59 protein-coding genes (2 of these 59 running past the window's edge) are annotated in these 54,641 nt (G+C 63.9%); 32 read left to right on the plus strand and 27 right to left on the minus strand.

From position 1 onward, the window contains the following. The 3 genes in view from FB481_RS16750 to FB481_RS16760 are tightly spaced (at most 45 nt apart) and all read right to left on the minus strand, a layout consistent with a single transcriptional unit that may run on beyond the window. Positions 1-100, minus strand: the 5' portion of a protein-coding gene (locus tag FB481_RS16750) for a tripartite tricarboxylate transporter substrate binding protein (protein WP_147177081.1). 881 nt of this gene lie to the left of the window's left edge; only the first 100 of its 981 coding nucleotides appear in the window; it begins with the start codon at positions 98-100; the stop codon falls past the left edge of the window. Positions 101-145: 45 nt separating this feature from the next. Further along, complete coding sequence (locus FB481_RS16755) at positions 146-1,411, minus strand: OprD family porin (protein ID WP_147177082.1); 1,266 nt, start codon at positions 1,409-1,411, stop codon at positions 146-148. 35 nt (positions 1,412-1,446) lie between these two features. Beyond that, entirely contained in the window at positions 1,447-2,532 is a 1,086-nt protein-coding gene (locus FB481_RS16760) for a 4-oxalomesaconate tautomerase (protein WP_147177083.1), read from the minus strand. Between the two features lie 212 nt (positions 2,533-2,744). Between FB481_RS16760 and FB481_RS16765 the strand changes: the two genes are divergently transcribed. The 16 genes from FB481_RS16765 to FB481_RS16840 all read left to right on the plus strand — a co-directional run bounded on the left by FB481_RS16765 (position 2,745) and on the right by FB481_RS16840 (position 18,295). Further along, positions 2,745-3,665, plus strand: a complete 921-nt coding sequence (locus FB481_RS16765; RefSeq protein ID WP_013790809.1) for a LysR family transcriptional regulator — start codon at positions 2,745-2,747, stop codon at positions 3,663-3,665. A 6-nt stretch (positions 3,666-3,671) separates the two neighbouring features. Further along, complete coding sequence (locus tag FB481_RS16770) at positions 3,672-3,965, plus strand: hypothetical protein (protein WP_147177084.1); 294 nt, start codon at positions 3,672-3,674, stop codon at positions 3,963-3,965. A gap of 121 nt (positions 3,966-4,086) precedes the next feature. Next, a complete protein-coding gene (locus tag FB481_RS16775; protein ID WP_081729501.1) occupies positions 4,087-5,169 on the plus strand; it encodes a 4-oxalomesaconate tautomerase in 1,083 nt (360 codons plus the stop codon). 60 nt (positions 5,170-5,229) lie between these two features. Next, a complete protein-coding gene (locus FB481_RS16780; RefSeq protein WP_027904685.1) occupies positions 5,230-6,546 on the plus strand; it encodes a dicarboxylate/amino acid:cation symporter in 1,317 nt (438 codons plus the stop codon). 66 nt (positions 6,547-6,612) lie between these two features. After that, the gene (locus FB481_RS16785) at positions 6,613-7,935 is read left to right on the plus strand and encodes a CitMHS family transporter (RefSeq protein WP_372239575.1); all 1,323 of its coding nucleotides are present in this window, start codon (positions 6,613-6,615) and stop codon (positions 7,933-7,935) included. 138 nt (positions 7,936-8,073) lie between these two features. After that, positions 8,074-8,385, plus strand: coding sequence for a YgaP-like transmembrane domain (locus tag FB481_RS16790; RefSeq protein ID WP_051424557.1), 312 nt, complete (start codon positions 8,074-8,076; stop codon positions 8,383-8,385). A 69-nt stretch (positions 8,386-8,454) separates the two neighbouring features. After that, positions 8,455-8,781, plus strand: coding sequence for a thioredoxin family protein (locus tag FB481_RS16795; protein ID WP_027909501.1), 327 nt, complete (start codon positions 8,455-8,457; stop codon positions 8,779-8,781). 70 nt (positions 8,782-8,851) lie between these two features. Then, positions 8,852-9,289 carry a hypothetical protein gene (locus FB481_RS16800; RefSeq protein ID WP_027909500.1) on the plus strand — a complete coding sequence of 146 codons (438 nt, stop codon included), beginning with the start codon at positions 8,852-8,854 and terminating at the stop codon, positions 9,287-9,289. A gap of 302 nt (positions 9,290-9,591) precedes the next feature. After that, the gene (locus FB481_RS16805) at positions 9,592-9,978 is read left to right on the plus strand and encodes a MerR family DNA-binding transcriptional regulator (protein ID WP_147177086.1); all 387 of its coding nucleotides are present in this window, start codon (positions 9,592-9,594) and stop codon (positions 9,976-9,978) included. Positions 9,979-10,035: 57 nt separating this feature from the next. After that, a complete protein-coding gene (locus FB481_RS16810; protein ID WP_147177087.1) occupies positions 10,036-11,217 on the plus strand; it encodes an isovaleryl-CoA dehydrogenase in 1,182 nt (393 codons plus the stop codon). A gap of 83 nt (positions 11,218-11,300) precedes the next feature. Further along, complete coding sequence (locus FB481_RS16815; protein ID WP_147177088.1) at positions 11,301-12,908, plus strand: carboxyl transferase domain-containing protein; 1,608 nt, start codon at positions 11,301-11,303, stop codon at positions 12,906-12,908. 19 nt (positions 12,909-12,927) lie between these two features. Continuing rightward, on the plus strand, positions 12,928-13,725 hold the full coding sequence (locus tag FB481_RS16820; protein WP_147177089.1) for a gamma-carboxygeranoyl-CoA hydratase: 798 nt from the start codon (positions 12,928-12,930) through the stop codon (positions 13,723-13,725). After that, positions 13,722-15,620 (plus strand): acetyl/propionyl/methylcrotonyl-CoA carboxylase subunit alpha, encoded by a 1,899-nt coding sequence (locus FB481_RS16825; RefSeq protein WP_147177090.1) that lies wholly within the window; start codon positions 13,722-13,724, stop codon positions 15,618-15,620. The genes FB481_RS16820 and FB481_RS16825 overlap by 4 nt, the downstream gene beginning before the upstream one ends. After that, positions 15,617-16,519, plus strand: a complete 903-nt coding sequence (locus FB481_RS16830; RefSeq protein ID WP_147177091.1) for a hydroxymethylglutaryl-CoA lyase — start codon at positions 15,617-15,619, stop codon at positions 16,517-16,519. The genes FB481_RS16825 and FB481_RS16830 overlap by 4 nt, the downstream gene beginning before the upstream one ends. Positions 16,520-16,771: 252 nt before the next feature. Then, entirely contained in the window at positions 16,772-17,518 is a 747-nt protein-coding gene (locus FB481_RS16835) for an FKBP-type peptidyl-prolyl cis-trans isomerase (RefSeq protein WP_013790822.1), read from the plus strand. Positions 17,519-17,863: 345 nt separating this feature from the next. After that, a complete protein-coding gene (locus FB481_RS16840; protein WP_093503044.1) occupies positions 17,864-18,295 on the plus strand; it encodes a YkvA family protein in 432 nt (143 codons plus the stop codon). An 18-nt stretch (positions 18,296-18,313) separates the two neighbouring features. Here FB481_RS16840 and bdcA read toward each other — a convergent pair whose 3' ends face one another. Together bdcA and FB481_RS16850 are read right to left on the minus strand one after the other, a co-directional pair. Continuing rightward, entirely contained in the window at positions 18,314-19,027 is a 714-nt protein-coding gene (gene bdcA / locus FB481_RS16845; RefSeq protein ID WP_147177092.1) for an SDR family oxidoreductase, read from the minus strand. 31 nt (positions 19,028-19,058) lie between these two features. Continuing rightward, positions 19,059-20,261, minus strand: a complete 1,203-nt coding sequence (locus FB481_RS16850) for an MFS transporter (RefSeq protein WP_147177093.1) — start codon at positions 20,259-20,261, stop codon at positions 19,059-19,061. 110 nt (positions 20,262-20,371) lie between these two features. Between FB481_RS16850 and FB481_RS16855 the strand changes: the two genes are divergently transcribed. Next, positions 20,372-20,977: a TetR/AcrR family transcriptional regulator gene (locus FB481_RS16855; RefSeq protein WP_147177094.1), complete on the plus strand. Its 606-nt coding sequence runs from the start codon at positions 20,372-20,374 to the stop codon at positions 20,975-20,977. A 22-nt stretch (positions 20,978-20,999) separates the two neighbouring features. Here the strand turns inward: FB481_RS16855 and FB481_RS16860 are convergent, their stop codons facing one another. Continuing rightward, positions 21,000-21,293 carry a hypothetical protein gene (locus FB481_RS16860; protein WP_256662764.1) on the minus strand — a complete coding sequence of 98 codons (294 nt, stop codon included), beginning with the start codon at positions 21,291-21,293 and terminating at the stop codon, positions 21,000-21,002. 86 nt (positions 21,294-21,379) lie between these two features. Next, on the minus strand, positions 21,380-22,561 hold the full coding sequence (locus tag FB481_RS16865) for an acetyl-CoA C-acetyltransferase (RefSeq protein WP_147177096.1): 1,182 nt from the start codon (positions 22,559-22,561) through the stop codon (positions 21,380-21,382). A 176-nt stretch (positions 22,562-22,737) separates the two neighbouring features. Here FB481_RS16865 and FB481_RS16870 point away from each other — a divergent pair, with 176 nt between their 5' ends. The 3 genes from FB481_RS16870 (at position 22,738) to FB481_RS16880 (ending at position 25,226) form a co-directional block, all read left to right on the plus strand. After that, positions 22,738-23,019, plus strand: coding sequence for a DUF2218 domain-containing protein (locus FB481_RS16870; protein WP_147177097.1), 282 nt, complete (start codon positions 22,738-22,740; stop codon positions 23,017-23,019). A gap of 78 nt (positions 23,020-23,097) precedes the next feature. Further along, positions 23,098-24,018: a lipid A biosynthesis lauroyl acyltransferase gene (locus tag FB481_RS16875; RefSeq protein ID WP_147177098.1), complete on the plus strand. Its 921-nt coding sequence runs from the start codon at positions 23,098-23,100 to the stop codon at positions 24,016-24,018. Positions 24,019-24,041: 23 nt separating this feature from the next. Further along, entirely contained in the window at positions 24,042-25,226 is a 1,185-nt protein-coding gene (locus FB481_RS16880; protein WP_147177099.1) for a patatin-like phospholipase family protein, read from the plus strand. Between the two features lie 60 nt (positions 25,227-25,286). On the opposite strand, the gene zapE is transcribed toward FB481_RS16880, so the two are convergent. Then, positions 25,287-26,408 carry a cell division protein ZapE gene (gene zapE, locus FB481_RS16885; RefSeq protein WP_147177100.1) on the minus strand — a complete coding sequence of 374 codons (1,122 nt, stop codon included), beginning with the start codon at positions 26,406-26,408 and terminating at the stop codon, positions 25,287-25,289. A gap of 141 nt (positions 26,409-26,549) precedes the next feature. Here zapE and FB481_RS16890 point away from each other — a divergent pair, with 141 nt between their 5' ends. Both FB481_RS16890 and FB481_RS16895 read left to right on the plus strand, forming a co-directional pair. Beyond that, on the plus strand, positions 26,550-26,996 hold the full coding sequence (locus FB481_RS16890) for an acetyltransferase (protein WP_093503065.1): 447 nt from the start codon (positions 26,550-26,552) through the stop codon (positions 26,994-26,996). A gap of 133 nt (positions 26,997-27,129) precedes the next feature. After that, the gene (locus tag FB481_RS16895; protein WP_147177101.1) at positions 27,130-27,915 is read left to right on the plus strand and encodes a sulfite exporter TauE/SafE family protein; all 786 of its coding nucleotides are present in this window, start codon (positions 27,130-27,132) and stop codon (positions 27,913-27,915) included. A gap of 103 nt (positions 27,916-28,018) precedes the next feature. Here the strand turns inward: FB481_RS16895 and FB481_RS16900 are convergent, their stop codons facing one another. Then, complete coding sequence (locus FB481_RS16900; RefSeq protein WP_093503069.1) at positions 28,019-29,335, minus strand: PQQ-binding-like beta-propeller repeat protein; 1,317 nt, start codon at positions 29,333-29,335, stop codon at positions 28,019-28,021. 390 nt (positions 29,336-29,725) lie between these two features. Here FB481_RS16900 and FB481_RS16905 point away from each other — a divergent pair, with 390 nt between their 5' ends. Further along, a complete protein-coding gene (locus tag FB481_RS16905) occupies positions 29,726-30,421 on the plus strand; it encodes a GntR family transcriptional regulator (RefSeq protein WP_093503071.1) in 696 nt (231 codons plus the stop codon). A gap of 60 nt (positions 30,422-30,481) precedes the next feature. Here FB481_RS16905 and FB481_RS16910 read toward each other — a convergent pair whose 3' ends face one another. The 7 genes from FB481_RS16910 to FB481_RS16940 form a co-directional block, all read right to left on the minus strand. Further along, positions 30,482-31,300 carry an ABC transporter ATP-binding protein gene (locus FB481_RS16910; protein ID WP_147177102.1) on the minus strand — a complete coding sequence of 273 codons (819 nt, stop codon included), beginning with the start codon at positions 31,298-31,300 and terminating at the stop codon, positions 30,482-30,484. Continuing rightward, positions 31,297-32,061, minus strand: coding sequence for an ABC transporter permease (locus tag FB481_RS16915; protein WP_147177103.1), 765 nt, complete (start codon positions 32,059-32,061; stop codon positions 31,297-31,299). Before FB481_RS16915 ends, FB481_RS16910 begins: the two co-directional genes overlap by 4 nt. An 11-nt stretch (positions 32,062-32,072) precedes the next feature. Beyond that, a complete protein-coding gene (locus FB481_RS16920) occupies positions 32,073-33,095 on the minus strand; it encodes an ABC transporter substrate-binding protein (RefSeq protein ID WP_147177104.1) in 1,023 nt (340 codons plus the stop codon). Between the two features lie 198 nt (positions 33,096-33,293). Beyond that, a complete protein-coding gene (locus FB481_RS16925) occupies positions 33,294-34,511 on the minus strand; it encodes an amidohydrolase family protein (RefSeq protein WP_093503079.1) in 1,218 nt (405 codons plus the stop codon). After that, positions 34,508-37,000 (minus strand): ATP-binding cassette domain-containing protein, encoded by a 2,493-nt coding sequence (locus FB481_RS16930; RefSeq protein WP_147177105.1) that lies wholly within the window; start codon positions 36,998-37,000, stop codon positions 34,508-34,510. The genes FB481_RS16925 and FB481_RS16930 overlap by 4 nt, the downstream gene beginning before the upstream one ends. After that, positions 36,997-37,866 carry a branched-chain amino acid ABC transporter permease gene (locus FB481_RS16935; RefSeq protein ID WP_075933423.1) on the minus strand — a complete coding sequence of 290 codons (870 nt, stop codon included), beginning with the start codon at positions 37,864-37,866 and terminating at the stop codon, positions 36,997-36,999. Before FB481_RS16935 ends, FB481_RS16930 begins: the two co-directional genes overlap by 4 nt. Positions 37,867-37,913: 47 nt before the next feature. Beyond that, complete coding sequence (locus tag FB481_RS16940) at positions 37,914-39,095, minus strand: ABC transporter substrate-binding protein (RefSeq protein WP_147177106.1); 1,182 nt, start codon at positions 39,093-39,095, stop codon at positions 37,914-37,916. A 187-nt stretch (positions 39,096-39,282) separates the two neighbouring features. On the opposite strand from FB481_RS16940, the gene FB481_RS16945 reads away from it, so the two are divergent. Continuing rightward, positions 39,283-39,681: a nuclear transport factor 2 family protein gene (locus tag FB481_RS16945; RefSeq protein ID WP_147177107.1), complete on the plus strand. Its 399-nt coding sequence runs from the start codon at positions 39,283-39,285 to the stop codon at positions 39,679-39,681. A 32-nt stretch (positions 39,682-39,713) separates the two neighbouring features. Here the strand turns inward: FB481_RS16945 and FB481_RS16950 are convergent, their stop codons facing one another. Further along, a complete protein-coding gene (locus tag FB481_RS16950) occupies positions 39,714-40,229 on the minus strand; it encodes an O-acetyl-ADP-ribose deacetylase (protein ID WP_147177108.1) in 516 nt (171 codons plus the stop codon). A gap of 14 nt (positions 40,230-40,243) precedes the next feature. Further along, complete coding sequence (locus FB481_RS16955; RefSeq protein ID WP_147177109.1) at positions 40,244-40,669, minus strand: hypothetical protein; 426 nt, start codon at positions 40,667-40,669, stop codon at positions 40,244-40,246. 92 nt (positions 40,670-40,761) lie between these two features. Between FB481_RS16955 and pdxY the strand changes: the two genes are divergently transcribed. After that, on the plus strand, positions 40,762-41,640 hold the full coding sequence (gene pdxY, locus FB481_RS16960; protein ID WP_147177110.1) for a pyridoxal kinase PdxY: 879 nt from the start codon (positions 40,762-40,764) through the stop codon (positions 41,638-41,640). Next, a complete protein-coding gene (locus tag FB481_RS16965; protein WP_147177111.1) occupies positions 41,637-42,038 on the plus strand; it encodes a hypothetical protein in 402 nt (133 codons plus the stop codon). Before pdxY ends, FB481_RS16965 begins: the two co-directional genes overlap by 4 nt. A 13-nt stretch (positions 42,039-42,051) precedes the next feature. Here the strand turns inward: FB481_RS16965 and FB481_RS16970 are convergent, their stop codons facing one another. After that, entirely contained in the window at positions 42,052-42,306 is a 255-nt protein-coding gene (locus tag FB481_RS16970) for a hypothetical protein (protein WP_147177112.1), read from the minus strand. Between the two features lie 53 nt (positions 42,307-42,359). Further along, positions 42,360-42,770, minus strand: coding sequence for a hypothetical protein (locus FB481_RS16975; RefSeq protein WP_093503097.1), 411 nt, complete (start codon positions 42,768-42,770; stop codon positions 42,360-42,362). Positions 42,771-43,033: 263 nt separating this feature from the next. Between FB481_RS16975 and FB481_RS16980 the strand changes: the two genes are divergently transcribed. Genes FB481_RS16980 through rbsD form a run of 6 tightly spaced genes read left to right on the plus strand, consistent with a single transcriptional unit; the run spans position 43,034 to position 48,891 of the window. Further along, complete coding sequence (locus FB481_RS16980; RefSeq protein ID WP_147177113.1) at positions 43,034-43,990, plus strand: sugar ABC transporter substrate-binding protein; 957 nt, start codon at positions 43,034-43,036, stop codon at positions 43,988-43,990. Next, positions 43,990-45,555, plus strand: coding sequence for a sugar ABC transporter ATP-binding protein (locus tag FB481_RS16985; RefSeq protein WP_178109893.1), 1,566 nt, complete (start codon positions 43,990-43,992; stop codon positions 45,553-45,555). The genes FB481_RS16980 and FB481_RS16985 overlap by 1 nt, the downstream gene beginning before the upstream one ends. Beyond that, on the plus strand, positions 45,552-46,532 hold the full coding sequence (locus FB481_RS16990) for an ABC transporter permease (RefSeq protein ID WP_147177115.1): 981 nt from the start codon (positions 45,552-45,554) through the stop codon (positions 46,530-46,532). Before FB481_RS16985 ends, FB481_RS16990 begins: the two co-directional genes overlap by 4 nt. Positions 46,533-46,538: 6 nt before the next feature. Next, positions 46,539-47,537: a LacI family DNA-binding transcriptional regulator gene (locus FB481_RS16995; RefSeq protein ID WP_147177116.1), complete on the plus strand. Its 999-nt coding sequence runs from the start codon at positions 46,539-46,541 to the stop codon at positions 47,535-47,537. A 44-nt stretch (positions 47,538-47,581) separates the two neighbouring features. Continuing rightward, the gene (gene rbsK / locus FB481_RS17000; RefSeq protein WP_147177117.1) at positions 47,582-48,490 is read left to right on the plus strand and encodes a ribokinase; all 909 of its coding nucleotides are present in this window, start codon (positions 47,582-47,584) and stop codon (positions 48,488-48,490) included. Continuing rightward, the gene (rbsD, locus tag FB481_RS17005; RefSeq protein WP_147177118.1) at positions 48,487-48,891 is read left to right on the plus strand and encodes a D-ribose pyranase; all 405 of its coding nucleotides are present in this window, start codon (positions 48,487-48,489) and stop codon (positions 48,889-48,891) included. Before rbsK ends, rbsD begins: the two co-directional genes overlap by 4 nt. A gap of 153 nt (positions 48,892-49,044) precedes the next feature. Here the strand turns inward: rbsD and FB481_RS17010 are convergent, their stop codons facing one another. The 7 genes from FB481_RS17010 to FB481_RS17040 all read right to left on the minus strand — a co-directional run. Next, positions 49,045-49,449, minus strand: a complete 405-nt coding sequence (locus FB481_RS17010) for a hypothetical protein (RefSeq protein ID WP_147177119.1) — start codon at positions 49,447-49,449, stop codon at positions 49,045-49,047. Positions 49,450-49,517: 68 nt separating this feature from the next. After that, positions 49,518-50,495: a hypothetical protein gene (locus tag FB481_RS17015; RefSeq protein WP_147177120.1), complete on the minus strand. Its 978-nt coding sequence runs from the start codon at positions 50,493-50,495 to the stop codon at positions 49,518-49,520. Positions 50,496-50,790: 295 nt separating this feature from the next. Then, positions 50,791-51,444, minus strand: coding sequence for an HAD family phosphatase (locus FB481_RS17020; RefSeq protein WP_147177121.1), 654 nt, complete (start codon positions 51,442-51,444; stop codon positions 50,791-50,793). Next, positions 51,444-52,430 (minus strand): ABC transporter ATP-binding protein, encoded by a 987-nt coding sequence (locus tag FB481_RS17025; protein WP_147177122.1) that lies wholly within the window; start codon positions 52,428-52,430, stop codon positions 51,444-51,446. The genes FB481_RS17020 and FB481_RS17025 overlap by 1 nt, the downstream gene beginning before the upstream one ends. Continuing rightward, positions 52,427-53,224 carry an ABC transporter permease gene (locus tag FB481_RS17030; protein WP_075933404.1) on the minus strand — a complete coding sequence of 266 codons (798 nt, stop codon included), beginning with the start codon at positions 53,222-53,224 and terminating at the stop codon, positions 52,427-52,429. The genes FB481_RS17025 and FB481_RS17030 overlap by 4 nt, the downstream gene beginning before the upstream one ends. Further along, complete coding sequence (locus FB481_RS17035; RefSeq protein WP_147177123.1) at positions 53,211-54,059, minus strand: ABC transporter permease subunit; 849 nt, start codon at positions 54,057-54,059, stop codon at positions 53,211-53,213. Before FB481_RS17035 ends, FB481_RS17030 begins: the two co-directional genes overlap by 14 nt. Continuing rightward, positions 54,056-54,641, minus strand: the 3' portion of a protein-coding gene (locus FB481_RS17040) for an alkaline phosphatase family protein (protein ID WP_147177124.1). Its footprint extends 221 nt past the window's final position; 586 of the gene's 807 nt are visible here — the last part of the coding sequence; the start codon falls outside the window, past its right edge — the gene reads right to left on this strand; it ends in the stop codon at positions 54,056-54,058. Before FB481_RS17040 ends, FB481_RS17035 begins: the two co-directional genes overlap by 4 nt.

Raw genomic sequence — 54,641 nt, forward strand, 5'->3', positions numbered from 1 at the left:
TGCACTCGGGGCGGTTGGGCTGGTCGGCGTTGGCCTGCAGGCTGGTTATCAGCAAGGCACTGGCGAGGGGTAGAAGAAGGCAATTTTTCAGCAGTTTCATCGGGTTTTTACCTGTATTGGAGTTGTTTGCAGGTGGTTCGCCGGATCACCAGATCGGCAGGACGTAGCTCAGAATCAGGCGGTTTTCATCCATTGAACGGGGGGCGAAATTGTTGCGGTACACCGCATTGCGCCACGTGACCTTGAGGTTCTTCAGCGCGCCCTCGCTGAACGCATAGGCAAGGTCGGTGTTGCGTTCCCACTCCTTGCCGTTGCTGCCGTCGGCCAGGTCGATGCCGCTGCCGCGCACATAGCGGGTCATGAAGGTCAGGCCGGGGATGCCCACCTTGCTGAAGTCGTAGTCGTAACGAACCTGCCAGGAGCGCTCGTCGGGCCCGGCGAAGTCGTTGAGCTGCAGGAAGTTGGTCAGATACGGCGTGGCGCCGTTGACGTAGGTGAAGCCGTCGTCACCGCGCATCTGCTGATAACCAACGCCCAGGGCATGGCCGGCCAGGCTGTAGGTGAACATGGCGTTGTACACCTGGTTGTCGATGTCACCGGCACGCGCCTGGCCGCTTTCGCTGTTGTTGAAGTAGCGCAGGTCGGCTTTCAGCTTGCCCGGGCCAAGCGCCAGGGTGTGCTGCAGGCCCACGAAGTGCTGGCGGTAGATATCGGTGAGCTGGCCCTGGTGGTAGCTCAGCTGGGTGTTCGGTGTCAGGGCGTAATCGAGGCCGAGGAAGCGCAGGTGGTCGCTCTCCGGGCTGCCGCCAAAGCGGCCGTTCTTGTTGTTCAGTGTGAGATCGGCGGAGCCGGACACGTCGCGCTGCACCACGCGGGATATCTGCCCGAAGGAGGCGGTCAGGCGCTCGATGTCCTTGCTCTGCACCTGCCAGCCTTCAAAGGTCTGCGGCAGCAGGCGGCTGTTGCTGAACTGCAGGGTCGGCATCTTCGGCAGCAGGGTGCCGGCCTTCAGTACGCTGTCGGCGACGCGCACTTTGGCGGTCACGCCGAGCTTGCTGTAGTCGTCTTCAGGCCGCCCTTTGCTGTCGCTTGGCAGCAGCGCGGTGCCGGTACGGTCAGGCGAGGAGTCGAGCTTGACGCCGAGCATGGCCAGGGCATCGAGGCCGAAGCCGACAGTGCCGCTGGTGTAACCCGATTCCATGTTGAGGATGAAACCCTGGGCCCATTCTTCGCGCTTGTTCTGGCCGCGACCCTCACGGAAGTCGCGGTTGAGGTAGAAGTTGCGCAGCTCCAGATTGGCCTTGCTGTCTTCGAAGAAGCCTTCGGCCAGCGCATCGCTGACGGCCAGGGGCAGGCTGGCGAAAACGGCAGCAGGGGCTACCGAGACGTAAAACAGATTCTTCCTTGTCATTATTATTTACTCGTTGGATGAAGCGATCGTTGGCGTTAATTCTTGTTAGGGGTGCCTCTGCCGGTTTGCGACACATACACGTCACCGGCGAACAGGCGGCGCGCGGTGCGAATCAGTGAGGCCTGCATGCTCTGCGGCTGAGCGTCTTCACCGGGGGCCAGCGATACTTCGATCTCGCCGCCCGGGTGCTCCAGGCGCACCAGCGCGGCGCCGGTAATCGGCGCGATGTCGAAGGCCACGCTGCCGGGCAGGGCGCAGGCGCTGGCCAGACCGATGGCGCCGGTGGCGGCGATGGCGCGATGGCAGTTGTGAGGCATGAAATAGCGGGCCGACAGGGTGCCGCCCTTGCGCGGCGCCGCGAGCAGCACCGGCTTGGGAATCACCATCTGGCTGACGTCGCCCAGCCCCATGGCGATACCGGCCTGCAGGCGAATGCGCTCCAGACGCTCGAGCAGTTCGCTGTCGGCATCCAATTCGGCCGGGGTTTCGTAGCCGGTCTTGCCTAGGGCTTCGGCATGCAGCAGCACCATCGGCATGGCCATGTCGATGCAGGTGGCGTCGATGCCGTCGAACTGGTCGCGCACCTTGCCTGTGGGTAGCAACTGGCCGGTCTTGGCGCCCGCGGCGTCGAGGAAGGTCAGTTTGATCGGCGCGGCGCTGCCGGGCACGCCGTCGATGCTGGTGTCGCCTTCGTAGCGCACCTTGCCCTTGGGCGTCTGCACTTCGGAGTCGACGAGCGTATTGGTATTGAGGTTGCGGATGCGCACGCGGGTGACCGGCGCGCTGGCGTTGACCAGGCCGTGTTCGATGGCGAAAGGACCGACGGCGCACAGCATATTGCCGCAGTTGGGTGCGGTGTCGACGCGGCGCTGGTTGACCATGACCTGCACGAACAGGTAATCGACATCGGCGTCAGGATGGCTGGAGGTGCTGACGATAGCGACCTTGCTGGTCTGCGGGCTGCCGCCGCCAATACCGTCGATTTCCAGCTCGTGGCCGGAGCCCATCACGTTGAGGAGCAACTCGTCTCGTGCGGCAATATCAGTGGGCAGGTGGTTGGCCAGGAAAACCGGGCCGCGAGAGGTACCGCCGCGCATCAGCACGCAGGGGATGGCTTGCATGATGTCTCCAGTGCAATAAATCTGATTATTGTTGCTTTCCTTAAATGGTGGTGATCGGGGTTTGTTTTGTAAATTGCATATATTTTCTTTATTGATCGTTTATTTGCATTAATGCGTTTATGACCTCGCTGTTTTGGGCGCAAGGCGCCGAATGTTGTTTAATGCACTAATCTGCGTTGAAAAATAAAAATATGGATTGATAGGTTTTTTGCATGAATTACGAACTTCAGGACCTACGCGCTTTCGTCAAGATCGCCGAGTTCGGCAATTTTCACGAGGCAGCCAACGCCATCCACCTTTCGCAACCGGCCCTTACCCGACGCATGCAGAAGCTCGAGGAAGGGCTTGGCACCCAGCTGCTCGATCGCACCACGCGGCGTGTCAGTCTCACTGCGGTGGGGCGGGATTTCCTGCCCAAGGCGCGCCGCCTGCTCGATGATTTCGAGCGCTCGATTCTCGGCATTCGCGAGCTGGCCGAGCGCCAGTCCGGGCAGGTGACCCTGGCGTGCATCCCGACTGCGGCGTTCTACTTTCTGCCCACGGTGATCCGCGAGTTCAACCGCCAGTACCCGAAGATCCGCATCCGCATTCTTGATCTCAGCGCCCATGAGGGCCTGGAAGCGGTGCTGCGCGGCGAGGCGGATTTCGGCATCAACATGCTCAGCGGCCAACACGCCGAGATCGACTTCACGCCGCTGGTCAACGAGCCGTTCGTGCTGGCCTGCCGGCGCGATCATCCGCTGGCCGAACAGCCTCAGGTGGCCTGGCGGGAGTTGAGCGACTACCGGCTGATCGGTGTTGGCCGGCTGAGCGGCAACCGCGTGCTGCTCGATCACGGACTGGCTCATCTGGACTGGCGTCCCAGCTGGTTCTACGAGGTCCAGCACTTGTCCACATCACTGGGCATGGTCGAGGCGGGGCTGGGCATTGCCGCCATGCCGAGTCTGGCGATGCCAGTCGAGGACCATCCCATCCTGGTACAGCGCCCGTTGGTCGATCCGGTAATCAGTCGCACCCTGGGTCTGGTGCGTCGCCATGGTTCTTCGCTGTCGCCAGCCGCCGAGCAGTTCGTAGAAACTCTGCTCAAGCAGTGGCCTGGCTACACCGCGCTCGGAGCCGACAAGCCCACCTGAATGCGCTTGGATAAAGCCATTTCGGCCGCGCCCGGCGACGAAATGGCCTTGGGGTTAACAAAACGCCGCATCTCGCGGCGTTTTTTTGAGCGGAATCCTGCCGATTTTGTGATCGAAACCGGCTCGCCGACCATCGGCTTGGCTTATTTCCGAGCTGATCTTCCGTCTGAAAACAGCATTGATCTTGTCAGGGATGTGCTGATAGTTATCAGCTTATACCAACATATTGCTGCTGATTTTCCTGTTTATTCGTCATTTTTTATGAGCGTAGCGGCTTCTGCACTCAATCTTCTCAGGTAATTATTGATGCGCTATACGCATCAAAATCTACAATATTTGCATTTGATGGAATTGTTAGGGCGTGTGACTCTTTTGCTCAAGGCATCAATCGGCCTGATTGATCAGTGCAAGAGAGAAAGTCATGCGAATCCCCTGTGTGCTCATGCGCGGAGGTACCTCCAAAGGACCGGTTTTCCTGGCAAGCGACCTGCCTGAGTCGATTGACGAGCGAAACGAAGTTCTCCTGTCGGTCATGGGGGCGGGGCATGAACTGGAGATCGACGGCATCGGCGGCGGCAGCCCGCAGACCAGCAAGGTGGCCATCGTCAGCCCGTCCAGCCATCCGGATGCGGATGTCGATTACCTCTTCGTACAGGTCATGGTGTCCCAGCGCCGTGTCGACACCGCGCCGAACTGCGGCAACATGCTCTGCGCCGTTGGCCCGTTCGCTATCGAGCAGGGCCTGGTCAAGGCCGGCCCGACGACCACCGAAGTGCGTATTCGTAATCTCAACACCGGCACCTTCGTCTGCTCGAAAGTACAGACTCCGGGCGGCGTGGTGACCTACGCGGGCAATACCCGCATCGACGGCGTACCAGGCGTTGCTGCGCCCATCGAGCTGACCTTCCTGGACGCGGCGGGTAGCAAGACCGGCAAGCTGTTCCCCACCGGTAACACCCGCGACGTATTCGACGGCGTAGAGACCACCTGCATCGACATGGCCATGCCCATGGTGCTGGTGCATGCTGAAGCCCTGGGCAAGACTGGCCAGGAATCGCCTGCCGAGCTGGACGCCGACAAGGCGTTTCTCGCCCGTCTCGAATCGATCCGCCTGCAGGCCGGTCTGGCCATGGGCCTGGGCGACGTCAGCGAAAAAGTCATTCCGAAGCCGGTCCTGCTGGCGCCTGCTTCGGCAGGTGGCACCATTCAGGTCCGTTACTTCATGCCTCACAACTGTCATCGCGCCCTGGCGATCACCGGTTCGATCGGCCTGGCGACTGCCTGCGTCAGCCCGAGTACCGTGGCGGCCGACCTGCTGGGGCTCGATGACAATGCAGAGCGCCTGAGCCACGTACGCATCGAGCACCCCAGCGGGTCGATCGAAGTCGCCTTGGCGTACGTGGGTGAAAATGGCCAGACGATCCGCGCCTCCGTGGTGCGTACCGCCCGCCGGCTGTTTTCCGGAGAAGTGCACGCCCCGGAAGGGCAGCGTCTGGCCGGCTGAACCGCCGGCCGGCACGAAAATTTGCGCATCCGAACAATTTCTATAAATGGGTGATGCCTGATGAAACTCGTCAGATCCTTGTATTTCCAGATCCTCTGCGCCGTACTGCTGGGCGTGATTGTCGGCCACTTCTGGGCGCAGCAAGCCACTGCGCTCAAACCGCTGGGTGATGCCTTCATCAAGCTGGTGAAGATGATGATCGCGCCGGTGGTGTTCTGCACCATCGTCACCGGCATTGCCGGCATGACCGAGAAGAGCACGCTGGGCCGCCTGATGGGCAAGACCCTGGGTCTGTTCCTCGCCCTGACGGTGATCAGCCTGCTGATCGGCCTCTGTGCTGTGTACCTGTTCCAGCCGGGCGTCGGCATGAATGTAGACCCCAGCAAGCTGAGTACAGAAGGCCTGTCCCAGTTCACCGCATCGGCTGCCAAGCTCGGCGTGGTCGAGTTCTTCATGCACATCATCCCCAACACCTTCATGGGCGCGTTCGCCGAAGGGGAGGTGCTGCCGGTGCTGTTCATCGCTGTGCTGTCGGGCTTCGCCCTGTCGTCGATCGGCGAAGCGGGCAAGCCGGTGCTCGATGTACTCGAAGCCGCTTCGAAGATGGTCTTCAAGATCTTTTCCTACCTGATGCGCTTCGCGCCCATCGGTGCCTTCGGGGCTATCGCCTTCACCGTCGGCCAGTACGGCATCACTTCGCTGGGCTCGCTGGCCAAGCTGATCATGACGCTGTACATCGCCTGCGCCTTCTTCGTCTTCGTGGTGCTCGGCGGGCTGTGCCGGATGTACGGCTTCAGCCTGTGGAAGCTGCTGCGTTATTTGCGCGAAGAGTTCCTGGTGGTGCTCGGCACCTCGTCGACCGAGCCGGTGCTGCCGCGCATGCTGGAAAAGCTCCAGGCGCTCGGTTGCCGCAAATCGGTGGTCGGTCTGGTGCTGCCAACCGGTTACTCGTTCAACCTCGACGGCACGGCCATCTACTTGTCGCTGGCCGCGGTGTTCATCGCCCAGGCCTGCAACATCGACCTGTCGCTGACCCAGGTCGTCACCATGCTGGCCGTCATGCTGCTGTCCTCCAAGGGCGCTGCCGGCGTGACTGGCAGCGGTTTCGTGGCACTGGCGTCGACTCTGTCGGTGATGCACGACCTGCCGCTGGCCGGTCTGGCGCTGTTGATCGGTATCGACCGTTTCATGTCCGAAGCCCGTGCACTGACCAGCCTGGCCAGCAACGCGGTAGCCACCGTGGTGGTGTCGCTCTCCGAAAACGCCTGTGACCGCCGCACGCTGCACGCCGTGCTCGACGAGCGTCCCCAGCCACCCGGCGGCGAGCAGCAGCCCGGCTGGCAGGCGGTTACCCATCCGGAGTCGCCAATCAAGTAACGCGCCCCGCAACATTCTGCCGCGCCGGGCATACCGGCGCGGCATCCGCTGTACGTCTCAATAACAATACAAGAGAGAATTCAGATGCTCGCTCTACTCGGGTTGGCGATGGTGGTCGTGTTCACCTACATGATCATGTCCAAACGCATGTCGCCCATCGTGGCACTCACCTTCATCCCTATCGTCTTCGCCATCGCCGGCGGTTTTGGCGACTCCACCGGCAAGATGATCCTCGACGGCCTGAAGATGGTCGCACCTTCGGCAGCGTTGCTGCTGTTCGCGATCCTGTTCTTCGGCCTGATGATCGACACCGGCCTGTTCGACCCGCTGATCCGGGTGATCCTCCACAAGGTCAACGGCGACCCGGTGAAGATCGCCGTCGGTACCGCGCTGCTGTCGCTGACCGTGGCCCTGGACGGCGACGGCACCACCACCTACATGATCACCTGCGCGGCGATGTTGCCGCTGTACCGGCGCATCGGCATGAACCCGATGATTCTCGCCACCGTTTCGATGCTGTCGCTGAGCATCATGAGCGGCATGACCCCCTGGGGCGGCCCGGCCACCCGTGCCATCGCCGCTCTGGGGCTGGACGCCTCCGAGTACTTCATCCCGCTGCTGCCGACCATGGCCGCCGGCGCCGCATGCGTGGTGCTGATCGCCTACATGCTGGGGCGCAAGGAGCGTGCGCGCATCGGCAACACCGAGCTGCAGACCGGCGGTGGCGAGTGCTACATCAAGGAAATCCTCGGCGATCAGCCTTACAAGCGCCCGCGCTTCGTGTGGATCAACCTGTTGCTGGTGGTGGCGGTGATGACCGCTCTGGTGATGGGCCTGGCCCACGCGGCGGTGCTGTTCCTGATCGGCTTCGTGATCGCCCTGATGATCAACTACCCGCAACTCGACATTCAGAAAGAACGCATCCTGGCTCACTCCGGCAACGCCATGACCGTGGTGCTGCTTGTGTTCGCCGCTGGTGTATTCGCCGGCATCTTCTCGGGCACCAAGATGGTCGATGCGCTGGCGCAGAGCATCGTCGATATGATTCCGCCGTCCTGGGGGCATCTGTTCCCGCTCGTGGTGGCGATCACCAGCATGCCGCTGACCTTCGTGCTGTCCAACGACGCCTATTACTTCGGCGTGGTGCCGATCCTCGCCAAGGCGGCAGCGGCCTACGGCATCAGCCCACTGGAAATTGCCCGCGCGTCGATCCTCGGCCAGCCGGTACACCTGATGAGCCCGCTGGTGGCGTCCACGCTGCTGCTGGTCGGCATGGTCGACAAGGACATCGGCGACTTCCAGAAGGCTACGGTGAAATGGGCCGTACTGCTGTCGCTGGCCATCACCTTCGTGGCGGTGATCACCGGGGCGATTTCCTTCCTGGTCTGATCGATTGGCGTGCTACGCGACGGCTGCCCTCTGGCAGCCGTTTTCGTTTGTTGCCGCTCATCCGCCTGTCGGCAGGGGCGAACGGCAGGCCGCTTCGGTCAGTCGGTTGCATATCAATCACCGATCGGAGCGAACGCGATGTCCATATCTGATAAACACGGCAGCAGTAACGTCCAGGGTTGGGAGCGCGCGCTGTCCATCGGCAGCGGTATCGCCATGGCCCGCGGTGGCCTCAAGCGTGGCGGTGTGCTCGGGCTGGTTCGCGCGGCCTTCGGCGGCATGTTGGTGGCCCGCGGCCTGAGCGGCCACTGTCGGCTCAAGAGCATCATGGAGGACGCCCGCTCGATGCGCCCCGAAGTGGACCGCATCACCGATACCGTGAGCCGCCTCGAGGGCGAGATCGCCGACAAGGTCAAGCCGGTCGTCAAGAAAGTCAGCGATGGCGTTTGATACGCTGCAACCCCGAACCGCCCCGCCTGAACGGGGCGGTTTCGTTTCTGACATCGGCGAGGAGACCCCATGAGCAATTCCTACAGCGCCACCGCCCCGACGCCTGCCGAGGTGCAGGCGATGCCCGGTATGAGCCTGATCGAGTTCGGCACCGACTGGTGCGGCCATTGCCAGGCCGCCCAGCCGCTGCTGACCAAGGTGCTGGCGGATTACCCGGAAGTACAACACCTTAAAATCGAGGATGGCAGCGGGCGTCCGCTGGGCCGTTCGTTTCGCGTCAAGCTGTGGCCGACCCTGGTGCTGCTGCGCGACGGCGTGGAGGTCACCCGTCTGGTAAGGCCGACCAACGTCAGCGTGATCGAAGAGGCGCTGGAACAGCTGGTCGGCGAGGGGTGAGCTCGTCACTTTCCCTGAATTTTCCCGCTGTGGGGCGAGTCCACCAGATAGACCCACAGCGGAGACCATCATGAGCACATCCAAGCAATCGCCCACGCCCCAGGAGATCGACGACATGGAAGATCGCATGGGCTCGATCGAGCAGCTCGACTTCAGCGATCGCCAGGACGAGCGGGAAGGACGCATCGGTGATCGTCGCCCCGATAACGAAGTACAGCACGAATACCCGGACGAGCGCGTGCGTGAAGCCGGGTTGAGCGGCGGCGAAACCCTGCGCGAAGGTCGCCACGAAGATGGCGTGAGCCAGGACGACCTGAGTCCGGAAACGCTCATCGACGACAGCGGCGCCCGTTCCCCACGCGAACGCGGTGACGACATGCCGGCTGATCGTGACCTGAGCATCGTGAGCGAAGGCGACATCGGTGCAGGGGAAGGGCTCGATGAAGAGGAGATGGCGCGCCGCCGTCCCCTCGATGGCGTGCCATGGGACGGCAAGCCGCAGCCTTGAGAACCTGTTCAAAGTCTACTGCGCGTCGGCACTGCGGCGTTGAAAACAGGCTCGGACTGCTCATTTACAGCACGTAAACTCCGCGTCCTCGCCTGTTTTTGCGGGGCCGCCCAGGCCTTGCATTGCTCTAGCTCGCGAGCCTATGAGCAGGCTCTGAAGTCAATAAAGGCTGGAGTCAATCAAAGGCATGGCCAACTGGCCATGCCTTTTTCGTTTCAGCTTTGCAATCGTCGGTTGATTTGACTGCTTGCAATTGTGGGTTTACGTTTACGTAAAGGTAATAATCGACTGACTGCCCACTTATGAGCGTTTCCTACAGCATTTCCGATCTTGCCCAGGAGCTGGGCGTCACCACCCGCACCATTCGGTTCTACGAGGAGCAGGGCATGCTCGCGCCCGAACGGCGTGGCCAGGAGCGCATCTACAGCGCCCGTGACCGGGTGACGCTGATGCTGATTCTGCGTGGCAAACGTATCGGTTTCTCCCTGGCAGAGTGCAAGGAGCTGATCGACCTCTACGATCCAGCCGGCGGCAACCGCAAGCAGCTCGACCACTTTCTGGAAAAGATCGCCGAGCGCCGCGAGCACCTGGCTCTTCAGCTGCTCGACATCCAGCAGATGCAGCGCGAGCTCGATACCGCCGAGCAGCGCTGCCGCAACGCCCTGAAGGACATTTCCGTGAGCGCCTGAACCGTCGACACCGACCTTTCGACGCTTCCAACAAGTACAACAATGGAGAGTCGTTACATGAGCACCCTGCCAGGCCTGAATTTCTTCCTCGGTGAGGAAATCGACATGCTGCGCGACGCGGTCGCCGGTTTCGCCGCCAAGGAAATCGCCCCGCGCGCCGCCGAAGCCGACCGCACCGACCAGTTCCCCATGGACCTGTGGCGCAAGTTCGGCGACATGGGCCTGCTCGGCCTGACCGTCAGCGAGGAATACGGCGGCGCCGGCATGGGGTATCTCGCGCACATCGTCGCCATGGAGGAAATCTCCCGCGCTGCCGGCGGCATCGGCCTGTCCTACGGGGCCCATTCCAACCTCTGCGTGAACCAGATCAACCGCAACGGCAGCGACGAACAGAAGAGGCGCTTTCTGCCCAAGCTGATCAGCGGCGAGCATATCGGCGCCCTGGCCATGAGCGAGCCCAACGCCGGCTCCGATGTGGTGTCGATGAAGCTGCGCGCCGACCGCAAGGGCGATCACTACGTGCTCAACGGCAGCAAGATGTGGATCACCAACGGCCCTGATTGCGACGTGCTGGTGGTCTACGCCAAGACCGATCTGGCCGCCGGCGCCAAGGGCATGACCGCCTTCATTCTCGAGAAGGGCAGCAAGGGTTTTTCGGTGGCGCAGAAGCTCGACAAGCTCGGCATGCGCGGCTCGCACACCGGCGAGCTGGTGTTCCAAGACGTCGAGGTGCCGGCCGAGAATGTGCTGGGCGGCGTCGGTGAGGGCGCGCGGGTGCTGATGAGTGGCCTGGATTACGAACGCGCCGTGCTCTCCGGCGGGCCGCTGGGGTTGATGCAGGCCGCCATGGATGTGGTGGTGCCCTATGTTCACGACCGTAAGCAGTTCGGCCAGAGCATCGGCGAATTCCAGCTCATTCAGGGCAAGCTGGCCGATATGTACACCACTCAGCAGGCTTGTCGCGCTTACCTGTACGCCGTCGGCAAGCAGCTCGATGCGCTCGGTAGCGAGCATGTGCGCCAGGTTCGCAAGGACTGCGCCGGGGTGATTCTCTACGCCGCTGAAAAGGCCACCTGGCTGGCCGGCGAGGCGATCCAGATTCTCGGCGGCAACGGCTACATCAACGAGTTTCCGGTCGGCCGCCTGTGGCGTGACGCCAAGCTCTATGAGATCGGCGCCGGCACCAGCGAGATCCGCCGCATGCTGATCGGCCGCGAGCTGTTCAACGAAACGGCTTGATCGCAGCCCCTCGTTTTCCTGTTACCGGACACCTTTAAAAACGCAGGTGGTTTTTAAAGGTGGACGTCAGTCGGAGCCGCACCATGGCAACACTGCACACGCAATTGAATACCCGTTCGCCTGAGTACGCTGCCAACCGCGACGCGATGCTTGCCCAGGTCGAAGAGCTACGCACCTTGCTGGCCCACACCCGCCAGGGCGGTGGCGCCAAGTCTCAGGAACGGCACACCGCAAAGGGCAAGCTGCTGCCGCGCGAGCGCATCGACCGGCTGCTCGACCCCGGCTCGCCATTTCTGGAGATCGGCGCGTTGGCCGCTTATCAGGTGTATGACGAGGAGGTCGCCGCCGCCGGGGTGATCGCCGGCATCGGCCGCATCGAAGGTGTCGAGTGCATGGTCATTGCCAACGACGCCACGGTGAAGGGCGGCAGCTATTACCCGCTGACCGTCAAGAAGCACCTGCGTGCCCAGGCCATCGCCCTGGAAAACCGTCTGCCGTGCATTTATCTGGTGGACTCCGGCGGCGCCAACCTGCCGCGCCAGGATGAGGTGTTCCCGGATCGCGAGCACTTCGGGCGGATCTTCTTCAACCAGGCCAACATGAGTGCCCAGGGTATCGCCCAGATCGCCGTGGTGATGGGCTCGTGCACCGCCGGCGGCGCTTACGTGCCGGCGATGAGCGACGAAACCATCATGGTGCGCGAACAGGCGACCATCTTTCTCGCTGGCCCGCCGCTGGTGAAGGCCGCCACCGGTGAGGTGGTCAGCGCCGAGGAACTGGGCGGCGCCGATGTGCATTGCAAGACCAGCGGCGTGGCCGATCATTACGCCGAGAACGACGAACACGCGCTGGCCCTGGCGCGGCGCTGCGTGGCCAACCTCAACTGGCGCAAGCTCGGCCAGTTGCAGGTGCAAACGCCGGCAGCGCCGCGTCATGCCGCTGATGAGCTGTATGGGGTGATTCCCGCCGACGCCAAGCAGCCGTTCGACGTGCGCGAAGTGATCGCGCGGATCGTCGACGACTCGCAGTTCGACGAATTCAAGGCGCTGTTCGGCACCACTTTGGTGTGCGGCTTCGCCCATCTGCACGGCTACCCGATCGCCATCCTGGCCAACAACGGCATCCTGTTCGCCGAGGCCGCGCAGAAGGGCGCGCACTTCATCGAGCTGGCCTGTCAGCGCGGCATTCCGTTGCTGTTCCTGCAGAACATCACCGGCTTCATGGTCGGCAGGAAATACGAGGAGGGCGGCATCGCCAAGCACGGCGCCAAGCTGGTCACCGCGGTGGCCTGCGCCCGGCTGCCGAAGTTCACGGTGATCATCGGCGGCAGCTTCGGTGCCGGTAACTACGGCATGTGCGGCCGTGCCTACGACCCACGCTTCCTGTGGATGTGGCCCAACGCGCGGATCGGCGTGATGGGCGCCCAGCAGGCCGCCGGCGTGCTGGTGCAGGTCAAGCACGAGCAGGCGCAGCGCGCCGGCCAGGTGTTTTCCGCCGAAGACGAGCAGCGCCTCAAACAGCCCATCGTCGAACAGTACGAACGCCAGGCCCATGCCTTCTATTCCAGTGCACGGCTGTGGGACGACGGCGTGATCGACCCGGCGCAAACCCGCGACGTACTGGCCCTGGCGATTTCCGCCAGCCTCAATGCGCCCATCGAGCCGACGCGCTTCGGCGTGTTCCGCATGTAGCCCGGCCGAGGATCGAGCAATGACCGACTTCAATACCCTCGAACTGCACATCGAACCGCGTGGCGTCGCCACCCTGTGGCTGAACCGCCCCGACAAGCACAACGCCTTCGATGCCGAGATGATCGCGGAACTGATCCAGGCGCTGCGCCAATTGGCCGCCGATGACGGCCTGCGTTTCGTGATTCTGCGCGGGCGCGGCAAACACTTTTCTGCCGGCGCGGATCTGGCCTGGATGCAGGCCTCGGCCAAGCTGGATTACGCCGCCAACCTGCACGACGCCCATGAACTAGGCGAGTTGATGAGCCTGCTCTACCACCTGCCGTGTCCGACCCTTGCCGTGGTGCAGGGCGCGGCGTTCGGCGGTGCGGTGGGCCTGACCGCCTGTTGCGATATCGCCATAGGCGCCAGTGACGCGCTGTTCAGCCTCTCCGAAGTGCGCATCGGTCTGGCGCCGGCGGTGATCAGCCCTTACGTGGTGCAGGCCATCGGCGAGCGGGCGGCGCGCCGTTATGCCCTGAGTGCCGAGCGCTTCAGCGGTGAACGCGCCCGGGAGCTGGGCCTGCTCGCCGAGTGCTATCCGCCGGCGGAACTGGAGAGCGAGCTGGAGCAGTGGATCGCCACGCTGCTGCTCAACAGCCCGCAGGCCATGCGCGAAACCAAGGCGCTGCTGCACGGCGTCGGCAGCGGCGTGCTGAGCGATGCCCTGCGCCAGCGCACGGAGAGCGTGATCGCCGGCATCCGCATCAGCGACGAAGGGCAGGAGGGCCTCGACGCCTTTCTGCAAAAACGCACTCCCGCCTGGCAGGCCCAGTCATGAAAACCATCAACACACTGCTGATCGCCAATCGTGGCGAAATCGCCTGCCGGGTCATGCGCACCGCCAAGGCGCTGGGGCTCACCACCGTGGCGGTGCATAGCGCTATCGACCGCAGCGCCCGCCATGTGCGTGAAGCGGATGTCGCCATCGACTTGGGCGGCGCCAAGCCCGGCGACAGCTATCTGCTGATGGACAAGGTCATCGAGGCTGCTCGGGCCAGCGGCGCCGAGGCCATCCATCCCGGCTACGGTTTCCTGTCCGAGAACGCCACCTTCGCCCGCAAGCTCGAAGCCGCCGGGCTGATCTTTCTCGGCCCACCGGCCAGCGCCATTGACGCCATGGGCAGCAAGTCGGCGGCCAAGGCGCTGATGGAGGCGGCCGGCGTGCCGCTGGTGCCCGGCTATCACGGCGAAGCCCAGGATCTGGAGACTTTCCGCGATGCGGCGCAGCAGATCGGCTACCCGGTGCTGCTCAAAGCTACGGCTGGCGGCGGCGGCAAGGGCATGAAGATCGTCGAGCGTGAGGTGGATCTGGCCGAGGCGCTGGCCTCGGCGCAGCGTGAAGCGCAGTCGGCGTTCGGTGATGCACGCATGCTGGTGGAGAAATACGTGCTGCAACCGCGTCACGTGGAGATTCAGGTGTTTGCCGACCAGCATGGCAATTGCCTGTACCTCAACGAGCGCGACTGTTCGATTCAGCGTCGTCACCAGAAGGTGGTCGAGGAGGCCCCGGCACCCGGACTTTCGCCCGAGCTACGCCGAGCAATGGGCGAGGCCGCGGTGCGGGCTGCGCAGGCCATCGGCTATGTGGGCGCCGGCACCGTGGAATTCCTGCTCGATGCCCGCGGCGACTTCTTCTTCATGGAGATGAACACCCGCCTGCAGGTCGAGCACCCGGTGACCGAGGCGATCACCGGCCTCGACCTGGTCGCCTGGCAGATCCGCGTGGCCCGTGGCGAGCCGCTGCCGATTAGCCAGAAACAGGTGCCGCTGCTGGGGCACGCCATCGAGGTGCGCCTGTATGCCGAGGATCCCGAAGGTGGCTTCCTGCCGGCCAGCGGGCATCTCGACCTGTACCGTGAGCCCGCGGCGGGGCCGGGGCGGCGGGTCGACAGCGGCGTGGAGCAGGGCGACGAGGTATCGCCGTTCTACGACCCGATGCTGGCCAAGCTGATCGCCTGGGGCGAAAACCGTGAGGAAGCGCGGCAGCGGCTGCTGGCCATGTTGGCCGAGACGCTGGTGGGCGGCTTCAAGACCAACCTGGCGTTTCTGCAACGCATTCTCGCTCATCCGGCGTTCGCCGCTGCCGAGTTGGATACCGGCTTCATCGAGCGGCATCAGGCGCAACTGCTGCCGCCAGCACAGGAACTGCCGGATGCCTTCTGGCAGCAGGCGGGCGTGGCCATGCTGGCCACCGATGCCGACCGCCAGCGAGCCGACGATCCCCATTCGCCCTGGGCTGCCCGCAACACCTGGCGCAGCGCCTTGCCAGCGAGCACGCCAATGACTCTGACCTGCGGCGACATAACCCGTCGCGTGCACGTCGAGCCGGTAACCGCCGCGCCGAAAAGCGCGGTGCGTGAAGGCGATACCCTCTATCTGCGCTGGGGCGTGGAGTGGCTGGGCGTGCGCCGTTTCGATCCGCTGACCGCCGCCGCGGCCAGCACTGCGCACCATGGCGGGCTCAGCGCGCCCATGAACGGCAGCATCGTGCGCGTGCTGGTCGCGCCAGGGCAAACCGTCGAGGCGGGCGCCGCGCTGGTGGTGCTGGAGGCCATGAAGATGGAGCACAGCATTCGCGCGCCCCAGGCCGGCACCATCAAAGCCGTTTACTGCACCGAGGGCGAGCTGATCGCCGAGGGATCGGTGCTGGTCGAACTGGAGGCACAGCCATGAGCCTGCCTCGGCATGTTCGCCTGGTGGAAGTCGGCCCCCGTGATGGCTTGCAGAACGAGAAGCAGCCGATCAGCGTGGCCGACAAGGTGCGCCTGGTCGATGACCTGAGCGCCGCCGGGCTTGGCTATATAGAGGTCGGCAGTTTCGTGTCGCCCAAATGGGTGCCGCAGATGGCCGGCAGCGCCGAGGTGTTTGCCGGTATCGAGCAGCGGCCCGGCGTTACCTATGCGGCGCTGACGCCCAATCTGCAAGGCCTTGAAGCGGCTCTGGCGGCGGGCGTGCGAGAGGTGGCGGTGTTCGCTGCGGCCTCCGAAGCCTTCTCGCAGCGTAATATCAATTGCTCCATTGCCGAAAGCCTCAAACGTTTCGAGCCGCTGATGGATACGGCGCGCCAGCACGGCGTGCGGGTGCGCGGTTATGTGTCTTGCGTGCTCGGTTGCCCATACGAGGGCGAGGTGGCTGCCGAGCAGGTGGCTGCGGTGGCCGGCGAGCTGCAGGCTATGGGCTGTTACGAGGTGTCCCTGGGTGACACCATCGGCGTGGGCACCGCAGGCGGTGTGCGCCATTTGTTCGAGGTGGTGGGCAGGCAGGTACCGCGTGAGCGCCTGGCCGGGCATTTCCACGACACCTACGGGCAGGCGCTGGCGAATATCTACGCGAGCCTCCTGGAAGGCATCGCGGTGTTCGACAGCTCGGTCGCCGGCCTCGGTGGCTGCCCCTACGCCAAGGGCGCGACGGGCAACGTCGCCAGTGAGGATGTGCTCTACCTGCTGCAGGGACGGGGTATCGAGACCGGGGTGGATTTGCCGCGCCTGATCGAGGCAGGGCAACGCATCAGTCGGGTGCTGGGGCGTGAGTCCGCTTCCAGGGTGGCGCGGGCGCGTGCGCAGCTCGAATGAAACCGGCCACTACTGAACTTCTGCCTGCAGAAAAACTCTTACCGGCTAGTCAGTTACGTCGCTGTTTCACGAGATCGACGCGGCGTGCTGAACGATCAGGTTGGCTTTCGTGCCGCCGCTCGCCACTTCTCGCACAGCGCGTGTGATCTGCCCGGATAAATCCGGGCGCCGCGGCTTGCGTTGATACACTCACACACCCTAAGCTCGCGCCTTCACTCGACAGCCCTAGGGCGCAGCGGACAAGGAATCAGCATGAAACAGCATCGTTTGGCAGCAGCGATCGCCCTGGTGGGCCTGGTGCTCGCCGGTTGTGATTCGCAAACCAGCGACGTAAAACTGGAAACTCCGGCGCAGAAAGCGTCCTACGGTATCGGTCTGAACATGGGCAAGAGCCTGGCTCAGGAAGGTATGGACGACCTGGATTCGAAAGCCGTTGCCCAAGGCATCGAAGACGCCATCGGCAAGAAAGAGCAGCGCCTGAAGGACGACGAGCTGATCGAGGCCTTCGCCTCTCTGCAGAAGCGTGCCGAAGAGCGCATGACCAAGATGAACGAAGAAGCCGCTGCCGCCGGCAAGAAATTCCTCGAAGAGAACGGCAAGCGTGACGGCGTCACCACCACCGCTTCGGGCCTGCAGTACGAAATCGTCAAGAAGGCCGACGGCCCGCAGCCCAAGGCTGACGACGTGGTCACCGTTCACTACGAAGGCAAGCTCACCGACGGCACCGTGTTCGACAGCTCCATCGAGCGTGGCACCCCGATCGACCTGCCGGTTGGCGGTGTGATTCCGGGTTGGGTCGAGGGCCTGCAACTGATGCACGTAGGCGAGAAGATCAAGCTGTACATCCCGGCCGAACTGGCCTACGGCGCCCAGAGCCCGAGCCCGGCCATTCCGGCCAACTCGGTACTGGTGTTCGACCTCGAGCTGCTGGGCATCAAGGACCAGAACGCTCAGGAGCAAGCCGCTCCGCAAGCACCTGAGGCCGCTCCGGCCAAGTAAGCGTCAGCTGCTTGAAAACAACGCCCCGCCTGTCGGGGCGTTGTCGTTTCTGCAGTCTGCCAATCGCAAAATGTGCGCCAATGCAAGTCTTGACATGCCGGGTTATGCACATTGCGACAAGGCTTCTTATTCAGTTGGTCAGGTTTTTAACGAAATCTTTTGATTTTTTTAACTGATTGATTTAGCAAGGTTTTATCGGCTGGATAAAAAATGTCCGATCTGTGGCGAGGCCGCATGACAGGGGGCTTTGGTAAGCTAATCCCATAACTGTTCACAAGGTTATCCACAGCTATGGTGGATAACCACAGACAGCCCAGCAGCGATGCGGGCTGACGAGGAGTGACCATGAAAGCACCGTGGAATTTCGCCCGCTATCTGCCTATCGCCCAGCGCTTTCTCAAGCGCGGTCGGTTGCCGGCATTGTTGCTGGCGGTCACCCGCAAAAGCGGTGGTGGCGCCCGCAGCCTGACGTCGATCAGGGGCGACCTGAGCCTCTTGCAGGAGCTGTGCGTGGCCTGGTGGCGCGGCAGTTACCGGGCGATCAACCCGCAGGCGCTGGTAGCCATCGTGGCGGGGCTGATCTATTTCGTCTCGCCCGTGGATGCCATTCCCGACTTCATTCCCGGCCTGGGCCTGGTCGACGACCTGGCGGTGCTGGCCTGGGTGATGAAGACCTGGGGCGGCGAGCTGGACGCGTTTCGCACCTGGCGCGATGCCCAGGATCGGGAAACCCGCGAGGCCATCGCCAAACTGCCAGTGGCCGAGCGGGTGAGCTGAGGCGTTTGCAGGCGACCGTCAGGCGGCAAAGCCGCCGTCGATGGTCAGCGCCGCGCCGGTGACCAGCCCGGCTTCGCTGCCCGCCAGCCAGGCCACCATGCCGGCGATTTCCTCGCTGCGGGCATGACGCTTGATCGCCATGAAGCTGTGCATCACTTCGTTCAGCGGCCCATCGGCTGGGTTCATGTCGGTATCGGTCGGGCCCGGCTGTACCACGTTCACGGTAATGCCGCGCGGGCCGAAGTCCCGTGCCAACCCCTTGACCATCCCGCTCAGCGCCGCCTTGCTGGCGCCATAGGCGGCCATGCCTTGCATCGGTACGCGATCGGCATTGGTCGAGCCGATCAGAATGATCCGCCCACCTTCACGCATTTGCCGTGCTGCGCTGACCGCCGCGTGGTAGGGCGCGTTGATATTGATGGTGAAGAGCCGGTCGATGGCATCGGCATCCAGCTCCAGCGGATCGCCGGCAATGAAGATACCGGCATTGATTACCAGCACGTCGAGGACGCCCAGGCTTTCGATGGCTGCTGTCAGGGCTTGGCGGTCGGCGCTGTCCAGTTGCATGGCGGTGCTGCCCGTTTCCTCGGCAAGCTTGAGCGCTGGTGCGGCCGAACTGGCGTAGGTAAAGGTGACCTGGGTGCCATGACCGGCGAAGCGGCGCACGATGGCGGCGCCGATGCCACGGCTGCCGCCAAGCACGAGAACTGATGGGCGATTGGAGTGGGACATAGGGCTATCTCCTGTTTGCACAAGGTTGAGGTCAGTGGCCGGCGACGAGCACGTCGCTGCGACGCTGGCCGGAAGGAAAACCGTGCTGGCTGGCCGCCGAGGCGATCCACAGGGCGACCAGCAGCAATGCCAGCATGGCCCAGGGGAATACGCCTGCACCGAACTGACCGAGCAGCAGGCCGCCGATGAGCCCGGCGGCAGCGATGGCGCTGTTCCAGATCATCACGTTCATCGACATCGCCACGTCGGCGCCTGGGCCGGCGGCATCGGCCAGGGCGGTCTGCAGCAGCGTTGCGGCACCGCCGAAGGTCAGCCCCCAGACGAACACGCCGAGGTACAAAACGGCGGCCGATTCGGCGTGCAGGCCGAACACCAACGCGACCAGGGCGAAGGTGGCGAGGCTGGTGAGTACCGCCTGGCGCAGATGGCGGTCGACCAGTCGGCCGGTGATCCAGATGCCGATCAGCGCAGCGACGCCGAATGCCAGCAGCACCCTATCGACCTGGCTGCCCAGCCCGGCTGGGGCGATGAAGGGCGCGATGTAGGTGTAGAGCATGTTGTGGGCGAGCATCCAGGTCAGCACCACGGCCAGCACCGGACGCACGCCTGGGATCAGCAATACCGCCCGCAGAGGCACACGCTGAGTACGCGCCTGGCCGGGATAGTCCGGCACTTTTGCCAGCACCCAGACGATCAACCCGATGCTCAGCAGCGACATCGATCCGAACGCGGTGCGCCAGCCCACCACGCCACCGAGCCAGGTACCTATGGGTACGCCCAAGGACAACGCGATGGGCGTGCCAACCATGGCCAACGCCAGAGCCCGGCCTTGCTGGTGCGGGGCGACCATGCGCCGGGCGTAGCCGGCGATCAGGCTCCAGGCCAGGCCCGCCGCCATGCCGGCGAAGAAGCGTGCTGCCAGAGTCAGCACGTAGTTCGACGACCATGCGGTGATCGAGTTGAACAGCAGAAAGCCGACGATGGCCAGCAGCAGTACGTTGCGGCGCCGCCAGCCCTGGGTGGCGATTGTCAGCGGGATGGCCGCCAGCAGCGAGCCCAGGGCATAGAGGGTCACCAACTGGCCGGCCAGGGCGGGAGATACGCCAAGGCCGGCGCTGATCTGGGGCAGCAGGCCCGCGGGCAGAGTTTCGGTGAGGATGCAGATGAAGCCGGTCATCGCCAGGGCAAGTAGCGCGGAAACGGGCAGGGCGTCGGGTTTCGTGGAATCGGTCATGGGGAGCGCTCATTTATGTATCGTTCGATACAAATGTAGGTCGACTGGCTCCCGATGGTCAATGACTTTTGTATCGACTAGTATTTATGTTGTCAGGAAGGAGGATTCACATGGCACAGATGGGGCGACCACGAACATTCGATCGGCAGGCGGCACTGGAGCAGGCCATGCACCTGTTCTGGGAGCACGGCTACGAAGCCACGTCCCTGAGTCAGCTGAAGGCCGGCATCGCTGGCGGCATTTCCGCGCCCAGCTTCTACGCCGCGTTCGGCTCCAAGGAGGCGCTCTATAACGAGGTGATGGCGCTGTATCTGCAGACCCATGGCAGGGTCACCGAAAGCCTGTTTGATGACACGCTGCCGCCGCGCGAGGCCATCGAACTGGCGCTACGCCGTTCGGCCAAAATGCAGTGCGAAGCGGGCCATCCACGCGGCTGCATGGTGGCCCTTGGGGTGATTGGTGTGTGCATGCCTCAGGACGGCGCGACGCTGCCGAGCGAGAATCGCCAGCGCACGCGTGAAGGTATTCGTGCCTGTATCGAGCGGGCCATCGCCGATGGCGAGTTGGCCGGCGATACCGATGTTCAGGCACTGACATCGGCTTACGACAGTTTTCTTCTGGGGCTTTCTACCTTGGCCCGTGACGGCATCGAGCATTCAGCGCTGGATGCTGCGGTGACCCAGATCATGAAACTGTGGGACGGCTGCCGTCGCTAGCGCCGCTACATAGCCGCGGCCGTTATTCGATACTGCGATCGATACGGGCTATCTCCCGGACGGAAAGTGGCCGCCAGTCATCTTCGCCGATGCCGTAATCCTCATGTGTGCCGTCGAGCGCGTCTTCGAGCGACAGCCACAGGTGGTCGCCTTCAAACTGACCGCTGGCGAAGTTGGTGTAGCGCAGTTCCAGGTAGACCACTTCGTCGTCTTCGCTAAGCAGCGCGAACAGCACGATGGCCGTGACGTCCGGGCGCTCGGGGCAGGGTTTGCGGCATTCGGCGAACAGGTAGTGCAGCGTTGGGAGGTCGCTCATGGGCAGCTTCATCGGGAGGGGACCTGATCGTATCGCGAACCGGGCCTGAAAGGGCAGGCCCAGCTAATAGCTGGGCCGCACTGTTTTCAGTCGCGCTCGAGCAGTAGCGCCACGCCCTGGCCGCCACCGATGCACAGGGTCGCCAGGCCCTTCTTGGCATCGCGCTTGAGCATCTCGTGGATCAGGGTGACCAGCACTCGGCAGCCGGATACGCCAATCGGGTGGCCGAGGGCGATGGCGCCGCCGTTGACGTTGACCTTGCCGGCGTCCCAGCCCAGCTCCTTGCCGACCGAAAGGGCCTGGGCGGCGAAGGCTTCGTTGGCTTCGATCAGGTCCAGCTGATCCAGCGTCCAGCCGGCTTTCTCCAGGCTGCGGCGGGTGGCCGATACCGGACCGATGCCCATGATCGCCGGGTCGACGCCCGCGTTGGCGTAGGCCTTGATCTTAGCCAGCACCGGCAGGCCCAGCGCCTGGGCCTTGGTCGCGCTCATCAGCAGCACCGCCGCGGCGCCGTCATTGAGGCTCGAGGCGTTGCCGGCGGTCACGCTGCCGTCCTTCTTGAATGCGGGCTTGAGCTTGCCCAAGGTGTCGGCCGTGGTGCCGGCGCGGGGCTGCTCGTCGGTGTCGAAGGCGACAGGCTCGCCCTTGCGCTGGGGAATCAGGATCGGAGTGATTTCGTCGGCGAAACGCCCGGCTTCGATGGCGGCGATGGCCTTCTGTTGTGACGCAGCGGCGAAGGCGTCCTGCTCCTCGCGGCTGATGGCGTATTTGTCCACCAGGTTCTCGGCAGTGATGCCCATGTGGTAGTCGTTGAAGGCGTCCCACAGGCCATCGCTGATCATGGTGTCGATCAGTTGCCCGTGGCCCATGCGCAGCCCGGTACGCGCCTTGGGCAGCACATAGGGCGCCAGGCTCATGTTCTCCATGCCACCGGCGATGATCACCTCGGCGTCGCCACAGCGGATCGCCTGGGCGCCCAGGTGCAGGGCCTTGAGGCCCGAGCCACAGACCTTGTTGAGGGTCAGTGCCGGCACGGCGTGGGGCAGGCCGGCCTTGATCGCGGCCTGGCGGGCGGTGTTCTGCCCGGCGCCGGCGGTCAGCACGTGGCCAAGAATCACTTCGTCGACCTGCGCGCCGTCCAGGCCGGTCTGCTCGAGCAGGCGGCGGATCACCGCGGCGCCGAGTTCGGTGGCCGGCACATCGGCCAACGCTCCCTGGAAGCTGCCGATTGCGGTACGGGTAGCGGCGACGATGACGACTTCTTGCATGACATTCTCCAGGCCAGGTGGGCGGATGTTGTTATTGGCTGGGCACGATCCTGACGCCGCCTCGGCTGCCGTGCAAGTCCGGGGTTTTCGATTGATTGCATCGATAATGGCGTATGCCGGGCAGCCAGGCTGCGTGCTAGATTCCGGGCGTCTTCAATCCCACCAGGAGCATTCCCATGCCTGAATCCCGTGCAACGGTTACCACCGAACAGGGCCAGCGCTGTCTGACCCGGCTGTGCCGGCACTGGAGCCACAAATTCCAGGTGAGCTTCGACGAGCAGCGCGGCGAGATCGTCTTCGACCCGGCTCGCCTCACCCTGACCCGTTTCGAGGGTGGCCTGGTGGCGGTCATCGAGGCACCGGATACCGACACGCTCGATCGCCTCGAACCGGTGGTGGCCGACCACATGCAACGCATGGTGGCCGACGAAACCCTGCAGATCGACTGGCAGCGCTGAGCGCCCTGACGCCTTACTCCCGAGAGCGGCGAACGTGCTGGTAGACTAGGCGGCTTTGAACGCCATCCTGGATCGTCAATGGATCGTCCCGTCTTTCGTCGCACCTTCCTTCACCCGCGGTTCTGGCCGCTGTGGGCCGGGCTCGGCCTGCTGTGGCTGACCGTGCAGCTGCCCTACGGCGCGCTGCTGCGTCTGGGCCGTGGCCTGGGCTGGTTGATGTATCACGCGGCCGGCTCGCGTCGGCGTATTGCCACGCGCAACCTGGAACTGTGCTTCCCGCACATGCCGGCAGACAAGCGCGAGCGTCTGCTCAAGGAGAATTTCGCCTCCACCGGCATCGCCTTCTTCGAGATGGCCATGAGCTGGTGGTGGCCGCGCCACAAGCTGGCGCGCCTGGCCCACATCGAGGGCATCGAGCACCTGCAGCAGGCCCAGGCGCAAGGGCAGGGCGTGATTCTCATGGCCGTGCACTTCACCACCCTGGAAATCGGCGCCGCCTTGCTCGGCCAGGTGCACACCATCGACGGCATGTACCGTGAACATGGCAACCCGGTGTTCGATTTCGTGCAGCGTCGTGGCCGCGAACGCCATAACCTGGACGCCACCGCTATCGAGCGCGATGACGTGCGGGCGATGATCAAGGTGCTGCGTGCCGGTCGGGCGATCTGGTACGCACCGGATCAGGACTATGGCCGCAAGCAGAGCCTGTTCGCGCCGCTGTTCGGCATCCAGGCGGCGACCGTTACGGCCACCACCAAGTTCGCGCGCCTCGGCCGCGCTATCGTGTTGCCGTTCACCCAGATGCGCCTGCCCGATGGCGGCGGCTATCGTTTGACCATCCACCCACCGCTGAGCGATTTTCCCGGTGAGAATGAAGAGGCCGATTGCCTGCGTGTCAACCAGTGGGTCGAGCAGGCCATCGTCACGTGCCCCGAGCAGTACCTGTGGGCGCATCGGCGCTTCAAGACCCGTCCAGAAGGCGAGCCCAAGCTCTACTGACCACCCGAACGGGAATCGACGCAATGAAGCAGGACGCTAGCGGCAACCCGGCCACCACTGGGCTCATCCTTTCCGGCGGTGGCGCACGGGCTGCGTATCAGGTCGGTGTGCTGTCGGCGATCGCCGAGCTGTTGCCCGAGGAGTCGTCGCATAATCCCTTTCCGGTCATCGTCGGCACCTCGGCGGGGGCCATCAACGCCGTCAGCCTGGCCTGCGGTGCGCTGCATTTTCGCGAGGCGGTCAAGCGCCTGAGCAGCGTATGGCGCAGCTTTCATACCGATCAGGTGTACCGCAGCGATTGGCCCGGCGTGCTGCGTCAGGCCAGCCGCTTCATCGGCCACAGCATGCTCGGCCTCGGCAAGCAGGCGCCGGTGGCGCTGCTCGACAGCTCGCCGCTCGCCGAGCTGCTCGAGCGGGAACTGGATTTCTCCGGCATCGCCGCGGCGGTTCGCCATCGCCAGCTGCGCGCCGTGGCGGTGACTGCGTTCGGTTACGAGTCGGCCCAGGCGGTGACCTTCTACCAGGGCCGCGCGGCCATCGATCCCTGGTTCCGTCATCGTCGGGTCGGCGTGCCAACGCGTCTGGCGTTGCCGCACCTCTTAGCCAGCACGGCGATTCCGCTGATCTTCGAACCGGTGAAGATCAACCGCGAATACTTTGGCGACGGCGCCGTGCGGCAGATGGCGCCGATCAGCCCTGCCTTGCACCTGGGGGCGACCAAGGTGCTGGTGGTGGGCGTCAGTGGCAACCCGGTCGGCAATCAGGCCGGCGGCGCGCCCGTGCCGGTGCCCGGCGGCGTGCAGCCGAGCCTGGCGCAGATCGCCGGGCACATGCTCAACAGCACCTTCATCGATAACGTGGAAAGCGACATCGAATTGCTCGAACGCCTCAACCAGCTGGGCCGTCTGGTGCCCGCCGAGCAGCGCAGCCGCACCTATGGGCTCACCCCGGTGGAAGTGCTGGTGATCTCGCCGAGCCAACCGCTGGACGTGATCGCCGCCCGCCACCGCCGGGAAATGCCGGCGGCGCTGCGCCTGTTCCTGCGCGGCCCTGGGGCGACCCGCGACGGCGGCGGCGGGGTGCTCAGCTACCTGCTGTTCGAGCCGGGTTACTGTAGCGAGCTGATCGAATTGGGCTACCAGGACGCCATCGCCAAGAAGGCGCAGATCCAGGCGTTTCTGGGGCTGGTGCCTGCAACTGCGGGCTGAGCCGTCGATTCTGGGTATCGCTGCGCTCAACCCAGGCTACCTATTTGATCGTGCGCGCCTTCAGCCGAAGCGCTCCAGCTGCATTTCCTGCAGGCGGCTCAACGTGCGGCGGAAGGCGAAGGCCAGGTAACCCTCGGTGTACAGAGCATCCAGCGGCACGGCGGCTTCCACGTACAGTGGCACCCGGCGGTCGTAGCATTCATCCACCAGGGCGATAAAGCGGCGCACGGCATTGTCGTGGATGGACAGGGCCGGCAGCTGGCGGTCGCCGGCCACCACCCGCTCGGCGGCGTCTTCGGTGCCGCGAGCGATCTTCGCCGGGCGCTGCTGGGCGCTGAGGGCCGGTACGTCGCCCAGCACGATGGCCTTGAAACGATCACAGAGCAGGATGAAGTCCCCGGTCGCCAGCGGTTGCTCGCAAAGCTGGCCGAAGCTGCCGTGCAGCACCCGTTCGCTGTGGTCGTGCACGGTGATCCGACGATGGCCGACCTGCAGCGGCTCGTGGCTGACCGGCTCGCCCTGGCGCAGTGCCGCCAATAGCGCGGGCAGGGCGCTCGGCTGGCCGGCTTGGCGAACCCAATAGCGCTGGTGTCGCTGGCCGGGGTGCTGGCGATGATCCTGGCTGCCGTCCACCGCCACCACCTGCATGTGCTGCAGCAGGGCGTCGATGGCCGGCAGGAAGCGCTCGCGGTTATGGCCTCCAGCGTACAGCTGCTCCGGCGGCTGGTTGGAAGTGGCGACCAGCACCACGCCCTCGTCGAACAGGCAACGAAACAGCCGCCCCAGCAGCATGGCGTCGCCGATGTCGCTGACGAACAGTTCGTCGAAGCACAGCACGCGGATCTCCGCCGCCAGTTCCCGGGCCAGCACCTGCAGGGGCTCGGCGGTGCCGGTCAGCTCGAACAGGCGGCGGTGCACCCAGCGCATGAAGTGATGAAAGTGCTGACGCCGGGCGGGCACCTGCAGCGCCCCATGGAAACTGTCCATCAGCCAGGTCTTGCCACGCCCGACCGGGCCCCAGAGATAGACGCCTTGAACGGAATGGGCAGCCGCGGCGTGCAGCTCGTCATGGCAGCGCTGCAGCACCTGGGCGGCGGCCAGTTGAGCCTCATCGGCAACGAAGCCCAATTCCTCGACGGCATGCCGATAGCGTTGCAGGGGGGCGTGTGGCGGTGGCGACATGGGCGTCCTCAGGTGCCGGGCGAAGAGCGGCGGGCCATGCTAACAGGCGTGTGGCCTGGACACGTTATGAAAACCTGGGTTTGCCCGTAACGACCGCACTGGTTAGGCTGCATCGCCTTTTCGAGCTTACTGGAGCTGAGCATGCTGATCCGTCCTGCCCTGGCAGCTGACCACGACGAGTTGCTGGCCATCTGGCACCGTGCGGTGCTGGCCACCCACGACTTTCTCAGTGCGGTGGATATCGACCTGCTGCACCGTCAGGTGGGCGAGCTGTACCTGCATGCGGTGGCCTTGCATGTCTGTGTAAATGAAAACCAGCGGATACTGGGCTTTATCGGCCTCAACGAAAGCCATGTGGAAATGCTGTTTGTCGATCCCGATTGCCACGGCCAGGGTGTGGGTTCACGGCTGTTGGACTATGCCCGGTGTCGTCTCGGCCCGCTGACCGTAGACGTTAACGAACAGAACCCGGCAGCTCATGGCTTCTACCGCCGTTACGGTTTTCAGGACACCGGGCGTAGTGATACCGATGGAGAAGGGCGGCCGTTTCCGCTGATCCATATGGCCTATCGACGCGCCGCAGATTGAGTAGCGCCGGGCAGCGGAAAGCTCAATCTATATAACTGTTATAAGCAAATGCTTACTCGGTATATGTCCTTTATGTTCAAGTGGTTATCCTGCGCGCCTGACAAATGAGCCGACGACGGCAATTGGGGCAGGTATGGATTTTGGTGGCTTGGGCTTCGTCATCGCGGGGCTGGTAGTAGGCTTTATCGTGGGGATGACGGGCGTGGGCGGCGGTTCGCTGATGACGCCAATCCTGCTGTGGTTCGGCATCAATCCGGCGGCGGCCGTGGGTACCGACCTGCTGTACGCGGCGATCACCAAGGCGGGGGGCGTGTTCGTTCACCAGCGCAACCGCAATATCGACTGGACGGTGACCGGCTGGTTGGCGGCCGGCAGCGTGCCGGCGTCGTTGCTCACCTTGCTGGCGCTGACCTTGATGCCAGGCGACCAGCACGCCACCAATGCGTTGATCAAGAACGCCCTGGGTATCGTGCTGCTGCTGACCGCCACCGCGATTCTGTTCAAGAAGCAACTGTTCGCCTTCGCCAGCCGCCATGCCGGTGACGGCTTCCACTTCAGCCCGGCCCGCCTCAACGCGCTGACCGTGTTGGTGGGGGCGGTTCTCGGTTTCATGGTCACCCTCACCTCCATCGGCGCCGGCGCTCTGGGCACCGTGGCGCTGTTTCTGCTCTATCCGCTGATGGCCACGCGCCGCCTGGTGGGCACCGAGATCGCCCATGCCGTGCCGCTTACCTTGGTGGCCGGTCTTGGCCATGCCGGGCTCGGCAATCTGGACTGGGGTGTGCTGGGCTACCTGCTGCTGGGCTCGTTGCCGGGCATCTTCTTCGGCAGCCACCTGTCCGGTCGCGTGTCGGACAACGTGCTGCGCCCGTTCCTGGCGATCATGCTGATGGTGATCGGTTACAAGCTGGCGTTTTGATTACCTCAGGCATGCTGGTGCACAAGGGCGCTGTGCTGCGTGCTTTTGTGCGCAACGCAGCGCCACGTCGCTGGCCGAGGTTCACGTTTGATACCGCGTGCTCTCACCAACGCAGCGGTTTGCTTTGGCCTTTCCAGAACAGCCAGCGTTGCCGTTCATGGTGTTCGCCGGTGCCGATCTGCCAGGCCGGGCGACCGGCGTCCAGATCGATCACGCAGACGAAGCCCGCATAACTCGACACCGCCAGGGTGTTGCCATCGGCCGACAGGTCCATGGCGCAGATGGTCGAGCCAATGAAGTGCTGCCAACGTTCGTTGCCTTGGTCGTCGAAGGCGCGTAGATAGCCGTAAGCATCACCGACGATGAACGTATCGCCACGGGAAACACCCGCGTACACACGGGCACCCTCCTGCACGACCGGAGTGCGCTCATCATCACTGTAGAAATCGGTTTGCAGGCCTGGCAAGTCGGCCACGGCGACGCTCAGTGTGGCGCCGTTGTAGAAGTGGCAGGCGTTGAGGATCAGGCGGTCGCTGCGGTTGTTGAACAGGGCGAAATGCGGATACTCGCCTGCCGGACCGACCTCGGCGACCTGCTGCAGGTCGCTGTCGAATACCAGATGACTACCACACTGCTCGCCGACCGCGATCCAGCGGCCATCCGCCGATATGGCGCCGTGTTCCATCGACAGGCCCAGGCTTATGTCATAGGTGGGCGTGCCCCTGCGCAAGTCTTCGCGGATATCTGCCGGGCGCGGCAACAAGCGCGTGGTGGCCTCCTTGGCCAGCACGAAAATTCCATCCGAGCTGACCAGCAGCACACGTTGGCCATCCGGGAAGGGAATCAGTGCGGTCGGCGTCGGCGGATGTTCAAGCGCTGTAAACCCGGCATCCTCCGGCAAGCCTTCCAGGCCGGTGGGCCACTTAAACTGAGCGACCTGCGGGCCGTTCCAGCCATCGTGCACGCTGATGCCGGATGCTCTGGCGAACGCGAAATAACGGCGTGCCGGGCAGCGCCCGAAAAAATCGATGCCGATCACGTCGTGCCACTGGTTGCCGTGAATATGCACCAGGCGTCCACGCTCGTAGGCGCTACCGACGCGGGCCAGCAGGCTGCCGTCATCGATCAGCGCGAGCGCGCTGATCGCCTGGGCCTGCGCATCCAGCAGGGGCACCAGCGGCAGATGAGCCGGTGGCCAGTCGGTACGCAAGGTGGCGTGGCTGGCGTCATCCGCGTTGGTTTCATTGGCGGCCTGCAACGCCTCCAGCAGAGCCGGCAGCAAATGCTCGGTCGGCGCCAGTTGTGGTTCTTTCAGGCCATCCCAGCCCTGGCTTAGGCCCTGCTCGACGTAGCGATTGACCTGCCGGGCGTAGTCCAGCACGGCGGCTTGCCACTGCTGCTGGGGAGTTGGGGTCGTCATGCTTGAGGCGCTCCTTGACGCTGTTGTGCTGCCGCTCATGGCGGCAGTGCTTAGCCAATTATTCGAATCGCAATCTCTCGGGCATCCGCCGAGTGCATCGGGCTCGCGGCATGGTAGAGCGATGACGCAGCGCATTCGTTCCGAATCGGCAAACGTAAAAGATATCGCTTCGTTAGCATCGTTACCGCTTATAGCTAGCAACACCACGCTATCGTGTAGGTATGCCATGCTGGCCTTTGCGGCTGGCGCCAGGGTTTGGCATGCCGGCTGGGCGTTGGCTTAGCGCTAGCCAAGCGTATTTACCCCGCTCACGTAGCTGGCGGATAATGCGCCAGCCGTAGTGTTCGCGACGAGTCAGTACGGCTCGTCTACCCAGGATCAGAGGAAGAGATGGCCGCGAAGACCGTCACCAGCAAGCAAGCCGAAGTGCAGCGCATCGTCGATGTGCTGTTCAAGGCCATCGCGCAGCATCGCTTGCCGCCCGGAACGCGCCTGATCGAAGCGCAGATCGTCGAGACCCTCCAGGCCAACCGCAACCACGTGCAGGCGGCGCTGCAGCGCCTGGCCTTACAGCGGGTCGTGACCATCGAGCCGAACCGTGGCGCGATGGTCGCTCAGCCCAGTGCCAAGGAAGCGCGGGAGATATTCGCGGCGAGGCGCGCCATCGAGCGGGCCATCGTCGAAAGCATCACGCCGGCAATCATGCACGCGCAACGCCAGCGGGTGACCACGCACATGCGCAACGAGCGCAAGGCCACCAATGCTACTGATCGCCGCGCGATCGTCCGCGAGCTGAGCGAGTTTCATCTGATGCTCGGCGAGATCAGCGGCAATTCGGTGCTCAGTGAAATTCTCGCCAACCTGATGGTGCGCAGCTCACTGATCGTCGCCCTCTACCAGCGCAATGACGTGCCGTCCTGCGCCTCGGACGAGCACCAGCAGATCATCGCCGCGCTGGAGAAGGGTGACCAGCAGCAGGCGGTCGCGGTGATGCTCGAACACCTGGGCGAACTCGAGGATCAGCTGGACCTGGACGACCAGGCCGAGCCCGAGATCAACCTGCGCCAGGCCCTGGCGGGACTGTAAGGCGACGGCTTCCGCCACCGCACAGCGCTGCCATCGGCGCGGCCGATCTCGAACCGCTGCTCAAAGCGCCATCTCGCGCCTGAACACCTCCAGCGTATGGGCCTTGACCCGAACGAACTCGGGATGGCTCATGATCTCCGCACCCCGTGGGCGGGGCAGGTCGAACCTGACGATTTCGGCAATCTGGGTGGGGCGCCGGGTCAGCAGCAGGATCTCGTCCGCCAGGAATACCGCGTCTTCCAGGTCGTGAGACACGATCAGCATGGTGACGCCGGTCGCCAGTTGTACCTCCTGCAATTTGTCGCGGATGAACAAGGTCATCTCGAAATCCAGCGCGGAGAACGGCTCGTCGAGGAACATCACCTCCGGGCGCGGTGCCAGCGCCCGCATGATGCACACGGTCTGCTGCTGGCCGCCGGAAAGCTCGTAGGGGTAACGGTCGAGATCGAAGCGGATATCGAACATCTGCGTGAGTTCCTCGACGCGTGCGTTCACATCCGCCTTGCTCATGCCCTGGCGAACCAGCGGATAGGCGATATTGACGCGCGCACTCATCCACGGGAACAACGCATCGCGATAGTTCTGGAACACGTAGCCGATGGTGGTCTGGGCGAGCGTCTTGCCATCGAACAGAATCTCGCCTCTGTCCATCGGCAGCAGCCCGGCGATCATGTTCATCAGGGTCGACTTGCCGCAACCGTTGGGCCCGAAGGTCGAGACGATCTTGCCGCGCGGCAGGTCGAGGTCCAGGTCGGTGTACAGCGGTTGGCCGGCGAAGGCCTTGCTCAAGCCGCGAATGGTAACGTGAGTGTCGGCGCGAGGTTCTGCGCCGGCTGCTGGCGAGGTGCCGAGGGAGGCGAGGGAAAGTGCGTGCGTCATGCCTGGCTACTCCAGTGGACGGTTTTCTTCTCGATGAGCAGGAACGCCAGGTTGAGCAGATAGCCCAGGGCGCCGGTGATCAGGATCGAGGCGTACATGTCCTTGATGTTGAAGACCTGCTGGGCATCGATGATGCGGTGGCCCAGGCCGTTCTCCGAGCCGATGAACATTTCCGCGACGATCACGATGACCAGGGCGATGGACACCCCGGTACGCAAGCCGACGAAGGTCTGCGCCAGGCTTTCCATCAGCAGGATGTCCTTGAAAATGTGCCAGCGCGATATGCCCATCACCTTGGCGGCCATCAGCCGGGTTTTCTTGGCGTTCATCACGCCGTAGGCACTATTGAACAGAATCACCAGCACGGCGGCGAACGCGGCGATGGCGATCTTGTTCGCATCGCTGATGCCGAAGATCAGCATGAACAGCGGGATCAGCGCCGATGAGGGCGTCGAGCGAAAGAAGTCGATCAGGAACTCCAGGCTGCGGTAGACCCTTTCGCTACTGCCCAGAATGACCCCCAGGGGCACACCCACCGCAGCCGCGAAGGCGAACGCGGCCAACGTTCGGTAGAGGGTCGAAGCGATGTCGGTGCGCATGGACGACTCGCTGAACGACTGGAACATGAAGCCCAGGGTTTCGAGCGGCGAGGGCAGCAGAACCGGATTCAGCCACTGTGCGCTGACGGCCAGCTGCCATAACGCGAACAGCAGCAGTGGGCCGATCAGCGGCAGCAGGCGCGAGGACCAGGGTGATGTCATGACGATTCTCCTCAGCCCTGATAGATCAGCGCAGCCACATCGATCGGTTTGCTGAAGATGTTCCGCTCGGTGAACACGTCATAGAACTTCTGGAACCACCGCAGGTTGTCGCCTTGCAATTCGGAATACATGACGAAGCCCGGCAACGGCACCTCGTTGACCAGATCCGCTTCGATGCTGGTGTAACCGACGATGTTCCTGCGTGCCTGCTCCGGCTGCGCGGCGATGAACTCCACGGCCTTCTGGTAGGCGGCGATGAAGGCCTTCGCCTGCTCCGGCTTGCGCTCGATGAAGCTGCTGTTCAGCGCCGCCGCACCACCGAACCAGGGCGCATCGGCATTGCCGAGCACGTATTTGGAGATGACGCCGGTTTCCAGGGTGCGCGACAGGTTCTTCATGCGCCCCACGGTGCCGGTCGGCTCCAGGGTGTAGACCCCGTCGATCTGGCCGGCCGCCAGGGCTGGCGCGTGCTGGCCGACAGGCAGCTCGATGACTGACGGATCAACAAAGCCATTCTTTTCCAGAATGATCTTGGCCATGGTGACGTTCTGGATGCCGGGGCCGCAGGCGATCTTCTTGCCTTGCAGGTCGCTGATGCTTTGCGCGGTGCTGTTGAGCGGTACCAGAAACTCGTCCAGAACCAGCCGGTGGTTCGACGGGTTGGAGCAGATGATCTTGAACAGCCCCGGCATGGTGATCGCGCCAAGGCCGAGCGCGCCGGTCGCGGTGCCGTTGGCACAGCCATGAATGCGCCCGGTGATCATGCCCTCGACGATTTGCTGCGGGCTGGAGAACTTGACGCCTTTGACGTTCAGCCCAGTGTCCTTGAAGAAGCCCTGTTCCAGGCCGACATACAGCGGCAGGCCGCCGACGATGGGCCAGTAACCGATACGAATTTCCTCGTCATCGGCGGCGAACGCACCGGCAGGAAGCAGGCTGCCGAGCGTCAGCGCGCTTCCCGTCACGCCCAGCCACTTCAGCAATTGGCGACGATCCAGCTGGAGAGAACGGTTTTCAGGTTTGCGGTCTTTCATCGGTTTTCCCTGTTTTCAGATGTGGCGAATGCAGAGCTGCAAGCACGTGCCGTTCCAGGTTGATAAATTCATATAAATCAGTGGTTTATCCATTTTCAGTAACTTGATCACGGCGATATCTGCGCAGCGCTGATGAATAGGCCTCAGGTTGGCGCACGACGCCGGCTGCCGACCCTGCCACCTTCGTGATGGGCGCCGTCATGGCTTGAGCAGCCGTGCCTGGGCGCGTTCGAAGGTCTTGCGGCCGGCCTTGTAGCCCATCAGCGGCGGGCTGATCTCCGCTACCACGGCGGCCGGCGAGGGTGCATCGAAGACGATGAAGTCGGCGCGGCAGCCGGGCGTCAGGCCGTAGTCGGGCAGGCGCAGCAGGCGCGCCGACTCACTCGACACCCAGCTCAGGCAGCGCAGCAGTTCGGCCTCGGTAGCCAGCTGGCTGACGTTGGCGAACAGGTTGGCCTGGCGCACCAGTGAGGCGTCTCCGTAAGGGGTGAAGGGGTTGCCGATGTTGTTGGTCGACAGCGAGCAGGTCACACCACAGGCGTGCAGATGCTGCAGGGGCGCCAGGCCGCGGGGGCGGTTGTGGAAGTGCTCGCGGCCGGTGAGAAACAGATCGGTACTCGGCAGGCAGGTGACCTGCACGCCGGCCTCGGCCAGCGACGCGGCAACCTCCAGTAGGGTGTCCCGGGGCAGCGTCGACAGCTTGGTGACATGGCCGATGGTCACCCGCCCAGCCCAGCCATGCTGATGGGTGCAGCGGATCACCTCGCCGATGGTCATGCCTTCGGGGTTGAGGTCGAAATCCAGATGAAAATCCAGATCGCTGTCGAATGCCACCGCCAGCTCGAACAGCCGGCGGATCTGCGCGTCAGGGTCGGCATCGGTGTACGGGCAGCCGCCCAGCACCTCGGCGCCCATGGCCAGCGCCTCGCACAGCAGGGCTTCGGTACCGGGGTTGTTGAGCAGGCCCTCCTGGGGAAACACGCAGATTTCCAGGCTGATGGCCCAGGCGTAGTCGGCCTGCAGGCGACGTACGGCATTGAAGCCGGTCAGGCCGATCTGCGGGTCGATCTCGACGTGGGTACGCATGTGCGTGGTGCCCTGGGTGATGGCCTTTTCCAGCACCTGGGCACCGCGTTGGTAGACGTCCGCTTCGGTGAAGTCGGCCTTGGCCGAACGGGTCTGGGCGATGGCCTCGGCGAGGGTGCCTTCGCTGAGCTGGCAGCGCTGCATGATGCAGGCCTTGTCCAGGTGGATGTGGGTTTCCACCAGGCCCGGCAGCAGCAGCTTGCCCTGCAGGTCGAGGATCTCGGCGCCGGCACTTGGTGCACTGACGAAGCGGCCGTCCTGCACGTACAGGGTTTGCAGCGCTTGGGCTTCGGCGCCGAGGCGGGCGTTGATGAGGGTCAGGGCGCTCATGCTGCTGCGCCTCCCAGGTACGCCGCTTCCAGTTCCGGGTCGCCGCGCAGCGCTTCGGCGCTGCCGGATTTGACGATGCGTCCGGTTTCCAGCACGTAGGCGCGATCGGCCACCTGCAGGGCGAGGTTGGCCATCTGGTCGACCAGCAGCAGGGTCACGCCTTCGTCGCGCAGGGCGGCCAGGGCGTCGTACAGCTCGCCGATCATGGCGGGCGACAGGCCCAGGGAAGGCTCGTCGAGCAGCAGGATCTTCGGCTTGGCCATCAGCCCGCGGCCGATCGCCACCATCTGCTGCTCACCGCCGGAGAGCAGGCCGGCCGCGCTGTCGATGCGATCACGCAGGCGCGGGAAGCGCCGCAGGATGCTGTCGATTTCCGCCTCGGCATCGAAGGCTTCCTTGCGCGAGTAGCCGCCGAGCAGCAGGTTGTCACGCACGCTGAGTTGCGCGAACACCTGACGGCCCTCCGGCACCAGGGCCAGGCCCTGGGTGGCGATGGTGCTGGCGTCGGCGTGTTCGATGTTCTCGTTGTCGAGCAGAATGCTGCCGCCACTGGCTCTGTGCAGCCCGGCCAGGCACTGCAGGATGCTCGACTTGCCGGCTCCGTTGGCGCCCAGGATGGCGATCAGCTCGCCAGGGTTGACCACGATATTGACCTTGTCGACCACCGGTGCGGCGCCGTAGTCGATCACCAGGTCCTTGATGAACAGGCGCGCATCGCGCGAGCCATCCCAGGCTTCGGCCCGTGGCGTGGCCTGATAGCGGGTGCCGCCCAGGTAAGCGGCGATCACCCGTTCGTCCTTGCGCACCTCGTCCGGTACGCCCCAGGCGATGGGTTTGCCGGCGTCGAGCACCAGCAGATGTTCGGACACTGCCATCACCAGGCCCATGTCGTGCTCGACCAGGATGACTGCGATGCCGAACCCGGCCAGGGTTCTGAACAGGCCCGCCAGGCGATCGGTGTCGCTGCGGCTGAGCCCGGCCGCCGGCTCGTCGAGCAGCAGCACGCGTGGACAGGTGGCCAGGGCGCGGGCGATTTCCACCAGGCGCCGGTCGACGTGGGCCAGGTCATCGGCCGGGGTGTTCACCGAACCGCCATAACCGACCAGCGTCAGCAACTGCAGCGCCAATTGGCGGCGGGTTTCGCTGGCGCACATCAAGGGCATGCCGATACGACCTTGCTGCATGGCCACCAGCAGGTTCTCCAGCACCGACAGTTCGCCGAACAGCTGGGTGGTCTGGTAGGTGCGGGCGATGCCGGCACGGGCGATTTTCCAGGCCGGCAGGCCCGCCAGGGGGCGGCCCAAGTCGATGCTGCCGCTGTCCGGTGTGTAGAAGCCGCTGATCATGTTCAGCACCGTGGTCTTGCCCGCGCCATTGGGGCCGATGATGCTGGTGATGCTGCCCGGTGGCGCCTGCAGGCTGACGTGCTGCGCCGCCTGCACGCCGCCGAAACGGATGCCGATGTCCTTGACCTTCAGGCCTTCGGGGGCGGCATTGTCCTGCTGGAAGAAGGCGCTCAGTTGCGCCTGATCGAAAGTCGCCGGGGCGGCCTGGTGGGCAGGTCGCAGCCACAGGCTGGCCAGGGTGCCGAGCAGCCCTCGCGGTGCAGCCCAGAGCACGCAGAGCAGCAGCACCGAGAAGATCAGCAGACGGTATTCGGCGAAATCCGAGAGCATCTCTGGAAGCAGCACGATCAACAGGGCACCGAGCAGTGGGCCGAATAGGGTGCCGCTGCCGCCGACGATCACGGCCAGCACGAACAGGATCGATTGCGAGAAGGGGAACGAGGCCGGGTTGATGAACATCATCAGCGGCGCCACCAGGGAACCGGCCAGGCCGGTCAGCAGGGCGGACAGGGCGAAGGCCAGGGTCTTGGTCTGCACCGGGTTGAAACCGAGGGAGCGGGCGGCGATCTCGGTGGACTTCACCGCGCGCATGGCCATGCCCCAGCCGCTGCGGCGCAGGCGCTGGAACAGCGCCAGGGCGACGATCATCAGGCCGCTGGCGATCAGAGCCAGGCTCACGCTGGGATCGAGGCTGCCGATTTCCGGCATGGGAATGCCCATCAGGCCGTTGGCCCCGCCAGTCAGCGAGCGCCATTCGATCAAGCCGTGGTGCACCACCAGGGCGAAGGCGATGGTGATCATCGCCAGGTACGGGCCGCTGACGCGCAGGGCCGGAATCGCCAGCAACGCGCCGATGGCCGCGCAGGCCAGGCCGGAGGCGATCATCGCCAGGCCCAGGGGCAGGCCGGCCATGGTCAGCAGTGCCGAGACATAGGCACCGATGGCGTAGAAGGCGATGTGGCCGAAAGAGATCTGCCCGCTCAGGCCGATCAGAATGTTCAGGCCCACGCCGACCACCACGGCCAGCGCGCAGAAGGTGAAGACCAGCAGCGAGTAGCTGTCGAGCAGCAGCGTGGCGGCAATGCAGGCCAGCGTCAGCAGGGCCAGGGAAGCGGGAGCGAACAGCGAATTCTTCAGGGTCATACTTTCACCAGGGTCTTGCTGCCGAACAGGCCATTGGGGCGCAGCGCCAGGGCCAGGATGACCAGGGCGAAGGTGAACAACTGGGTGAAGGCCGAGCCGAAATAGAGGGTCACCAGCGCCTCGACCAACCCGAACAGCAGGCCGGCGGCGAATACCCCGCCAGCGCTGGCGATGCCGCCGAGAATCGCCACGGCGAAGGCCTTGAGGCCGAACAGCAGGCCCATCTCGGCATTCACGCTGAACAGTGGCGCGATCAACAGCCCGGCGATGGCGGCGAACACGGTCGACACCGCAAAGGCAACGGCCACCACGCGATTGACGCGGATGCCCATCAGCATCGCCGCCCTGGGGTTCTGTACGCAGGCCTCCAGTACCTTGCCCAGGCGGGTATGGCGGCGTACCAGAAACAACGCCAGGGCGATGCCGCCGCCTACCAGCGGAATCAGCAGTTGCAACACGCCGACGTTGTTGCCCAGCAGCTCCAGATGCTGGTTGGCCAGCGCCGAGGTGAACTGCCGTGGCTCCTTGCCAAAGGTGAACAGCGCCAGGTTGTCGACCAGGATGCCCGCCGCCACCGTCGCCATCAGCCAGGCTTCGGAGCCGCGCGAATGGAAGGGGCGAACCAGAAAACGCTCGATGATCAGCCCATACAGGGCACACAGCGCCAGGGTGGCCGGAACCGCCAGCCACAGCGGCCAGCCCCAGGTGATGTGGAAGCTGTAACCGAGTACGGCGCCAACCATCATGGCGCTGCCCTGGGCGAAGTTGACCGTACGTGACACCACGTAGGTGATGTGGAAGCCCAGGGCCAGCAGGGCATACATGCTGCCCAACCCAAGCCCGGTGATGATGGCGGCGGTGATCATGTCGATAATCCTCCGGGCGGGCCGCAAGGGCTCGCCCGTTCACGGCTTCAGGGGGCGAGCGGGACGATGCGGCCGTCGACGAAATGGGTGAAGACGTAGTCGTCCGGGCCCAGGGCGTCGTGCTTGGTCGGGGTGAAGGGCTGGGTGTAGTCCTTGATCAGGCCCTGGTAGCTGTCGATTGCATAGAAGCCATCGCGAACCTTGCTGCCCTGGGTGTCGCCGGCCTTTTCGATGGCCGCGGCCGCCAGGTGCATGGCGTCGTAGGCATTGGCGATCCCTACTGCCGGGGTCACATCGGCCAGGCTCTTGATCTCCGGGAAGCGCTGTTTGAGGGCCGCCAGCACGCTGTCACCCCTGGCGCTGTTGTTATCGGTGAACACGTAGGTCTGGATGAAGTGCACGCGGCTGGCGTTGGGGCCGGCCAGCTCGCTGAAGCGGCCGCCTGCCGGGCCCCAGTGGGAAACCACGGGCACGTCCCAGCCCATGCGATCGAGGGACTTGACCACCTGGGCCGAGGGGCCGACGTTGCCGACCATCAGCAGGGTGTCGGTGCCGGCATTCTTCAGGCGGGTGAGTTGCGGCACCACGTCGAGGTCGCTGTCTTCGATGCGCTCGATGCCGGCGTAATCCATGCCGCGTTTGGCCAGGGCATCCTTGAAACCGATTTCGTTGGATTCGCCCCAGGGATTGTTGATCAGGATCATGCCTGGCTTCTTCATGCCTTGCTTCACGCCGTACTCGACCAATGCTTCGTCGACCAGCTCGTCCACCGCCGAGACGCGAAATGCGTAATTGTCCTTCGCACCGTTCTCGGTGATCTTGGTGCCAGCAGCCCAGATGCCCATGAACGGCACCTTCAGTTGATTGGCCAATGGCACGATGGCCAGGGAAACCGGGGTGTCGAGGCCACCGAACAACACGGCGACCTTTTCCCGCTGCGCCAGTTCGCGGGCGGCCAGCATGCCTTTGGCCGGGTTGCTTTCATCATCGCGACGAATCAATTGCACCGGTCGGCCGAGGATGCCGCCCTTGGCGTTGATTTCATCTATCGCCACCGTCAAGCCGCGGGTCAGCGCCTCGCCGGATTTCGCCGACTGCCCGGACAGGGCGGCCACCAGCCCGACCTTGATCGGCTCCTCGGCGAGTACCGTAGCGCTCAGCGCCATGGCCAGGCTGGCGGCCGCCGCGCAAGGCAGCAGGCGGCGTAGTGGGGGTAACAGTTTGCGCATGACCTTTCTCCTGATTGCTAGCATTTGTATATAATTTGCTAGCAAACCTGGTGCCATAACGCGCAGACTAGTGTTGCCGGGGTTGTCCCGCACAGATCAGGGCAGATGTGCACGAATAGCGTGCATGTCGCACCATATCCAGGCACGAAAGGTGCCTCGGCAAATCAATAGAGCAGGAGAGCAATTCATGAGCGAGATGAATGAAGCGGTGCAGATTGTTAGCGATTTTCTAGCGGCTTCCATGGCGCCGGACCCAGTCAAGGCTGCCACCTACATGAGTGATGACGTGCGCATCACCTTCACTGGCGGGCGGCACATGCCCACGCCCCAGGACATCACCGCCTTCAACGGCTCGCGTTACGCCTGGGTGAAAAAGGCCCTCGGTCAGTTCGACTGGACCGAGCGTGACGACCACACAGTGGTCTATTCGAACGGCACGTTGTATGGCGAATGGCCGGATGGCAGCAGTTTTTCCGGTAACCGCTATCTCGATCGTTTCGAAGTGCGCAACGGCAAGATCACTCGCATGGACGTCTGGAACGACAGCGCCGAGTGGCTGCTGGCTCCCGAGATCGCCCGTGCCTGACCGTACCGTTGGCTGGTGCCTGCCCGGCTGAATCAGTGTCGTTCGGCTAATGCCTTCTGGTAAACCGCCAAGTCATTAGCTGAAAAGCAGCAGAACAGCACCTCGTCGACGCCGGGATACCGCGCCAGTTCGGCCCGCACCGTGCTCACCGCGGTGCGAGCCGCCTGCTCGATGGGGTAGCCGAAGATACCGGTGCTGATGCCCGGAAAGGCGACGGAATGGGCGTCCACCTCGGCCGCCAGGCGCAGGGCGTTGCGGTAGCAGGCGATCAGCAACGCCTCTTCGCCGTGCTCGCCGCCACGCCAGACCGGCCCCACGGTGTGCACGATGAAACGCGCTGGCAATCGGTAGCCGCCGGTGCGCTTGGCCTCACCGGTCTTGCAGCCGCCGAGCAGGCGGCATTCGTGCCGCAGGTCGCTGCCGGCGGCACGATGGATGGCGCCATCCACGCCGCCGCCACCGAGCAGTGACGAGTTGGCGGCATTGACGATGGCATCGACCTCGAGCGTGGTGATATCCGCCTGGATGGCGCGTATTCGTGCGGTCATTGGCGTGGCTTTCTCTACTTGTCGATAGTGACGGCCATGAACCACTTGGGCTGCATGCGCCAGAAATCGGTGCGCAGGTTGTGCTTCAGGGCGCGCTTGGAGTCCAGCACGCGAGCTTGCCCGCCGTCGCGGGCGAACACCACCCAATGCCAGAACGGCCGGCCCTTTTCCAGGCGCCAGCGGATGGCCAGCAATGCGCGATCCGGCAAACGCTCCCAGCCCGGAAACGGCGCCGGTGCTTGAGCCTCGAGCCCTTGGGCGTGCAACAGTCGGGTTACGTACTCGGTGTCCGACCACAGCGCCTGATCCTCGGCGTAGATGCCCAGCCCGTTGGCGATACGCCGGCTTTCGCTGTAGCTGACCCCGGTCAGCACCGCGCAGGCAGCGATGCCGCAACCCGAGGGTTGCTCCTGAATGACCGGGTCGATGGGGTAGGGCATTGGGCACTCCGTTTGCCATGGAATCTCAGGGGGGATTGGCGAATAATGCCGGCACTGGCCTTGCGCCGTCCATGACAGGATCCCGCCCGCCCATGAGCGCTACCCACCCACCCCTGGTGCTATCCATCCAGTCCCACGTTGCCCTCGGCCATGTCGGCAACGACGCCGCCGTGTTTCCGCTGCAGCGCCTGGGCTTCGAAGTGTTGCCGGTGCACACGGTGCAGTTTTCCAACCACACCGGCTACGGCCAGTTTCGCGGTCAGGTGTTCGATGCCGAGCACATTCGCGAGGTGCTCGCCGGCCTGCGCGATCGCGGTGCGTTGTCGCGGGTTTCGGCGGTGCTGTCCGGTTACCTGGGCGATGCCGCCATCGGCGCGGTGATTCTCGAGGCGGTGGACGAGATCCGCCGCGACAACCCGGGCGTGCGCTACCTCTGCGACCCGGTGATGGGCGACGTCGGGCGGGGCGTGTTCGTCAATGCAGCGATCCCCGATTTTCTGCGTAACCTGGCGATTCCCTGCGCCGACATCATCACCCCCAACCAGTTCGAGTTCGAGCTGCTCACCGGCAGCAAACTGGGCAGCGTCGACGAGGCGGTGCGGGTGGCGCGTCAGTTGCGCGGTCGCGGGCCGGACGTGGTGGTGATCACCAGCCTGGCCACGCCGGACATTCCCGCGGACCAGCTATGCACCCTGGCGGTCAATGGCGAAGGCGCCTGGCTGGTCAACACGCCGCGCCTGGCGCTGCATCCGCTGCCCAACGGCATGGGCGACGTGTTCTCGGCGACCCTGCTGGCGCGTTTGCTGTCCGGCCATGCCTTGCCCCAGGCGCTGGAGCTGGCTACCGCTACGCTGTACGCCTTGGTAGAGGCCACCGCTGAAGGTTCGCGCGACCTGCCGCTGGTCAGCGCCCAGGAGCAGATTGTCCAGCCGGCGCAGCGCTACCAGGCCAGTGAAGTGGTGAGCCCGTGAATAAAAAGTTGTGGTGCGCAGCGGCGCTGCTCTCGGTCAGCCTGCAGAGCCTGGCCTGCGAGGTGGATACCGGCGCCGCGTTTCGCGATGAAGTGCATGGCAATTTCGTGATCCCGGTGCGGGTCAAGCCCGGCGAGCGCTGTGTGGTGCTCGACCAGCTCAGCGAGGAGGGGCGCAAGACGCGCAGCGAGCTCTGGACGCCGGTGGAAAAAATCGGCAACAGCACGCCGAAGCTGGGGCGCTGGAAGCGTGAGTACCAGGTCGAGGGCGATGTGGCCAAGGTGGATCGCTACATCTACCTGGCCGGTCACACGCCCGGGGAGGATTCGGTCAGCTTCTCCTCCTTCCCCGATCAGCAGGAACGGCGGGCCGTCGAATACCGCTTTCGTATCGAGTGACCGCCGCCTTGCCTCAGCACTTGTAAGGGCTTTCGCTCTTCAGTTCTTCGCCGTTTTTGGCATCGCGGATGATGACAGTGGCATCCGGATACGCCGAACACAGGGCATTGCGCGCGGTATAGATGCCACTGCCCTCGGCGACCATGCTGACGTTCTGTGCAAGCGGCTGGCCGTTGGCATCCTGCAGCGTGAGCTGATAGGTGCCGGACAGCGTCATGCAGCCGCCGAGCAGGGCGCCGGCGCTTAACAGGGTGATCAGGTTCTTCATGATGTTCCTCCTTGAGGCGGGCGCTGTCGGACTGGCCGGCGGCGCCCGCTTTATTAATGACCGACGCGGTGCTCGGTGAATCGGTAGTCGGCCTGGCAATCGGCGGTCGGGTCGGCCTTGGTGTTGACGTACTCGACAGTGTCGGCATCGACGAAGCGGTAGTCGTACACCTCGGTGGTTTTCACGCCGTCGGTGGTCAGGTGGTTCTTGCCGTTGCTGGCCGTCCAGGTGCCGCGCTCGGTCTGGATCAGGCGAGTTCTGTCCTCGTCGGCGAAGAAGCTGATCTCGAATCGGCCGTCAGGACGAAAGCTGGAGTTCCAGGCGAAGAACTGGCAAGGGCCGTTCTTGTCGCGCATGCCTTGCCATTCGCCAAGTAGACGTTGGTCCAGCGCTTGGGGGGAATGGCTGGCGCAGCCAGCGAGGAGGGCAGCGAGGCTCGCGCCCAGGAGGAGGGGTTTGAACATGGTGACAGTCCTTGGTCAGGTTGCTTCCGGCGCGCGTGGCGCCCACTTTTGCCGCCGCAGCGGCCGCTGTGATTGACGGGTGTGAACGGGAAAAGTTCGTCGCGGTGCGCAGAATCCTGATAACGCTCACATTCTTCAGGACGTGCTGATCCAGCGACAGCGGCCGTTCGGAAAATTTGACAATTGCTCGGGCGTTAAATAATTTTATCCATGCGCAAACGTTTGCGTGCCCGTAAAAATGACAATAACCACGGAGTTCGCCCATGTCCGGTTTTCGTCCTGCCCGTCTCTGCGCCGCCATCGCCCTTGGTGCCGCTGCCCTTGTCAGTTTCTCCAGTGCCCATGCCGCCGAAGGCGAGCCGCCACGCGTCGCGCTGGTGATGAAATCCCTCGCCAACGAGTTCTTCCGCACCATGGAAGACGGCGCCAAGGCCTACCAGAAAGAACATCCTGACCAGTTCGAACTGGTCGCCAACGGCATTAAGGATGAAACCGATACCTCCGCGCAGATCCGCATCGTCGAGCAGATGATCGTCGCCAAGGTCGATGCCCTGGTGATCGCGCCCGCCGATTCCAAAGCGCTGGTGCCGGTGATCAAGAAGGCCAGCGATGCCGGCATCAAGGTGGTCAACATCGACAACCGCCTCGACCCGGAAGTGGTCAAGAGCAAGGGACTGGACGTGCCCTTCGTAGGCCCGGACAACCGCAAGGGCGCGCGCCTGGTCGGTGAATACCTGGCCAAGGAAAAGCTCAAGGCCGGTGACGAAGTCGGCATCATCGAAGGCGTGTCCACCACCACCAACGCCCAGCAGCGCACCGCAGGCTTCAAGGACGCCATGGAAGCGGCCGGCATGAAGATCGTCGGCGTGCAGTCCGGCAACTGGGAGATCGACCGCGGCAACGCCGTGGCCTCGGCCATGCTCAACGAGTACCCGAACCTCAAGGCGCTGCTGGCCGGCAACGACAGCATGGCTCTCGGCGCGGTGTCCGCCGTGCGTGCCGCTGGCAAGAAGGATCAGGTGCAGGTGGTCGGTTACGACAACATCAACGCCATCAAGCCGATGCTCAAGGACGGTCGCGTACTCGCCACCGCCGACCAGTTCGCGGCTCGCCAGGCGGTATTCGGTATCGAAGCGGCGCTCAAGCTGGTCAAGGGTGAGCCTACCGGTGCCAAAGACGGCGTGATCGAAACCCCCGTCGAACTCGTGACCAAGCCGTGATCCATGCGGTAACCGGCGGCGAGACCGTTCTCGCCGCTCGCGATATCGGCAAGACCTACGTCCAGCCCGTGCTGGGCGGGGTCGAGCTGGAGCTGCACGCCGGTGAAGTGCTGGCGCTGACCGGCGAGAACGGCGCCGGCAAAAGTACCCTTTCGAAGATTTTCTGTGGGCTGGAGCAACCGACCACGGGCTCTCTGAGCTTCCTCGGCCAGCCCTATGCACCGGCCAGCCGCAGCGAGGCCGAGCGCCTTGGCGTGCGCATGGTGTTGCAGGAACTCAACCTGCTGCCGACGCTGACCGTGGCCGAGAACCTGTTTCTCGACAACCTGCCTAGCCGCGCTGGCTGGATTTCCCGTGGCCGTTTGCGCGAGATGGCGCGCGAGGCCATGGCGCGTGTCGGCCTGGAAGCCATCGACCCGGATACGCCGGTGGCATCGCTGGGCGTTGGCCACCAGCAGATGGTCGAGATCGCCCGCAACCTGATCGGCGAGTGCCGCGTGCTGGTGCTCGACGAGCCGACGGCCATGCTCACCGCCCGCGAGGTCGATCTGCTGTTCGAGCAGATCCAGCGCCTGCGCGACGCCGGTGTGGCCATTGTCTATATCTCCCATCGCCTGGAAGAGCTGGCCAAGGTGGCGCAGCGCGTGGCCGTGCTGCGTGACGGCCAACTGGTGGCGGTGGAACCCATCGACCGTTACAGCAGCGACGAGCTGGTCACCCTGATGGTCGGCCGCGAGGTCGGTGAAGCCATCGACCTGGGTGAGCGGCAGATCGGTGCGCCGCTGCTGCAGGTCAGTAATCTGAGCCGCCGCGGCAAGGTCGACGATGTGTCGTTCAGCGTGCGGGCAGGGGAAATCTACGGCATTTCCGGGCTGATCGGCGCTGGCCGTACCGAGCTGCTGCGCCTGATCTACGGTGCCGACCGCGCCGACAGTGGCGAGGTGGCCATCGGCAATCCGCCGGTGCCGGTGCAGGTGCGTTCGCCCGCCGAAGCGGTGCGCAACGGCATCGCGCTGATCACCGAAGACCGCAAGGGCGAAGGCCTGCTGCTCGGCCAGCCGATTGCCGCCAACCTGGCGCTGGGCAATATGCCGGCTGTATCCAAACACGGCGTGATGCGCCCGGCGGCTGAACAGGCCCTGGCGCAGCGGCAGATCGATGCCATGCGCATTCGCTGCAACGGCGCCCACCAGGCGGTGGTCGAGCTGTCCGGCGGCAACCAGCAGAAGGTGGTGATCGGCCGCTGGCTGGAGCGCGACTGCCAGGTGCTGCTGTTCGATGAGCCGACCCGCGGCATCGACGTTGGCGCCAAATTCGAAATCTACGGCCTGCTCGGTGAGCTGGCGCGCCAGGGCAAGGCTCTGGTGGTGGTATCCAGCGACTTGCGCGAACTGATGCTGATCTGTGATCGCATCGGCGTGCTGTCCGCTGGCCGCCTGATCGAAACCTTCGACCGCGATGACTGGACCCAGGACCGTCTGCTGGCCGCCGCCTTTGCCGGCTACCGCAGCCGCGAGGCCCTGCTCGGCGACGTCGCCCCCCCGTTACAGGAGCTTTCCCAATGACCACTCCATCCGCCACGCCGGCCAAGCGCAGCGGCACCCATCAGGGCCTGGGCACCTACCTGGGCCTGGCCGGTGCGCTGCTGGCGATGATCGTGCTGTTCTCTAGCCTGAGCAGCCACTTCCTGTCCTACGCGACGTTCACCACCCTGGCCAACCAGATTCCCGATCTGATGGTGCTGGCGGTGGGCATGACGCTGATCCTGATCATCGGCGGCATCGACCTGTCGGTGGGCTCGGTGCTGGCCCTGGCCGCGGCCGTGGTCAGCGTCGCCACCCTCGGTTTCGGCTGGGGCATCCTGCCTGCCGCGCTACTGGGCATGGCCTGCGCCGCATTGGCCGGCAGCGTGACCGGGATCATCACCGTGGCCTGGGGCATTCCCTCGTTCATCGTCTCCCTCGGCGTGCTGGAGATGGCCCGCGGCCTGGCTTACCAGCTCACCGACTCGCGCACCGCCTATATCGGCGACGCCTATGCCTGGCTATCGACACCGTTCGCCGCCGGCATTTCGCCGTCGTTCGTGATCGCCCTGCTGGTGATCCTTGCCGCCCACCTGCTGCTGACCCGCACCGTATTCGGCCGTTACCTGGTGGCCATCGGCACCAACGAGGAAGCGGTGCGCCTGGCCGGCATCAACCCCAAGCCTTACAAGATTTCCGTGTTCGCCCTGATGGGCCTGCTCGCCGGCCTGGCGGCGCTGTTCCAGATTTCCCGTCTGGAAGCGGCTGACCCGAACGCCGGTTCCGGCCTGGAGCTGCAGGTGATCGCCGCGGTAGTGATCGGCGGCACCAGCCTGATGGGCGGCCGTGGCTCGGTGATCAGCACTTTCTTCGGCGTGCTGATCATCTCCGTGCTGGCCGCGGGCCTGGCGCAGATCGGCGCCACCGAGCCGACCAAGCGCATCATCACTGGTGCGGTGATCGTCATAGCGGTGATTCTCGATACCTACCGCAGCTACCGCGCCAAGCGCCGGGGCTGATCAGCCGTGGCCACCATCAAGGACGTCGCCGCCCGGGCGGGCATTTCCTACACCACGGTGTCCCACGTGGTGAATGGAACCCGCCCGGTCAGCGATCAGGTGCGCAGCAAGGTGGAAGCGGCAATCGCCGAGCTGGGTTACGTGCCCAGCGGCGTGGCCCGTTCACTGCGGGTACGCGCCACCGGCACCCTCGGGCTGCTGTTGCCCAACGCCAGCAACCCGTACTTCGCCGAGTTGGCCCGCGGCATCGAGGATCACGCCGAGCGCAACGGCTACAGCGTGATCCTGTGCAATTCCGACGATGACATCGACAAGCAGCTGCGCTACCTGCGCGTGTTGCTGGAGCGGCGCATCGACGGTCTGATCGTCGCCACCGTGGCCAGCGACGCCGCCTTCGCCCAGGCCCTGGCGGCCCTGCGGGTGCCGCTGGTGCTGGTCGACCGTTCCCTGGAAGGCGTCAGCGCCGACCAGCTGCGCATCGACCACGAGCAGGGCGCTTATTTGGCCACCCGTCATCTGCTGGAGCTGGGTCACCGGCGCATCGTCTGCATTGGCGGCCCGGCCAGCACCCAGGTGGTTCAGCTGCGCGCCGGCGGTTATCGCCGCGCCCTGGACGAGGCGGGCATCGAGGCCCAGGCGGTGGTGGACTGCGCGTTCACCAGCCCGGCTGGTCACGCCGCCGCCCAGGTGCTGCTGGCAGGCGAGCAGCGGCCCACGGCGATCTTCGCCGGCAACGACATGATCGCCCTGGGTGTGCTGCGCGCCGCCGCCGAACGCGGGTTGCAGGTGCCCCAGCAACTGTCGGTGGTGGGGTTCGACGACATCGAAGTGAGCCGCTACCTGCACCCGGCGCTGACCACCGTTGGCCAGCGCATCGGTCAGCTCGGCGAGCAGGCGGCCGAGCGGCTGCTGGCGCGCATCCGCAAACCTGGCCTTGCGGCCGAACAACGGTTGATCGAGCCGACCCTGATGCTGCGTGAATCCACCGCGGCCATCGGCGGCTGAATATTTTCCAGCTGGGCGCAGGCGCCCGAGAGGAGCAGGTACAGATGCAAGGCAAAGTGGTGGTGGTCGGCAGTTTGAACATGGACCTGATCGTGCGTGCGCCACGCCTGCCGCGCGGCGGCGAAACCCTCACCGGGCATGATTTCTCAACCGCCGCCGGCGGCAAGGGCGCCAACCAGGCGGTGGCCGCGGCGCGCCTCGGCGCCCAGGTGGCGATGATCGGCTGCGTGGGCGCCGACGCCTATGGCGCACGGCTGCGCACCGGGCTGATCACCGAAGGCATCGACTGCTCGGCGGTCAGCGAAATCGACGGCGTGCCCACCGGCATCGCTTCGATTCTGGTGGACGACGCCGGCCAGAACGCCATCGTCATCGTTGCCGGCGGCAACGGTGCGCTGACCCCGCAGCACCTGAGCGCACAGGCGCAACTGCTGGCCGATGCCCAGGTGCTGATCGTGCAGCTGGAAGTGCCGGACGCCACCGTCGAGGCCGCCATGAAGCTGGGCCGCGAGGCCGGCTGCACGGTCATCCTCAACCCGGCGCCCGTGGCCGGGCCGCTGCCGGCCCACTGGTACGGCCTGGCCGATTACCTGATTCCCAACGAGAGCGAGGCAGCCGCGCTGACCGGCTTGCCGGTGGGCTCGCCCCAGTCCGCGCTGCCGGCAGCGCGCAGCCTGCTGCAGGCCGGCGCTCGCCGCGTACTGATCACCCTCGGCGCCCAGGGCGTGCTGTACGCCGACGCCGAGCGCCATGCCCATTTCGCCGTGGCGCCGGTGGCTGCCGTGGATACCACCGCGGCCGGCGACACCTTCGTCGGTGGCTTCGCCGCGGCCCTGGCCACCGGCCAGCCGCTGGAAGCCGCCATCGCCCTGGGTCAGCAGGCCGCCGCCCTGGCCGTCACCCGGCCGGGCGCACAACCCTCCATCCCTCATCGCCACGAGTTGCCCGCATGAAGAAGACGCCACTGCTCAACGCCGAACTGTCAGCCGCCATCGCTCGCCTGGGCCATGGCGACATCATCGTCATTGGCGACGCCGGCATGCCGATCCCCGCAGGTACGCCATGCATCGACCTGGCGCTGACCGCCGGAGTGCCGGACTTCGTCACCACGCTCAAGGTGGTGCTCAGCGAGATGCAGGTGCAGAGCCATCTGCTGGCCCGGGAAACTCTGGAAGTTGCGCCGGTCGGGCTGGAGGCCATCGAAGCGCTGACCGCAGCCGGGGAGTTGGGCGAGCGCCAGCTGGTCAGCCACGACGAACTCAAGGCCGCGTGCCGCACCGCGCGAGTGCAGATCCGCACGGGTGAGTGCCGGCCTTACAGCAACATTGCGTTGATTGCCGGTGTGACTTTCTAGGAAGCTGCTCAGGATCTTAACGCTTCACTTGGCCGCTTCAAGGCAATTGCAGCTGCTGATCGGGCAGCTACCGGTCAGAAGTGGACGGCAGGCTAATAAATAGCCCTCTTCCCTCTACCATGAGCGCAGGCATTGGCACCTGAAAAATATGAGCTAGATTAACTGAGGATCTATTTCTTCGATCAGTTGCCGAATGCTGTGGCCGTCGTCACCTTTGACCAATGCGTAAAGACGGCAATGTAAAACCCCACCCTCGACACTGGCGCGCATTACCCCGGGCCGGCTATTGCCTTGAAGGTCCTGCACATAATCACCAGGACGTTGCTCGAAATAACTATCCTCTCGAACAAAAGGCACCAACTGTACGAAATTCTCCCAATTCATCGGCTCTTCAGGATCGTGTGTAAAAATCAAAAAATCGGCTGATTGCTCAACGCACCCCCAGTCGTTCAGCAACATGCATTCAATCAGATTATTTGCTGGCTCAAGATCATCGTCGCCTGAATAATCGAGGGCAGCCAACAGTGCTGAAATTCGGGAACAGTCGATAGTGATCATCGAATTACCGTTACGCACGTCATAACCCATCAGAGAGCCCTCTATTCATTTAGACAAACAAGCCTGGCTCAGAAATTCGAGCCGTTCAGAACATAATCATTTGACCACGGATTCTGGATATCCAGGCCTCCCGCTTTGATATGAGCCCATGCCTCTTTAAAGGCCGGAGTGAAATCTCGGGAGTCAAACATATCGATCATTTCCCGTACAAAATGAGTACGTGGTGTTTCACCTTCAGCGACTTGATCGAAATGGTATATCCGATAGAGCGCCACCAGAAATAGACTGGTAAACCGCTCGGATGGAATGGACGCAGTAGCGGCTTGAACGTACCAGCTTTCGCGCGGGTGCGGGTACTGAAACAGCATATCCAAAGAACCAGCATTTAGAGGAAGCGGTAAGGTGAGCCAACGACTCAGTGTCCACAGTAGATCATGGTCAAGCACGGGCAATATCATTTCCTTGCGCTCGCCAGGCAGCTTAAGCGTGCGCTGAGAAGCCTCAGGCCAAAGTAGCGAAAAAAACTTTTCGTTATTGCCTTCGGTTTGGAGCACCAACTTTTTATATATGATGAAAGGAGGCTTACTGCCCACCGGAGGAAACGACTCCAACTTATCAAGAAGGTGCGGTAGCTCTTTGGCGATGACTTCCTCTCGAGCGACCACAAAGCCACCCGTCGAGCTGATCAAGGAGCCAATCGTCAACAAATCATCCATACCTTGAAGTACGTCGCGGGCTCGAATACAGGGCGCATTCAGATACAACTCACGCTGCGCACGCAAAACCTGCTCATCACGACTTGGGTGCAAGTAGAGAAACAACAGCAGATTGAGCGGGCTGTCCTCATCGTCCAGGTGCTTTTGCCAATCCGGCAGCATGCCTTTCATGAAATAGCGCTTGCTGATCGCTTTGCACTTTTTTGGTTGAGACAGGCCCTGCAGCAATATCTCAACCTGTTGCCAGGCTTGCTCGCGCTCTGCCACCCAAGTTTTGTCCTTGGTTTTCCAGTAGCTCAAGTCAAACCCTGCGAACGAATCCCTGCTCATAGTTACTCCCCGAAACATTGACAAAATTGACGAATACTTGATGTCAACTGATTCGCGTAGGTAACCATATACTCTTCAAAATAGCTTTTGGTACTACGCAAAGATACCGAGGGCGTAATCATTATGTGATGTAGTTCGCTGTGGCCTTGGTCGCTTGCGTCAAACTCTTCTTGTAGTCGTAGCGTGGACGAAACTTCATCCGTCCACCGCTCTGTGATCGCAATGGTAGATGAAAAAAGCGTCATTCACCCCTATATAGCGAAAGCCTGTTCCCGCCACATTGCCGCCATCCTGCTCAAGACCAGCTCAGGATTGGCCAGCCTTCGCGCTCGGCGTGCTCGCGCAGTGCCGGATCGGGGTTCACCGCGTGGGGTTTGTCGACCCGTTGCAGCAGTGGCAGGTCGTTGCGTGAGTCGGAATAGAAGTAGGCGCCTTCCAGGCTTTCGCCTTGCTCTTCCAGCCAGGCGTGCAGGCGGGTGACCTTGCCTTCACGGTAAGTGAGCACGCCTTCGGTCTTGCCGCTGTAGTGGCCGTACTCTTCGTGCAGGTCGATGGCCAGCACCTCCTCGACCTTGAGCCGTTCGGCGATGGCGCTGACCAGAAAGTGCGCCGAGGCGGAGATGATCAGGATGCGGTCGCCGGCTGCGCGGTGGTTGGCCAGGCAGCGGGTGGCGTCGCTGAAGAAGATCGGCTCGATCACGTCTTCCACGAAGGGCTCGACCACGAAGGCGACTTCCTCCGGCGTGCGCCCCACCAGCGGCGACAGGCTGAAGGTCATGTAGTCCTCCATGGCCAGTTTGCCTTCTGCGTACGCTGCCATCAGCTGGTGATCCTTGGCGATAAAGCTCTCGCCGTCGACCCAGCCCAGGGTGGCCATGTGCTCGCTCCACAGGCTGGCGCAGTCGCCGTTGATCAGGGTTTCGTCGAGATCGAAAATTGCCAGGGCCATCAAGCTACCTCTTTTACGGCATTCGCCGCGATATCCAGTGAGATGGGCTGGCCATTGGCGTGCAGGTCGTCGGCGCTACGGTTGAGCACGTCGACCAGCAGTTCCACGCCGCCGGCGTCCACCCGGTAGCGGATGATATTACCGAGCAGGCTGTGGCTGCGAATGATTGCGCTGATCGGGCCCTGGCCAAGCACGATGGCTTCCGGGCGAATCGCCACCTGGCTACTCACCGGGCGGCCGAGCAGGCGGCTGGCGGTGGCTGCGTCGAGCAGGTTGTAGTTGCCGATGAAGCCGGCCGCGAAGGCATCTGCTGGGGCGGTGTAGAGGGTTTCCGCGTCGCCGCTCTGGACGATGCGCCCGGCGTTCATCAGGAAGATGCGGTCGCTCATCACCAGCGCCTCTTCCTGATCGTGGGTGACGAAGATGGTGGTCAGGCCCAGCTCCTGCTGGATGCTGCGGATCTGCTCGCGCAGGTGCTTGCGGATGCGCGCATCGAGGGCCGACAGCGGCTCGTCGAGCAGCAGCAGGCGTGGGCGGGTGACCAGCGAGCGGGCCAGGGCTACGCGCTGGCACTGGCCGCCGGACAGCTGATGCGGGTAGCGGCCAGCGAAGTCGCCGAGTTCAACCATCGCCAGGGCTTCCTGCACGCGGGCGGCGGATTCTTCCTTGCCGACCTTCTGCATGCGCAGGCCGAAGGCGACGTTCTGCGCGGCGGTCATGTTGGGGAACAGCGCGTAGCTCTGGAACACCATGCCGATGCCGCGCTTCTGTGGCGACAGCGGCACCAGGTCTTCGCCGCCGAGCAGGATCTTGCCGCCGTTGACCTCGGTGAGGCCGGCGATGCAGCGCAGCAGGGTGGATTTGCCGCAGCCCGAAGGGCCGAGCAGGGTGACGAATTCGCCTTGCTCGATCTCGGCGTTGATGTCGCTGAAAATCGCGGTGCCGCCGTAGCTCTTGTGCAGGTTCTGGATGCTCAGGAAGCTCATGCCTTGTCCCTGTTCAGTCGATTGGCCGCCCAGGTGAACACCAGGACGAAAAAGAAGTAGGAGATCACCAGGGCGCTGTTGAAGTGGCCGCTGCTGTTCTTCATGTTGTTGAGGTACACCTGCAGCGTCTCGTAGCGCGTGCCGACCAGCAGGTTGGCGAACACGAATTCGCCGAACAGGAAGCTGAACGACAGGAACAGTGACACCATCAGGCCCTTGCGTAGGTTGGGCAGCACCACCAGAAAGGCGGCTTTCCAGGTGCTGGCGCCGAGCAGGTGGGCGGCGTCCATCAGGTCGCGCAGGTTGATCGCCTGCAGGTTGTTGGTGATGGCCCGGTACATGAACGGCAGGGCGATGGTGAAGTAGCAGCCGATCAGGATCCACGGCGTGCCGACCATGGCCAGCGGCCCGGAACCATACAGCTGCAAGAGGCCCACGGCGGACACCACCGGCGGCACGGCGAACGGCAGCAGGATCAGCACGTTCATCACCGCGTCGAGTTTCGGAAAGTGGTAATGCACCACGAACAGCAGCGGCAAAATCAACACCACCGACAGCGCCAGGGCACCGAAGCAGACCAGCAGCGACTGGCCGAAGGCCTTGAGAAAGCGCGGCTCGCCCCACAGCTCTAGGTACCACTTGAAGGTCAGGCCATCCGGCAGGATGGTCGCCGACCAACTGGTGGCCAGGGAGTAGAGCAGGGTGCCGGCCAGCGGCAGTAGCAGGATCAGGAACAGCAGCCAGACCACCACGCGGTGGTAGAGACTTGCGGCGGGGGCATCAGCGCGGGACATGGTAGCTCCTCCTCAGCAGCAACTGATGGACGAGGGTGATCGCCGCCATCAGGCCGACCAGGATCATCGCCAGGGCGCTGGCCATGTTCGGGTCGAGGGAAATGTCCCCGGAAATCATCGCGGCGATGCGGATCGGCAGCACGTTGAAATTGCCGGTGGTCAGGTAATACACCGTGGCGTAGGCGCCCAGGGCATTGGCCAGCAGGATGACGAAGGTGCCGAGCAGCGCCGGGGTCAGCACCGGTAGGCCGATATGCCGCCAGAAGGCCCAGGTGCCGGCGCCGAGCAGCGCGGCGGACTCGCGCCAGTCCTGGCGCAGGGCGTCGAAGGCCGGGTAGAGCAGCAACACACCGAGGGGAATCTGGAAGTAGGTGTAGAGCACGATCAGGCCGTTCTTGGAATACAGGTTGAAGCTGTCGATCAGCCCGGCCTGGATCAGCAGCAGGGTCAGCGCGCCGTTGAAACCGAGCAGGATGATGAAGGCGAAGGCCAGGGGCACGCCGGCGAAGTTGCTGGTCATGTTGGAAAAGGCGATCACGAAGTCGCGCAGTTTCGAGTCAACCTGGCGCAGCGAGTAGCTGCCGACGATGGCGATCAGCATGCCGAACACGCTCGACCAGAAGGCGATCTGCAGGCTGAACTTGACCGCCTGCATGTAGAACTTGGAGGCGAAGGCCTTCTCGAAATTACCCAGCCCCCAGCCGTCCGGGGTGTTGAGGCTGTTGATCGCCACCCAGATCAGCGGCGCGACCTGAAAGGCGAAGAAGAACAGCGCGAACGGCAGCAGGCATAGCGCCGCCAGCCATTTGCCGCGGGGTTTGTGGATGGCGCTCATCGCAGCAGCTCCCGGCACAGAGGTTTGTCATGGGCCACGCCGAGCAGCTCGCAGATCGTGCCGCACAGTTCGAGCTGCTTTGGCGCGGCGGCCTCGCTGAGGCTGAAGGCATCGCCGAGCACGAACAGCGGCACTTCGCGCTCTTCGGGCAGCAGGCCGTTGTGGGAGCGGTCGTCGTTCATGCCGTGGTCGGCGGTCACCAGCACCTGGTAACCGGCGTCCAGCCAGCCTTGCAGGTAGTTGGCCAGCTGAATGTCGGCGACGCGCGCGGCATTGCGGTACTGGCTGCTGTTCAGGCCATGCTTGTGGCCGGCGTCGTCGATGTTCATCGGGTGCAACAGCAGAAAATCGGGTGCGTGATTGAGGCGCAGGCTTTCGGCATCGTCGAACAAATGCGAATCCGGGTAGTGGTCGACGTAATAGAAGTGCCCGTGCTGGATCGGTAACTCGGTATCACTGGTATGCCGGTCGCGGGCGGCCACGAAGGGCGCGCGGTTATACAGCTCGCTGACCCAGTGGTAGGCGGCAGCCGCGGTGCTCAGCCCGGCGGCGCGGGCGTAATGGAACACGCTGCGCTCGGTG

Origin of the sequence: Pseudomonas sp. AG1028, from assembly GCF_007993955.1 — a bacterium.
Taxonomy (GTDB): Bacteria; Pseudomonadota; Gammaproteobacteria; order Pseudomonadales; family Pseudomonadaceae; genus Aquipseudomonas; species Aquipseudomonas straminea.

What these genes read in the sequence shown, in the direction of transcription:
- FB481_RS16980 (WP_147177113.1), top strand. Translation starts at nt 43,034, where the DNA reads ATGTCCGGTTTTCGTCCTGCCCGTCTCTGCGCCGCCATCGCCCTTGGT.
- FB481_RS16890 (WP_093503065.1), top strand. Translation starts at nt 26,550, where the DNA reads ATGCTGATCCGTCCTGCCCTGGCAGCTGACCACGACGAGTTGCTGGCC.
- bdcA (WP_147177092.1), bottom strand. Translation starts at nt 19,027, where the DNA reads ATGTCCCACTCCAATCGCCCATCAGTTCTCGTGCTTGGCGGCAGCCGT.
- zapE (WP_147177100.1), bottom strand. Translation starts at nt 26,408, where the DNA reads ATGTCGCCACCGCCACACGCCCCCCTGCAACGCTATCGGCATGCCGTC.
- FB481_RS16900 (WP_093503069.1), bottom strand. Translation starts at nt 29,335, where the DNA reads ATGACGACCCCAACTCCCCAGCAGCAGTGGCAAGCCGCCGTGCTGGAC.
- FB481_RS16905 (WP_093503071.1), top strand. Translation starts at nt 29,726, where the DNA reads ATGGCCGCGAAGACCGTCACCAGCAAGCAAGCCGAAGTGCAGCGCATC.
- FB481_RS16955 (WP_147177109.1), bottom strand. Translation starts at nt 40,669, where the DNA reads ATGCCCTACCCCATCGACCCGGTCATTCAGGAGCAACCCTCGGGTTGC.
- FB481_RS17025 (WP_147177122.1), bottom strand. Translation starts at nt 52,430, where the DNA reads ATGAGCTTCCTGAGCATCCAGAACCTGCACAAGAGCTACGGCGGCACC.
- FB481_RS16805 (WP_147177086.1), top strand. Translation starts at nt 9,592, where the DNA reads ATGAGCGTTTCCTACAGCATTTCCGATCTTGCCCAGGAGCTGGGCGTC.
- FB481_RS17015 (WP_147177120.1), bottom strand. Translation starts at nt 50,495, where the DNA reads ATGAGCAGGGATTCGTTCGCAGGGTTTGACTTGAGCTACTGGAAAACC.
- FB481_RS17035 (WP_147177123.1), bottom strand. Translation starts at nt 54,059, where the DNA reads ATGAGCGCCATCCACAAACCCCGCGGCAAATGGCTGGCGGCGCTATGC.
- FB481_RS16880 (WP_147177099.1), top strand. Translation starts at nt 24,042, where the DNA reads ATGAAGCAGGACGCTAGCGGCAACCCGGCCACCACTGGGCTCATCCTT.
- FB481_RS16755 (WP_147177082.1), bottom strand. Translation starts at nt 1,411, where the DNA reads ATGACAAGGAAGAATCTGTTTTACGTCTCGGTAGCCCCTGCTGCCGTT.
- FB481_RS16800 (WP_027909500.1), top strand. Translation starts at nt 8,852, where the DNA reads ATGAGCACATCCAAGCAATCGCCCACGCCCCAGGAGATCGACGACATG.
- pdxY (WP_147177110.1), top strand. Translation starts at nt 40,762, where the DNA reads ATGAGCGCTACCCACCCACCCCTGGTGCTATCCATCCAGTCCCACGTT.
- FB481_RS16930 (WP_147177105.1), bottom strand. Translation starts at nt 37,000, where the DNA reads ATGACCCTGAAGAATTCGCTGTTCGCTCCCGCTTCCCTGGCCCTGCTG.
- FB481_RS16910 (WP_147177102.1), bottom strand. Translation starts at nt 31,300, where the DNA reads ATGACGCACGCACTTTCCCTCGCCTCCCTCGGCACCTCGCCAGCAGCC.
- FB481_RS16945 (WP_147177107.1), top strand. Translation starts at nt 39,283, where the DNA reads ATGAGCGAGATGAATGAAGCGGTGCAGATTGTTAGCGATTTTCTAGCG.
- FB481_RS16915 (WP_147177103.1), bottom strand. Translation starts at nt 32,061, where the DNA reads ATGACATCACCCTGGTCCTCGCGCCTGCTGCCGCTGATCGGCCCACTG.
- rbsD (WP_147177118.1), top strand. Translation starts at nt 48,487, where the DNA reads ATGAAGAAGACGCCACTGCTCAACGCCGAACTGTCAGCCGCCATCGCT.
- FB481_RS16810 (WP_147177087.1), top strand. Translation starts at nt 10,036, where the DNA reads ATGAGCACCCTGCCAGGCCTGAATTTCTTCCTCGGTGAGGAAATCGAC.
- FB481_RS16990 (WP_147177115.1), top strand. Translation starts at nt 45,552, where the DNA reads ATGACCACTCCATCCGCCACGCCGGCCAAGCGCAGCGGCACCCATCAG.
- FB481_RS16865 (WP_147177096.1), bottom strand. Translation starts at nt 22,561, where the DNA reads ATGCAAGAAGTCGTCATCGTCGCCGCTACCCGTACCGCAATCGGCAGC.
- FB481_RS16975 (WP_093503097.1), bottom strand. Translation starts at nt 42,770, where the DNA reads ATGTTCAAACCCCTCCTCCTGGGCGCGAGCCTCGCTGCCCTCCTCGCT.
- FB481_RS16920 (WP_147177104.1), bottom strand. Translation starts at nt 33,095, where the DNA reads ATGAAAGACCGCAAACCTGAAAACCGTTCTCTCCAGCTGGATCGTCGC.
- FB481_RS16870 (WP_147177097.1), top strand. Translation starts at nt 22,738, where the DNA reads ATGCCTGAATCCCGTGCAACGGTTACCACCGAACAGGGCCAGCGCTGT.
- FB481_RS16940 (WP_147177106.1), bottom strand. Translation starts at nt 39,095, where the DNA reads ATGCGCAAACTGTTACCCCCACTACGCCGCCTGCTGCCTTGCGCGGCG.
- FB481_RS17020 (WP_147177121.1), bottom strand. Translation starts at nt 51,444, where the DNA reads ATGGCCCTGGCAATTTTCGATCTCGACGAAACCCTGATCAACGGCGAC.
- FB481_RS16835 (WP_013790822.1), top strand. Translation starts at nt 16,772, where the DNA reads ATGAAACAGCATCGTTTGGCAGCAGCGATCGCCCTGGTGGGCCTGGTG.
- FB481_RS17010 (WP_147177119.1), bottom strand. Translation starts at nt 49,449, where the DNA reads ATGATCACTATCGACTGTTCCCGAATTTCAGCACTGTTGGCTGCCCTC.
- FB481_RS16780 (WP_027904685.1), top strand. Translation starts at nt 5,230, where the DNA reads ATGAAACTCGTCAGATCCTTGTATTTCCAGATCCTCTGCGCCGTACTG.
- FB481_RS17030 (WP_075933404.1), bottom strand. Translation starts at nt 53,224, where the DNA reads ATGTCCCGCGCTGATGCCCCCGCCGCAAGTCTCTACCACCGCGTGGTG.
- FB481_RS16825 (WP_147177090.1), top strand. Translation starts at nt 13,722, where the DNA reads ATGAAAACCATCAACACACTGCTGATCGCCAATCGTGGCGAAATCGCC.
- FB481_RS16840 (WP_093503044.1), top strand. Translation starts at nt 17,864, where the DNA reads ATGAAAGCACCGTGGAATTTCGCCCGCTATCTGCCTATCGCCCAGCGC.
- FB481_RS16815 (WP_147177088.1), top strand. Translation starts at nt 11,301, where the DNA reads ATGGCAACACTGCACACGCAATTGAATACCCGTTCGCCTGAGTACGCT.
- FB481_RS16830 (WP_147177091.1), top strand. Translation starts at nt 15,617, where the DNA reads ATGAGCCTGCCTCGGCATGTTCGCCTGGTGGAAGTCGGCCCCCGTGAT.
- FB481_RS16765 (WP_013790809.1), top strand. Translation starts at nt 2,745, where the DNA reads ATGAATTACGAACTTCAGGACCTACGCGCTTTCGTCAAGATCGCCGAG.
- FB481_RS16820 (WP_147177089.1), top strand. Translation starts at nt 12,928, where the DNA reads ATGACCGACTTCAATACCCTCGAACTGCACATCGAACCGCGTGGCGTC.
- rbsK (WP_147177117.1), top strand. Translation starts at nt 47,582, where the DNA reads ATGCAAGGCAAAGTGGTGGTGGTCGGCAGTTTGAACATGGACCTGATC.
- FB481_RS16970 (WP_147177112.1), bottom strand. Translation starts at nt 42,306, where the DNA reads ATGAAGAACCTGATCACCCTGTTAAGCGCCGGCGCCCTGCTCGGCGGC.
- FB481_RS16895 (WP_147177101.1), top strand. Translation starts at nt 27,130, where the DNA reads ATGGATTTTGGTGGCTTGGGCTTCGTCATCGCGGGGCTGGTAGTAGGC.
- FB481_RS16790 (WP_051424557.1), top strand. Translation starts at nt 8,074, where the DNA reads ATGTCCATATCTGATAAACACGGCAGCAGTAACGTCCAGGGTTGGGAG.
- FB481_RS16850 (WP_147177093.1), bottom strand. Translation starts at nt 20,261, where the DNA reads ATGACCGATTCCACGAAACCCGACGCCCTGCCCGTTTCCGCGCTACTT.
- FB481_RS16950 (WP_147177108.1), bottom strand. Translation starts at nt 40,229, where the DNA reads ATGACCGCACGAATACGCGCCATCCAGGCGGATATCACCACGCTCGAG.
- FB481_RS16860 (WP_256662764.1), bottom strand. Translation starts at nt 21,293, where the DNA reads ATGAGCGACCTCCCAACGCTGCACTACCTGTTCGCCGAATGCCGCAAA.
- FB481_RS16775 (WP_081729501.1), top strand. Translation starts at nt 4,087, where the DNA reads ATGCGAATCCCCTGTGTGCTCATGCGCGGAGGTACCTCCAAAGGACCG.
- FB481_RS16935 (WP_075933423.1), bottom strand. Translation starts at nt 37,866, where the DNA reads ATGATCACCGCCGCCATCATCACCGGGCTTGGGTTGGGCAGCATGTAT.
- FB481_RS16760 (WP_147177083.1), bottom strand. Translation starts at nt 2,532, where the DNA reads ATGCAAGCCATCCCCTGCGTGCTGATGCGCGGCGGTACCTCTCGCGGC.
- FB481_RS16855 (WP_147177094.1), top strand. Translation starts at nt 20,372, where the DNA reads ATGGCACAGATGGGGCGACCACGAACATTCGATCGGCAGGCGGCACTG.
- FB481_RS16925 (WP_093503079.1), bottom strand. Translation starts at nt 34,511, where the DNA reads ATGAGCGCCCTGACCCTCATCAACGCCCGCCTCGGCGCCGAAGCCCAA.
- FB481_RS16795 (WP_027909501.1), top strand. Translation starts at nt 8,455, where the DNA reads ATGAGCAATTCCTACAGCGCCACCGCCCCGACGCCTGCCGAGGTGCAG.
- FB481_RS16875 (WP_147177098.1), top strand. Translation starts at nt 23,098, where the DNA reads ATGGATCGTCCCGTCTTTCGTCGCACCTTCCTTCACCCGCGGTTCTGG.